This is a genomic window from Salinispora goodfellowii, from assembly GCF_059570675.1.
On the sequence record NZ_JCANTD010000014.1, the window covers coordinates 1 to 57671 of the forward strand.

Here is a 57671-nt window from a genome sequence, read left to right on the forward strand (position 1 = left end):
CCTTCGGCGTGCGGGGTCCAGCCGCCACGTGCTCGATATCCTCGACCGGCATTGCCTGCTCGTCGGCCAGCCGTAGCTGCCGCCCGGCCCGCCACGCGGCCATGGTCAGCGACGCGTATAACGCTGGCCGGGTCACATCGAGGTGGTCGCGTAGGGCCTCCAGGAACCCGGTCAGCACCTCGCAATCGATGTCGGCCGGATCACCCCGGTAGCCGGCGGACAACTGCCCGGCAATCCGCACCAGCGCGGGCATCGCCATCCCGACCGCTGCGATCGTCCACTCGACACCCCGTAACCGGGCCCGAGCAACCAGTTCCCGCCACACCACATCACGGCCGCCGTAATTACCCGGACGCGTAAGTAACCAATCCCGCAACACCGGCAAGCAAACAACACCGGAAGGCAAATCCACCTTGCCGACCATGTCGCGAGCCAAGCTGCCACAATCGAGTGCCATCGGCGCCGAATCGGATGTCAACGCCTTGAACGCGTGGTCGACAGCGAGCAGATGAGATGTTGACCAGTCCGGGGTATCGGACACAGACATGTCAAAACTCCAAATAACAGAGGGCCATCAGAAAGGAATCAACACCGACATCGGCGAATCCCCATGCGGGCAGTACGCCACTGGCATCTGACACGGCAATGACAAGCGGCTGGACGAACTCCTCACCCCACGCTCACCGTGATCTGACAACCGCGGAGCCACGCCGAGCCGACGCCTCGTCAACCTCTGACTGGCACATCGCCTCTGACAACGCCAAGGACTACCGCTGATGTAAGCGTCGTTGGTCACGTGCCCTCGTCAGCGACAATCGCGGATGTCGCGCTCGGGCGTCCGGGACGCGAAACCCCGGGCCACGCGCGCGGAGACGGGCTGGCCTCTCAGGGTGACGGCTCATCGCCGTCTCAGGCCCGCTACGGAAGTCTCTGACAAAGCGATCCAACTTTGCCGCTGCCGGCAGCACGGCCCACCCCCGATCTGACAACCGATCCGCTGACAGATGCCGATCGCGTCTGTCAACGCACGTTCGGTACCCGGCCGGACGGGAGCAGCTACCGGACAAACCGGGTAGAACGTGGACTGTCAGACCAGATGATGGCGCTGTCAGATCGCCAAGTGTTCGCCACGACTGACAAACACCGATTGGTAGACGTCAGCGCATCACGGCGCGGCACGGAGCCAACACCATATGAGCGAGCACTCCACGCCGCAGCCTGCCCATCAGGGCGACACCACTCACACCCCTTCGATGGATCTGGTCGCCGGCGACCCACCGGTACCGATCACCGTCTGGCGCACCGCCCGCAGCGGCGACGACCAGAGCACGACCATCTCCAACCGACTGGCCTACCGACTCATCGCCGCCTACAGCCGGCCCGGCGAGGCGATCGTCAACCTCACCGACGAGCACGTGCTGGACACCGCTTGCCTACGCGGCGGTCGCCGACACCACCCAGCCTGGTTCACCGGCGCCTCCACGCTGATAGTCGGGCCGCAGACGCCACAGCCCGACGAACCCGACAACGACCTGGACCCCGAGGATCCGGATGATCTCCGGACCTGGTTCGGCGACGACCTCCGCGACCCCGATCCGTTCGCCGGCGATGACCCGGCCGTCGTGCCCGGCGACGGCGACGACCTGCAGGGCCGCACCAGCCTCGTCGTGGCCACCTGGCCGCTCGAGGCCAGCAGCGACGCGGACAACCGGGTCCGCCTGGCCTGGCTGCTTGCCGTCTGCACCAAACTGCTACACCCCGGTGGATGCCTAGTCCTCGTCGTCGGCGTCCCGGCCGGCACGCTCGCAGCCCCAGAGGACTTCACACCCGTCGTCGACGCCGCCGCAGGTGCCGGACTCGGCTACCTACAACACATCGTCGCGGTCGCCGCCGACACCGACGGCGACCGGTTCACCTACGGCGCACCCGATGAGGAACTACTGTCGTTGGCCCGCGCCACCGAAGCACAGGAGTTCGTACTCCACATCAAGGTCCACGCCGACCTGCTCGTCTTCACCCACAAGCAACTCCCCGCGGGTTCAGCGAAATCGACGGACTCTCAGCAGGAACCCACGGGTTCCTCATCACGATCACGCTATCGCGCGCCCAGGAAGTCGAGGAACTCACGGAATGCCGCACAGGACGGTGACCGGCATGCCTGACCCCTCGACCCACTCCCCCAGCGGCACAGCGAGCCCGAACCAGACGACCACGTGGCCGCAGGCCCTGTCGGTCTGGGCAACCGCCCAGTCGAACGGCCCCGTCCAGCGACGCGGCCGATACGTGCCCCAGTCGGTCAAGCACCCGGCCAGGATGCTGCCCGCGATCGCCGCCCACGCCGTGCGCTCCTACACCCAACCCGGCGACCTGGTATTCGACCCCATGTGCGGAATCGGCACCACCATCGTCGAGGCCATCCACGCCGGCCGTGACGCGATCGGCGTGGAGTACGAGTCCCAATGGTCCGACATCGCCGACCTCAACATCGCCCACGCCCACCGACACGGCGCCACCGGCCGCGGCTCGGTGATCCGCGGTGACGCCACCCAGCTGACCACGCTGCTACCCGCCGTCCTACAGGAACAGGTCGCCCTCGTGGTGACCTCGCCACCGTACGGGTCAACCGTGCACGGCCTCGTCCGCCCCGGCAGTGACGGAGTCGCCAAGTTCGACAACCGCTACGGCGAGGACAAGGGCAATCTCGCCTACCGCTCATCCCTGGCTGGGCTTGTTGAGGGGTTCACCGGAATCCTGCGCGGCTGCCACACCCTGCTGCGCCCCGGCGGGGTGGTCGTCATAACCGCCCGACCCTGGCGCAAACGCGGCGAACTGGTCGACCTACCCTCGGCGGTCCTGGCCGCGGGCACCGCCGCCGGCTTCGTGCCGCTCGAACGGTGCGTCGCCCTACTCGCCGCCGTCCGCGGCGGACGGCTCGTCGCCCGGCCGTCGTTCTTCCAGCTTCAGCAAGTTCGCAAGGCAAGGGCCGCCGGAGTGCCGATGCACCTGATCGCACACGAGGACCTGCTGGTACTCGGCAAGCCGCTGAATCCGGGAAGCAGGGTGGGGACATGACCACAGGCACCCACCGCACTCCCTCCCTCAACTCCGAGTCAACGGTCACCCCCATCTCAAGAGCTACCAAGCCGATCTGACAACCACAGAGACGTAAAGCCGCACCACTTGACGAGCGGCCGGTTCCTAACGGCACCGGCCGCTTCTTCATGCTCACCGCAGCAACCGGCACACGACTACCCGAAGGGCAAATCCGATGGCAACCCACCCACTCGCCATGACGCGAGTCACGAGCGCAATGAGCTGCAGCGCCACAATCCCGCCCAGCCACGAAGACAATGCTGTCATCGCCCTCCAACCCGCACGCGCTCGCAGTGAGGCGACGGCGACCGAGGAGCGAATGGGGCTCGCCCAATGCCGCGCTTCCCAGCCGGGGCGCCCGCCGGACGGAGGCACATGACGCTGCCGCCCGGCCACCATTCACCACAACGCAACGAGCCGGATTCGATCACGCCCCCCGACAAGCGACTTGACCAGCCCAGCGAAGACGATGGTCCATGGACCGTTGAGACCGTCGACGGCCGCGAAACATCCGGGGTCACCCGCGTGGTGGTACCCGGTCAGCCACCCGAGCTGCACCCCGCCGCAGCTGCCGCACTTCTCACGCTACTCAGACACGCCAACCCACGCCGCACCGACAACTCGCAACAGGAGCACTGATGCCCACCCCTCAACCGAAACCCTTCGCCTTCTACGGACGCGTGTCGACCGAGGACAACCAGGACCCCGAGTCGTCCCGGAGCTGGCAACTCACCCGGGCGACCACCATCATCCGCCCGCACAGTGGACAAATCGTCACGGAGTACTTCGACGTCGGTCAGAGCCGCTCCCTCCCCTGGCAACGCCGGATCCAGGCCAGCCGTCTTCTCGCGGCGCTCCGCGATCCACGTCGCGGGTTCTCTGCCGTCGTGGTCGGCGAACCCCACCGCGCGTTCTACGGCAACCAGTTCGGTCTCACGGTGCCGCTGTTCACCCACTACGGCGTCGAACTGTGGGTGCCCGAAATCGGCGGTCCGATCGACCCTGACAACGAAGCCCACGAACTGGTCATGTCCGTCTTCGGCGGCATGAGCAAGGGCGAACGTAACCGGATCAAACTGCGCGTCCGCACCGCCATGGCCGCCCAGACCCTCCTCGAGGGCCGCTACCTCGGCGGACGCCCGCCATACGGCTACACACTCCGCGAACTCGGACCCCACCCCAACCCGGCCAAAGCCGCCAACGGCAAACAACTCAAAGGCCTCATCCCAGACGAACAGACCGCCCCGATTGTCCGGCAGATCTTCACCGAATTCCTCGCCGGTATCGGCCTGTTCGCCATCGCTGAAGGACTCACCGCCAATCACGTGCCCTGCCCCTCAGCGCATGACCGCGCCCGCAACCGGCACCGCAGCGGCATCGCCTGGTCCAAAAGCGCCGTACGGGTCATCCTCACCAACCCCCGCTACACCGGCCGGCAAGTCTGGAACAAACAACGCACCGACGAGGTACTGCTCGACGTCGACGACGTGGCAATGGGCCACACCGGCGTCATGCGCTGGAACCCCCGCGACAAATGGGTGGTCTCCAAGGAGATCACCCACGAACCACTCATCGACGACACGACCTTCGAGCAAGCCCAAGCGATACTGCGACATCGCGGACGGGGAACCGGCGGCCAACACCTCCGGCAGCGCACTCGCAACCCGTACGTCTTCCGCGGCATCATCTACTGCGCCGCCTGCGACCGACGCATGCAGGGCCAGTACAACCACGGCGACGCCTACTACCGCTGCCGATTCCCACAGGAGTACGCCCTCGCCAACCATCTCCCACACCCCCGCAACGTGTACCTACGCGAGGACGCCCTCACCGACCCACTCGACACCTGGCTCGCCTCCGCCTTCGCCCCCCAACACCTCGAACACACCATCACCACGCTGGCCGACGCCCAACCAGTAGCCCATCCGCCCGCAACCGGCACACCAGCCCAGACCATCATCACCGAGTGCGACGCCAAGCTAGAGCGCTACCGCGCCGCCCTCGACGCTGGCGCAGACCCGACGGTAGTTACCGCCTGGATCACCCAGACCCAGACCGACCGCGCCGAAGCAGAACTACACGCACTCGCGAGCACCACCCCACACCGGCTGACCCGAGCAGAAATCACCGCCCTGGTGACCACACTCGGGGATATCACCGCCGTGCTCCGCGACGCCGACCCAGCCGACAAGGCCAAGGTCTACCGGCAACTCGGCCTCCGGCTGAACTACCAGCCCGAAACGCAAACGGTGCGCGCTGAAGTGGATCTCAGCGCGCACCGTGGGGAAATGGTTTGTGTCCGAGGGGGGACTTGAACCCCCACGCCCTATACGGGCACTAGCACCTCAAGCTAGCGCGTCTGCCATTCCGCCACCCGGACTTGCGTCGTCCAGCCTACCGCGATGGCCGAAGTGATCTTCTCACCTGTCGGCTACCCAGCGGGCCGCACGAGGAGTTACTGTACACCGCCCGGATGGATCATGCACATCGGCTCTCGGCGGGCGGCAATACCGGCCAGGAGCGCTGTTGCGGTAGCGTCGGGGCACGTCGGGCCGGCAGCATGACCACGTGTCGTATCCCTCGCCTTCCCCTTTGGCCGCAGTGCGGCATCGGGCTCTCGCCCTGCGTCACGCTGGCGACTTGGCCGGCGCGCGTCGACTACTCACCGAAACCGTGGAGTCGGCCCATCCGCCACCGTACGGCCCGGATCATCCCGAGATGCTGGACACCGCGCACCTCCTGGCGCGACTACACCGGGAGGCGGGCGACCCGAGCGCCGCCCGCCGGGTGTTGGAGGAGGCGCTCGCGGCGGGTGAACGCCTCCGGTCGGACGCCGATCCCGTGTTACTGGCCCTCGTCTTCGAGCTGGCGACCGTGGCGGACGAACTCGGTAACCGACACGAGGCGCGCCGCAACTTCCACCGGATGGTTACCGCCGGTCCGGCCGCACTCGGGGCCGACCATTCGTCGGTCCGCGCGGCCCGGGCCTACCTCGACGAGGCGGGCCTGGCTGGCGGCTCGTCCGGCACGCCGAGCCCCCCGCCTCCCACGCAGCACAGTCCGGGGCACCCGGGGGCCGGGATGGTCGCGGCGCAGCCCTCGGACGTTCGACGGGCGCAGCCGCTGGTTTCACCGGCAGCCGCCCCGGCTCCACCGGGTCCGTCTCCCGATCATGCCGGGCAGGTGACACCACAGCGGCCGGCGGTCGGACCAAGACCGGACGGGCACGGCGGCAGGCCACGGCCCCGACCGGACCGGTCCTGGGGGCCCCAATCCCCGTACAACTCTGTTGCCGCCCGCCCCGCTCCTGGGGTCCCAGCCAGTTACCCCGCGCCAGTCCCATCTCGGATGCTGGACGACACCGTTGTCGGTCTGCTGCCTGCCAGACATCCGGCACGGGAGCCGCAGCGGCGGGGCCGGAACTGGACCGCGGTGGTCGCCGCGGCGGGCGTGGCCGCGGTGGCGATCGTCGGCACGGGCTTGGTGGTGCTTCTTCGGACCGATCCGGCGGCAGCGCCGCTGCCGGAGACGCCGCCGGCGTCGGCGGCGGGAACGCCGAGCGGGGCGCCGAGTGCGCCGCCGCCGACGGACCTGAGTTTGCGGGATGACCTGACCTCGGTGACTATCACCTGGACGGATCCGTCCGGCGGCACCGTTCCATTCGTGGTTGCCGCCGGTCAGGCGGGGCAGCAGTTGGGGGCGAAGGATCGGGTGGAGCCGGGGCGGACCAGCTACACGCTCAATGGTCTGAGTGCCGAGGTGGACTACTGCTTCACGGTTTTGGCGGTGTATTCAACGGAGACGTTCACCACGTCCGGGCAGGTGTGCACCAATCGCGAGCGGTAGGTCGCCGGGAAGTACGCTGCGTGCACACCGGTGGACGGTACGGGTTTCCTTGCCGTCGCGAGCCAAATAGGATGGCACCCGACTTCTGGGAGGGCCGCCGGCTTCGGACCCGTCACCTGCTCAACCGATACGGGGAGGCAATTGGTTGTGGCCACCGTCAACAATGTCGTGACTCCACGCCGCCGGTTTCGTGGCGGGCTGGTCACCATCGCCACTGTGACGGCACTGCTGGCTGCGATGGGGCTCACTGTGCTCGGGGTCGGCGCCGCCGACAACGCGGTGGCAACCTTCGACGCCAGTTCCTGGCTGTGGAGCAGTGTTCGCGGTGAGTTGGCTCGGGTCAACGGGGTGACGGCGCGGGTGGACACCCGGCTGGAGGTTCCGGGTGCACGGCAGCATCCGGTGCAGGTCACCCAGACCGACCGGCTGCTCGTTCTGCGGGATCTGAGCACGGGCCAGGTCAGCTCGCTGGACCTCGCCACGTTGCGGATCCTCGCGACCTCCCCCACCACACCCGGTCTCGGGGTGAACGTCGTGCTACACGAGGAGGCGGCGTTCGTGGTGGACGCGGTGCAGGGCGTCGTCCGGCAGCTCGACCCGCGTTCGCTGACGCCGATCGGCAATTCGGTCCACTTTCCTCCCGGTATCACCGGTGGCTCGATCGACGGTGAAGGTCGGCTGTGGATCGCGGTGCCGAGCGAGGGAACCGTCGCGGCGATCGGTGCCGCGCCGTTGCCGTCACCGTCGGCCTCCACCGAGGGGGGCCTGAACCCGGAGCTGATCGAGACGTACGACATCACCGAGCCGCATCACGAGTTGATCGTCTCCGCGCTGGATGACGGGGTGGCGGTGCTCGACCGGACGGCGGGGTCGCTGATCATGGTGCGCCAGGGGGATGTGACGCGGACACCGCTGGAGACCTCCGCGCCGGCGGTCCTGCCCGCCCGGACCAACGGGTCGGCGGTGCCGGTCACGGTGCCGTCGCAACGGCAGGTGCACGTGGTCGCGGGCGGGGTGGTCACGAGTTTCACGGTGCCCGGCGAAGGGGACGACCTCAGCCCGGCGGTGTCGTGGGCGGGCCGGTTCTACTGCGCCGACGAGGCCACCGGCACCGTGTACGTACTCGACGAGGCCGGCCGGCTGGTCGATTCGATGTCCGGCGCACCGGCTGGTCCGCTTGAACTGGAGGTTCGGGAGAACCACCTGTTCATCAACGCTCCGGACGCGTCGATCGCCCGGGTGGTGGACGACCGGCACCGGATGCGGGACGTCGACAAGTACGCCAACGACGTGCTGGGCGGTGACCCGCCGCCCGCTCCCCCACCCCCGCCCCCACCGCCGAAGCCGAAGGAGAGCCGGCCGGGTCCACCGCAGGCGGTCACCGCGGCGGCCGGAGATGCCCAGGCCGGGGTGAGCTGGCGGGCCGCCGCCGCCAACGGCGCCGAGATCATCAAGTACGTGGTGTCCGGCGGTGGGCAGCGCGTCGAGGTCGGCGCCAACCAGCGGACGGTGGAGATCAAGGGGCTGACCAACGGGGAGACGTACGCCTTCTCGGTGTTCGCGGTCAACGCCAAGGGGGACGGCCCGGCGCGGACCAGCAACCCGGTGACGCCGACGGCGGAGGTGCCGGACCCGCCGGCGAGCGCGACCGCCGAGGCGCGCCCGGACGGGACGGTCGCGGTGCGCTGGCCGGCGGCGGACGGGCAGGGCAACACGATCGACCGGTACGTGGTGACAGCCACCTCGGCCGGCACGAACTCCCTGGCCGGGGAGGCGACCGGGACGGAGCTGGTGGTGCCGGCGGGCGAGCTGGAGTTCGGCCGGCAGTACGCGTTCTCGGTCGTCGCGGTCAATGACAGGGGTGCGGGTTCGGCGGCCTCGCCGGTGAGTAACACGGTGGTGCCGTACGCGCCGCCGGGGGAGCCGGTGGAGCTACAGGCCACGACGGTGGCGGAGCAGCCGGGGACGGTAGCGGTGCGGTGGGGGCCGGCGGCGGCGAACGGCCGGCCGGTAACGGCGTACCGGGTGGACGTGGGTGGTCAGCAGAGCGAGGTGACCGACACTCGGACGACGGTCGGCGGGCTGGGTGACGGGAAGCAGGTCACGGTCACGGTGCGGGCGGTAAACGAGGCCGGGCCGGGGCCGGAGGCGACGGTCACCGCGCGGACCGTGGCCGCGCCGAAAGTGACGGTGACCGGGTCGTCGGCGACCGCCACCGCGGTGACGGTGAGCTTCACTGTGGATGCGGGCGGCGGTGAGGCGACCTGCACGTTGCGCACCGGTGGCAAGCCGGCGAAGTCCGGCCCGTGTTCCCGGATCACGTTGTCCGGGCTGACTGCCAGCACGGCGTACACGTTCACGGTGACGGCGACGAACGTGGCCGGCCCGGGCAGCGCGACCCGGGGGCAGTCGACGGCGGTGCTGTCCGGGACGGCGACCTGCGAAAACGGCGACTCCGGGGACCAGACGACATACTGCGACGCCGACGTGGACGGCCGCAACGGCAACGAGATCTTCTCGGTGCCGCGCCAGGAGGACCCCCGGCAGGTCGGGTGGGCCAAGCCGGGCACGCGGTTGAAGGCGTACTGCCGGCGGGCGGGCGAGGAGGTGTACGCCTTCGTCTACAACGGGCACAAAGAGAGCACCTGGTGGGTGCAGGTCGACTACCAGGGGCGCAACTACATTCCGTGGGCCTGGCTGAACCTCGACGGTGGTGACGACATCAACGCTCTGCCAACCTGCTGACCGACGCCAGGCAAGGAGCACCAGCGTGAGTTCCCCCGGGTTACTAAATCAGTCGGAGGTGCAGGGCTTCGCCGCCCTCGCCGCCCGGCTGGCCGAGAACATCAACGCGGTTGTCCTGGGCAAACCGGAGGTGGTCCGGTTGGCCCTGACCGCCCTCTTCGCGCAGGGTCATGTGCTGCTGGAGGATGTGCCGGGGGTCGGCAAGACGACGCTGGCCCGGGCGGTCGCCGCCACGGTGCAGGGTAAGTGGCGCCGGATCCAGTTCACCCCGGACCTGCTGCCGTCGGACGTGTCCGGGGTGACGATCTACAACCAGGCCAGTCGGGAGTTCGAGTTTCATCCGGGCCCGGTCTTCGCCAACATCGTCATCGCCGACGAGATCAACCGGGCGTCGCCGAAGACCCAGTCGGCGCTGCTGGAGGTGATGGAGGAGCGCACGGTGACGGTGGACGGGGTGCGCCATCCGGTTCCGCAGCCGTTCCTGGTGGTGGCGACGCAGAACCCGGTGGAGATGGATGGCACGTACCGGCTGCCGGAGGCGCAGTTGGACCGGTTCCTGGTGAAGCTGTCGGTCGGCTATCCGGACGAGGCGGTTGAGGTGGAGGTGCTACGGGGCGCGACGGCGCGTTCTCCCGAGGCGCTGACCCCGGTCACCGACACCGCGACGGTCGAGGGGATGGTGCGGATGGCGCGCCGGGTGCACATCGCCGAGCCGTTGTACACGTACGCGGTGCGGATCGCCGCGGCGACCCGGGACCATCGGCAGGTCCGGGTGGGGGTGAGCCCGCGTGGGGTGATCGCGTTGACCCGGGCGGCCTGCGCGTACGCGCTGATCGACGGCCGGGGGTGGATCATGCCGGAGGATCTGAAGCTGCTCGCTGAGCCGGTGTTCACGCATCGACTGCTCCTCACCCCGGAGGCGCAGGTGCGGGGGGTGACCCCGACGGAGGTGCTGCGTCAGGCCATCGCCTCGGTGCCGGTGCCGTTGCCGTCCGGGCAGGCCGCCACGGTCCGCGGTTGAGCTGTGGGGGTTACTGCCCGGGGGGTCGGGTTGTTTGTCGCTGCCGCTGCCCTGCTGGCGGCGGGCTTCCGATTCGCGTACCCGGAGTTGGCGTTGCTGGGCGCGGCGGGGGCGACCGCGGGCGGCTACGCGTTGGCCGTGGCCGCGTGGCGGCCCCGGTTGGCGGTGGTCCGCCGGGCCGAGCCGGACCGGGTGGGGCGCGGTGAGCCGGCGACGATGACGGTGACCGTCTGCAACAGTGGCCGGCTCCGGTCGGCGAACCTGGTCGCCGAGGACCGCTGTGGTGGGGTGCCGGTGCCGGTGCCGGTGTTGCGGCTGCGACCGGGGCAGGACACCACGGCCCGGTACGACGTGCCGACGACCCGCCGGGGCGTGGTGCCGGTGGGTCCGCTGCGGGTGACCCGGCGGGACCCGCTGGGTCTGGTGTCGTTGTCGCGCCCGTACGGCGAGTCGGTGCCGGTGTGGGTGCACCCGCGGGTCCATCCACTGAACGTGATGCCCACCGGCGCGGGGCGCAGCCTGGACGGCCAGGTGGATTCCGTCCCGCACGGTTCGATCACCTTCGACTCGCTGCGGGAGTACGTGGTCGGGGACGAACTGCGTCGGGTGCACTGGCGGACCAGTGCGCGGGTGGGCGAGCTGATGGTTCGGGAGAACGTGGACACCAGCCTGCCTCGCCTGGTGGTGTTGCTGGACAACCGGGCGGTGGCTCATCCGCGGCGGTCGGCTGGTCTGGCGGAGTCGTTCGAGTCGGCCTGTGAGGCGGCGGCGTCGGTGCTGACCGCCGCGTACCGGGCCGATCTGCCGGTGGTGCTGGTGTTGGTGGCCCCGGCGGAGGAGGTCAGCGCGGCGGGTGCCGGGGGGATCGGCCCGGAGCGGGAGGTCAGCGCGGCGGGCGCGCCGGACGCCGGGGTGGTGGGCCCGCTGGATCGGCTGGCGGCGGCGGGGCTCGGTGCCGACACCTTGGACGCCACCCTGACCCGGCTGCGGGGGGACCGCCTCGGCGACACCCTGATCGCGCTCACCGGCCCGGGTGGGCGGGAGACGCTCGGCCGGTTCGGTGCGCTCCGCGGCGCGTACCCGTCGGTGGTTGTCGGGGTTTTCGGGGCGGCGGAGCCGGCACAGTCGCCGACGACCGGCCTGGTGGTGATCGACGCGGTGGACGGTGCTGCCTTCGCCGCCGAGTGGGATCGGGTGCGACGGTGGTGAGGACGGCCGAGCGCGGTGCCGGTCTCGCCGCGGGGAGGAGTCGCGGGGTTTCACCGGTGTCCGCACCCGGCTCGCTCCTGACCTCGGAGCTGCCGTTGGCGGTGGTGTTGGTCGTGCTGGTGGCGCTGGCCGGGGTTGTCCTCGGGCGGACGTACGCCGGAGGTTTGCTCCCGCTGCTGGTTGCTGGTGCCGCGGCCGGCTCGGTGCTGGTGGGGGTGCTCTGTCGGCGGCTGCCCTCGTGGCTGGTGGCGCCGCTGTCGGTGCTCGGGCTGGCGGCGTGGACACTGTGGTCGTTGCGGCTCACCGCCGATCGCGCCGACCTGCCCGGCCCGCTGGTGCAGATCGCTGGCGAGGCCGCCCGCAACGGCGTTCCCCGACTGTTGACCGCCATGATTCCGGTGGAGCCGACGCCGGACACGGTCCTCGTTCCGGTGATCGCCGCCTGGTTGGCCGGGCTGGCCGCCAGTGAGGTGGCGTTGCGGGCGGGTCGGGTATTGCTCGGGTACCTGCCGCCGGTGCTGCTCTTCGCGGGCGCCGTCTACCTGGTCGGGCCGAACGCGGAGCCGGCGGTCGGGCCGACGCTGGTCTTCGTGGCGGTGGCGGTGCTCGGGCTCGCGTTGCCGGGGCGGGACCGGCCGGCCGCTGCGGACCGGCTGGCGGGGCTGCCGCCGAAGGCCGGCGCGGCGGCGCGGATCCGGCTCGTCGGGGCGTCCGCGGCCGGTACGGCGGTTGTGGTGGCACTGGCGGTCCTGCTCGGTCCCGCGCTCGTCGGCGTGATCGGCGGCCGGCCGGTTGACCCGCGCCGGTATGTGGAGCCGCCCCGCGTGGACTCGCTGGACGAGAATCCGTTGATCCGGATCTCGGGTTGGGCGCTGCAACCGGAGCAGAAGCTGCTGGACGTGACGACCCTCGCCCCCGACGAGGCAGACCCGGACGGTGCCGGGACGCGGATCCGGCTGGCGGTGCTCAGTGACTACGACGGGGTTACTTGGCAGGTCGGCGCGACGTACCGCAACGCCGGCCGGATCCTCCCGGCGACGGATACCGCACCGGGGAGCATCGTCGAGACGGTCCGCCAGGAGCTCACCGTCGCCGAGTTGACCGGACGGTTGTTGCCGGCCGTCGCCACCCCGCGGGAGGTGACCGGGGCGCGGGTGGCGTACGACCGGGCGACCGGGACCCTGATTCACCCGGAAGGGCTGGCCCCCGGGCTGCGGTACACGGTGACGTCCGCCCAGGAGCGGCCGGAGGTCAACCTGCTGGCTACGGCGGAGGTGCCGGCCGGGGCGGAGGTGGCGCGGGTGCTGCGGGTCGCCGACGGGGTGCCGGAGTCGCTGCGCCAGTTGGCGGAGCAGCTCAGCGAGTCGGTCGGCGCCCCGTACCAACGGGCGGCCGCGGTGGAGCAGTTCCTCGCCGAGCACTACCGGCTGGTGCCGGACGCCCCGAGTGGGCACGCGTACCCGAATCTGGAGTTCTTCCTGTTCGGCCCGCGCAACGCGGGCGGGCAGCGGGGAACGTCGGAGCAGTTCGCGGCGGCGTTCGCGGTGCTGGGCCGGCTGGTGGGGTTGCCGACCCGGGTGGTGGTCGGGTTCCGGCCGTCGGGCGACGGGCCGGTGCGGGCCGGGGACGCGTACGCCTGGCCGGAGGTGTTGTTCGACGGGCTGGGCTGGGTACCGTTCGATCCGCTGCCCCAGCCGGACACCGAGCCCCGGCCGGTCGAGGAGGGGTTGCGTCCCCCGCCGGAGGAGCCGCCGTCGCCGACGCCGGAGCCGAGCACGGAGCCGCCGGTCACCCCGCCGGCCTCCGGCGCACCCGCGGCGCCGGCAGACGCCACCGGCGATTCACCGTCGGTGCTGCTGGTCGGCGGTGGTGCGGTCGGGGGTGGGCTGGCCTTGGCGGCACTGGTGCTGCTGACGCTGCTGTGGCTACGCCGGGCGCTGAGCCGGGGCCGGCTGGAGCGCGGCTCCCCCGGCGAGCGGGTGGGTGGTGCCTGGCGGGAGGTGACCGACGCGCTGCGGCTCGCCGGGCAGCCGGCCACCGGTGATCTGGCCGCCACCGAGGTCGCCGTGCTGGCGCGCGACGTGTTGACGCGGGCCCGCGGGGCCGAGGCGGAGCCGGCGCCGGTCGCGGCGGTGGGGATCACCGAGTTGGCGGACCTGCTCAACCGGGTGGCCTTCGCCCCGGGCACGCTCACCGAGCGGCAGGCGGAACGGGCCGCGGCGATCGCCCGGGCATATGTCACGGCGCTGCGGGTGGCCCGTCCCTGGTGGCGCCGTCTGCTGTGGCCGGTCCACCCTGGTCCGCTGCGTCGGGACCGGGCGGATCGGCGCCGGCGGAGCGCCCGGACCTGACTGTCGACCCGGTCAGCCGGCGAACGAGTTTGCGCAGCCCGGCCTGCCAGCCGTCGGGATCCTCCGCCCGGCGGCGGGCGTACTCGGCGACCTCCGGGTGCGGCAGGATCAGGAACCGTTCCTCGGCGAGCCCGGTGATCACCGCGTCGGTCACCTGGTCCGGGGTGAGTACCGTGCCGGAGGCGGCGACGACCCGCGCGGCCAGGTGCCCCGCGGCCAGTCCTTCGGTGAGCATCGGGGTGGCGACGCCCTGCGGGCACAGCGCACTGACCCGGACGCCCTGGTCTCGGTAGGTGATGGCGAGCCACTCGGCGAAGGCGACCGCGGCATGCTTCGTGGCCGCGTAGGGCGCGTCCCCCACCGCGGTCAGCACGCCCGCGGCCGAACAGGTCATGAGCAGGTGCCCACCGCCGCGGGCGAGCATCGCCGGCAGCACCGCCCGGGCGGTGTAGACGTGGGAGAGCACGTTGACCCGCCAGGCTCGATCCCAGTCGGCGTCCGGCGCGGCCACTCCCCCACCGGTAGCCACGCCAGCGTTGGCGCAGAACAGGTCGATCCGCCCGTGGCGTCGCTCGGTCTCGGTGACCAGCGCGTGAACCTGCTCCTCGTCGGTGACGTCCACCTCGACGGGCCGGGCGACGGGCCCGACCGCGGCGGCGACCGCGCGGGCGGCCGCGGGGTCCAGATCCGCTACCACCACGGCCGCCGCTCCCTCCGCCGCGAACCGCCGGGCCAGCGCGGACCCGATCCCCCCGGCCCCGCCGGTGATCACCGCCACCCGGTCGGTGAGGTTCATCGGAGCTCACCCCCGCCCAGCCCGGCGAGCACGTCGAGGAGTGCCGCTGTGTCACCGGCTGCCAGCTCGGGCGTTGGCAGCAGCGCCAGCACGGGGAGGTCCACACCAGCCGCGGCATACCGCTGCACCTGGGCCCGGCACTCCGGCGGGCTGCCGTGCAGGACGAGCGCGTCCACCACCTCGTCCGGCACTGCCGCCCCGGCGCCCCGCCGGTCTCCCGCGGCCCAGGCCGTCCACATCGGGTCGAAGACCTCGGCGCGCCCCAGCCAGCGGTGGAACTCCGCGTACGCCGGGACGGTCAGGTAGCTGGTGATGAGCCGGCGGCCCAGCGCGCGGGCGTACCCGGTGTCCGTGGTGGGGCAGACGAAGATCCGCGCGACGACCTCGAAGCCAGGGCGAGCCCGGCCGAGCGCGCTCAGCACCTGCGGTAGGTCGGTGGCGGCGAGCCAGTTGAGGATCACGCCGTCGGCTTCGGCGGCGGCGAGCCGCAGCATGCCGGGGCGCAGCGCGGCGAGCAGCAGCGACGGTGGTACGGCCGGCGGACGTTCCAGGGTGAAGCGCCGGACGGCGAAGGTGTCGTACGCGCCGTCGACTGTCTTTCCGGCCAGGGCGGTGCGCAGGAAGCGGAGCACATCGCGGGTGCGCCGGTACGGCTCGCTGAACTCGCCGGCGTTCCAGTCCCGGACGATCACCGGCGACGAGGCGCCGATGCCGAGGGCGAACCGATCGGGGGCGGTCTCGGCGAGGGCGGCGGCGCTCATCGCGAGCAGCCCCGGTCCGCGGGTGAAGACCGGTGTCACCGCGGTGCCCAGCCGCAGCCGCGGCGCCCAGGCGGCGGCCAGCGCCAGCGGCGTGAAGGCGTCCGCCCCGGTCACCTCGGCCGACCAGACGTCGGTGAAGCCGACCTGGTCGAGTGCGTGGTAGACCGTGGCGTGCTCGGCCAGCGGGATGCCGCTCAACGGTACCGTCATGCCCCATCGCGTCGTCATCGGTCGATGATGTCCGGCCGGCGGGCGGTGGGCAAGATCTGGTCTGGTCTCCCGGCCGGGTCACCGCGCTACGCTGCGGCTCGTGACTTTCTCCCTCGTCGCCCGCTCCGCCGACGGCCGGCTACACGGGGTGGTCGTGGCCAGCAGGTTCCTCGCCGCCGGGGCGCTGGTGCCGGCCGCGGAGGCCGAGGTGGGCGCGATCGCCACCCAGGCACACGTGAACCTGGCCTACCGCCCGCAGGGCCTGGCGCTGCTGCGGACCGGGGTTGGCGCGGCGGGCGTGGTCGCCGGGCTGGTCGCCGCCGACGACGAGCGCGACCACCGCCAGCTCGGTGTGGTGGGTGCGACCGGCCCGGGTGCCGGTTGGACCGGGCCGGCCTGCCGCCCCTGGGCGGGCGGGCAGTCCGGCGATGGCTGGGCTGCGCAGGGCAACATCCTCGCCGGTCCGCAGGTGATCGACGGGGTCCGCGACAGCTGGCTCGGTGGCGGGGGGCTGCCGTTCCCGCAGCGCCTTCTGGCCGCGTTGCGCGCCGGGGACGAGGCGGGTGGGGACCGGCGCGGACGGCAGAGCGCCGGGCTGCTGGTCGTCGAGCGCGGCGCCGGCTACGCCGGCACCGGCGACGTCCTGATCGATCTGCGGGTTGATGACCACCCGGATCCGGTAACCGAGCTGGCCCGGCTGCTCGCCGCACACACTCGACTGTTCAGCCGTCCGGACCCGGGCACCCTGCTGGATCTCACCGGGCCGCTCGCGGTCGAGGTGGCCGGCCTGCTCACCGCCCTCGGGCACCCCGCCGACCCGGAGGCTCCGCAGCAGGCGCTGGTCGCCTGGGCGGGTCTGGAGAACCTGGAGCGGCGGCTGGTGTCGAACCGGATCGACCCGGTCGTGCTGGAGCAGCTACGTCGGGCCGCCCCGCAGGTTCCCGCGCCCCGCGCTGGCCGCGCCCGACCGGTGTCCTGAGGGAGCTGGCGCCGAGCCCAGCAGCGCGGCGGTCTCGGGGCCGATCCGAGCCCAGCAGCGCGGCGGTCTCGGGGCCGATCCGAACGCAACGCCACCAGCGGAGGCTTCGGGGCCGCACCGGCAGCGCTCAGGGCGCGAAGCTCAGCCAGCGAAAGTCGACGGCGGCAACGGTCGCCTGCTCCGCGGAGGTCAACGGCAACCGGCCGGTCGTCTTGCGGATCAGGGTCAGCCGGTCCCAGCCCAGGGCGGCCGGCACCGGCTGCCCACCGGTGAGCAGGTCAGCCAGCACGGTGGCGGCGGCCGGGGTCAGCCACGGTGGCCGGTCGAGCGCCGCGGCCAGGTCCAGGCCGTGCACCCCCACCTCGACCACCCGGGTACGCAGGAACTCCAGCATTGTCATCGCATCGCCGTGCCGGGTACGGACCAGCCGGCCGGGGGGCTGCACGTCGACCGCGTCGAGGGTGGCCCGCAAGGCCCGGTCCAGGTCGGCGGCGAGCGTCGTGGCGTCCCGGCACCGTGCCGCTCGGTGGCCACCTTCGATGCGGTCGGCGTCCACCGGCGGGGTGAACTTGGACGCGCCGAAGTATCCGGCAGCGTCGACCTTCGCCCGGGGCGGGGCGGGGGCGGCGAGCATCCCGGCGAGCCGGCCGACACCGGTCTGGACGTGGGCGTACAGCTCGCGGACGGTCCACGGCGGGCAGTTGGTGGCCCGGTCCAGGTCGGTCTCGGTCAGGTCCCGCAGTTCGGCAGCGAGGCGGACGCATTCGTCCCGGAACGCCGCCCGCACCGGCGTGAGCTCCGGCGGGTTACCGACGGCCGGTTCCATCATGGCTGGTTTCAGCATGGCTCAGCCCGCGTTTCGGGGGATGAGGCGGTGCGCACTGACCAGGACCAAGGCCATCACGATGGCCATCGTACCGGCGATCCCGGCAGCACCGCCCGCGTAGCCGGCGAGGAGGGGCCGGCGGGCCAACGCGCCCGCGGCGATCCGGGGGCCGTCGGCGAGCCAGGCCAGGGCGAGACCACCGGCGACGACCGCGAGCAGGCCGCCCGCGCCGAGCAGCACGGCGGCGAGCCGGTGCGCGTCGCCGGGGTCGACCTTCGCCCGCTCGCGCTGCATGGTCAACAACGCCAGCCCGCCGAGCGCCGCCCAGACCCCGACCACCAGGTACGCGGCGATGGCGTCGCTGGGTCGGTGCCATCCGGCGGAGAGGGTGGCCACTCCGACGGCGGCGGCGTAACCGGTGCCGAGCAACGCGCCCAGGACTCGGACCGTCGGTGGCAGGACGAGGACCAGCGCCACCGCGAACGAGGCGGCGACGGTGGCGTGGCCGCTCGGCAGGCTGTTGCCGGCGAAGATCCGTTGCGGGTCGATGCCGAAGTCAGGCCGGGCGAGGCCGTACTTGAGCGCCTGGGTGGTGAGGTTGGCGCCGACGACGAGCAGGGTTGCGGTGACCGCGAGCGCGACCCGGCCCCGGATCAGCGCGATGAACCCGATCACGGCGGTGGCGGCCAGCAGCGCCGCCAGCGACATGGCGTTGAGGATGTGGTTGACCGGTCCGTCGATGCGGTCCTGGCCGATCCGGTTACCGGTGAGGGCGACCGTGTCGAGCCACTGGCCGAGCTCGGTGTGCACCGCGGTGCGCCACACCACGATGAGGGCAACGGTCTGTGCCAGCGCCAGCACGGCCAACCAGACCGCCGTCCCACGCCTTGCCGTGTCACGCACCCGCACAACCTAACGGCAGGTGACATCGACTGCCCGCATGACCCACACCGTTCCGACTTTCACCTGTTCAGCGGATAACGGCGGGAAGTCGGAGTGTCAGCAGCCGGCACCCCAGATAGTTGACCCATGTCAGATCCGGCCGTGCGCTCGCGCCCGAGTGAACGGAGGGCACTGCTGTCGGGGCCAGACCCGCTGCTGGTCGCGGGGCCGCACGGCGGGTCGGGCCACCGGTACCAGCAAGCCGAACGTTGACGGGGGCGGCGATGCTCACGCGCCACGTCGGCACCCTGATCGCGGTGGTGGTGACCGTCGGGTGGCTCGTGATCGGCGGTGTGGCCCACTCGTTCCCCGGCCGCCTGGACCAGGTCGAGATCGACAACTTCCAGACGTTTCTTCCCGCTGATGCGGAGTCGCAGCAGGCGCAGCAGGACAGCCGGGACATCACCGGTGCGGATACCACGCCCGCCCTGGTGGTCTACGAGCGTTCGACCGGGATAACCGTTGCCGACCAGGAACGGGCGGACTCCGACCTGACCCGCTTCGGTCAGGTGCGGTGGGTTGTCGGCCCCGTCGCGCCCCCCGTCCAGAGCCAGGACGGGCAGGCCCTGCTGGTGGTCGTCCCGATCGACAACGCCGTGGGGCAGGCGGAGAACGACGTCATCGATCAGCTGCGCGCGATCACCGGCGGCGACCAGGGCGGACTGACCATCGAGGTCACCGGCCCGGCCGCCCTACGGGGCGACCTGATCACGGTGTTGGCCGGGGTGGGCGGCGAGTTGCTGGTCGTCACCCTGGGCGCGGTGCTGGTGGTCCTGCTGATCATCTACCGTAGTCCGATCTTGTGGGCGCTTCCGCTGATCGCCGCCGGGCTCTCGTACGTGTTGGCCACGGTCTTCGTGTACTGGCTGGCCGACGCGGATGTGATCAAGCTGAGTGGGGAGTCGCGGGGGATCCTCACCGTGCTCGTCTTCGGTGCGGGCACCGACTACGCGCTGCTACTGATAGCGCGCTATCGGGAGGAGTTGACCAGGAGGGAACGCCCGGTTGACGCGATGAAGGTGGCGTGGCGCGGCGCCGCTCCGGCGATCATCGCCTCCGGCTCGACGGTCATCCTCGGTCTACTCGCCCTGCTGTTGTCGGTGCTCAGCTCCACCCGTTCCCTCGGGCCGGTCTCCGCCATCGGCATCGCCTGCACGCTGCTGGTGCTGCTCACCTTCCTCCCCGCCCTGCTCGTCCTGGGTGGGCGGCGGGTGTTCTGGCCGCGGACTCCGCGCCCGGACCAGCGGGCCGCAACCACCTCGCACCGCTTCTGGACCCCGGTCGCCCGCCTCGTCGGCCGGCGAGACCGGCTCGTGTGGGTGATCGCCGCCATCTGCCTCGGCGTGGCCGCGATCGGGGTCACCCAGCTCGGAAGTCAGGCAATCAACCAGGATGACCTGCTCTTCTCCGGGAACCGGTCGTCGGTCAGCGGGCAGCGTCTGCTTGACCAGCACTATCCCGGCGGCACCGGCAGCCCGGCCATCATCGTGACCAACGCGGAGACCGTCGACCAGGTAGCCGCCACAGCTCGTCAGGTGTCGGGAATCGCCTCCGTGGCACCGGTCACCGCTGCAGGTGGGGCCTCGACGACGGCTGAGCAACCAGGGGCCGCACCGAAGGTCGTGAACGGACGGGCGCAGCTGAACGCGACCATGAGCGACGCACCGGACGGTGACAGCGCTGAGCAGGCCCTGCGGCGGCTCCGTGCCGCCGTTCACGCGGTGCCCGGCTCCGACTCCGTGGTCGGTGGCTTCACGGCAACAAATGTGGACACGGCCAACGCCGCCGACCGGGATCAGCAGGTCATCTTTCCGGTCGTCCTGGCCGTGATCCTGCTCTGCCTGGCGGTGTTGTTGCGCGCCCTGCTGGCGCCGATACTCCTGGTCCTGACCGTGGTGCTCTCCTTTACCGCCACCGTGGGAATCTGCGTGCTGATCTTCCGGTACCTGCTCAACGTCCCCAAGGTGGACCCGGAGTTTCTCCTGTTCGCGTTCGTCTTTCTGGTCGCCCTGGGGGTGGACTACAACGTCTTTCTGATGAGCCGGGTTCGGCAGGAATCAGAGCGGCTGGGCACCCGACGCGGAGTACTGTCCGCACTCACCGTGACCGGTGGGGTGATCACCTCCGCCGGTGTCGTGCTCGCGGCGACCTTCGCGGCACTGGCCGTGCTCCCGGTTCGTATCCTGGTGGAGCTGGGCATCGCCCTTCCGGTCGGGCTTCTTATCGACACCATCGTCGTGCGTTCCCTGCTGGTGCCGGCCCTCACCCACGACGTTGGTCGCCGAATCTGGTGGCCGAGCCGGCTCGAGCGAAGCGACGGTGGTCCGCCGGGCACCGGTTGACCGCCGGGGCAGCCGGCCCAGCTGTCGCCCGGGTTGCCGGCGGGAAGGGACGGCGCCGACCTTCGGAGCAGCCGGACGACGGAAGCCGCGGACAGATCCACTGGGCAGGGCCGTCACCGCGATCGGGAACGAGTAACCAAGTCAATCAGAACAGCGACAAACGCGATGACGAAGAAACAGATGATGACCGCCAGCGGAATTCGGAAGGCGAGGAGCCAGTCACCGGTTCTGTCCAGGCTGGTGAAGAGGGCGGTGCCGACGACGGCGACCCCGAACCCACCCCCAAGGCGCTGCCCCGTCTGAAGCATCCCACCGGCACTGCCGCCCTGCGCCGGTGGCACGTGCGCCAGAGCCAGGGTCTGGTTCGGAGCAATGACCAGTCCACCACCGACGCCGGCGGTTACCAGTCCACCGCCCAAGCCTGCCAGGAGCAGGGGCAGAGTGGCGGCGTGCGGGGAGCGTGGATCCGGTAGGAACAGGTCTGCGACCAACAGCATGGCGAGCCCGACTGCTCCACACGCCAGCCCCGCGGCGATCAATGGCCGCCCGATCCGGCTGGCCTTGGCGCCGGCGGCCACCGAGCCAAGGGCCGTACCCACAGCCAGCGGCATGAGAGCGATAGCCGCCACCAACTCGTCGTGCCCGAGCCCTTGCTGCAAATACTCCGACACCAGGTAGTAGATGCCCTCGTAGCCGGCGAAGTAGAACGTGGCGATGAATGCGCCCAGGGCGAAGGACCGGATCCGAAACAGGCCCAGGTTGAATATCGGCTCGCCGCGGCGGGCATAGGACCGTTCCCAGTAGAAGAAGGCGACCAGCATCGCCAGGCCGGCCGGTAGGAACAGCCAGCGGAGCAGCCCCGGCCACTGTTCTCCCTGCATCAGCCACAGCAGCCCCAACCCGCCCATCAGCAGGAGGGCACCGATCAGGTCCAGGTCGGGGCGCCGCCCCCGCTCGGCGACGGGGAACAGCCGCCAGCCGAAGCCGGCGACGACGACCCCCAGCGGAACATTGATCAAAAAGATCCACCGCCAGCCCTGCTCGCCGCCGAGGGTAACCAGGGCGCCGCCGAGTATCGGACCGGCCAGTCGGGAGCCACTGACTCCGACCGCCAGCAGCCCGAGCGGGCGTCCACGGGTTCGGGGCGAGAACATCCGCTGGACCGCCCCGAACACCTGGGGTAACGCGATTCCGACGCCAACTCCCTGCACCAACCGAGCGACAATCAGCCATTTTCCGGAGGGGGCGAAACCGGCAACCACGCTCGCCACGACGGACAACATGATGCCGGCCACAAATATGTTGCGCCGGCCGCGCTGGTCGCCGAACCGGCCGGCCGGCACCAGCGTCAGTCCGAGCGTAAGAAAATACCCGGACACCAGCCACTGCTGGCCGCTCGGGCTCAGGTCGAACACACTCCGGATCGTCGGCAAGGCGATCACGACCAGGGAGATGTTCAACCCGCCCAGAAACACCGCCAGCAGCCCGACAGTCGCCGCCGGCCACGGTCGTACCGGCCGCCCCGACCCGGTCCGGGGCGCCTCCCCCGCACCCAGCTCACCCTCGTTCATCAGGCTGTCCGGTACCAGAAAGAACGATCGTGGCCGAACTCTCCGGACGGGCGGTGGAGAGCACGGTCGCTCCGTAGCACCGGCGCTCCCCAACTCGAAGTCGTGACCCGATCCCCACCCTATGGGTGACACCACCCAGGCGACCGGATCATTGGAACCGACTCATCCCAACGTGCCGGGCGAAGGTCCGAGTCTGCGCCCGCTCGGTGCGGGGCCGGCCGCGGCTTCACCCGGGCCTTCCGCCCGAAGACCGGCCTCCCGGGTGCCGTTGCCGGCCGCCCTTCCGGTTAGCCGACAGGTGCAACCGCGGCAACGACCAGCACCTGAGTCCGGTGAACCGAGGACGAAGCCGCGTTCCTCAGCAAGGACCTCGGCTACCACGATCACATACGGGGCGCCGAGCACATTGCCGCGACCAGGGTCCGCAAGGAGGGGTGGGCGCCCGGATACCGTGCGGCGGGAAAGCGGTGGGCTGGTCCGGTCGGACCGCCGGATCGGATCAGACGACGATCGATGTCCGGTTCGTCGTGACGGCCGTATGGTCCAGGAACCCCTTCGACCCCCGCCCGCCGCCTCACCGGTCCCGAGGCCGCCGGAGGATGGGCGTCAGCAGCTGACCACGGCACTACGGACGGCCACGCCCGACACGCTGGCAACGGCGGTGCGAGAAGCTTTTCCCGAGCCACACATTACGGTCGATACGGTTACCCACGCGGGTGTCCCCGTCGCCGCGGTCGGCGTACCCGCCGAACGGGACTGTCTCCTCCTGATCCGCACTCCGAGCGGGGACATCGAGTCGCCCGGATTTACCAAAATCTGGTTGGAGCCCGACGAACCGGGGTGTAAAACCCAGGCTATAGCTGTCACCCCCAGATAGCAGGCATCGATGCACTCATCGGCGGCGACCACGGCTGGTCAATTGGCACTCGCCCATGGACGGACTCCACCCTAGAATCACGATCATGGAAATCCTACGGTTCGCCGCGTTCACCACCGATCCCGCCGGCGGCAACCCGGCTGGGGTGGTGTTGGACGCCACCGGCGCGGACGACACGGAGATGCAGCGAGTCGCGGCCGAGGTCGGGTATTCCGAAACGGCGTTTCTCGTGCCCGGCGACGCGGGGCACTTCACGGTTCGCTACTTCAGTCCGAAGGCGGAGGTCCCGTTCTGTGGCCACGCGACCATCGCGTCGGCCGCGGCGTACGCCGAGCGACACGGCCCTGGGGTGTTGTATCTGAGCACCCCTGCCGGCCCGGTCGAGGTCTCCACCACCGTACGGGCGGATGGCACCATCACCGCGACGCTGGTCAGCGTCGAGCCACGCACCCAGCCGATCGCCGCGGACGACTTCGCGGCCCTACTCGAAGCGTTGCGCTGGAAGCCGGCGGACCTGGCGACGACCCTGCCACCACGGGTCGCCTTCGCCGGGGCATGGCACCCGATCATCGCCGCTGGAAGCCGAGCCCGCCTGGCTGAGCTGGACTACGACATGGCCGCGCTGACCAGCCTGATGGCCGAGCGGGACTGGACCACCATCAACCTGGTGTACCGGGAGTCCGCACAGGTCATTCGTGCACGGAACCCGTTTCCCCCCGGCGGCGTCGTGGAGGACCCCGCCACTGGTGCGGCCGCCGCGGCGCTCGGTGGCTACCTACGTGAGCTCGGCCTGGTCGCGCCCCCCACGACGGTTACCGTGCACCAGGGCCACGAGATGGGCCGCCCGAGCCTGCTCACCATCGACATCCCGGCCCAGCCCGGAACTGGGATCGCGGTGAGCGGCGCCGCGGTTTCCCTCGCCCCACTCGGCGCCACCGTTCGCCTGGGCTCCAACTCGCCGTAGCCTCGGTGCATCGACCGGGCCTACCTCAGCTCAGCTCAGCTCAGCTCAGCTCAGCTCAGCTCAGCTCAGCTCAGCTCAGCTCAGCTCAGCTCAGCTCAGCTCAGCTCAGCTCAGCGAAGAGTGGCACCACGCCGGTCGGGGGTGCTGCTCGGGGACCTCACGCGACGATGGCCTGGGGCCCGGCGACGCGATCATCGCCGCCGGAGCGCTGCTGGCCGTCGTCGGTGGGGCGATAGCCGCGGGACGCATCCCCCCGTTGCGCTCCGAATGGAGCTGATCCATCCCGCTGGCAATCCCGTCCGGGTCAGCGACCCATCGCCTCTGAAACGTGCGTTCGGTGTGCGGCGCTGCCGCTAAACACACGTTTCTCAGCGGAGAGTCGATCTTACGTTCACGTTCGGTACTCCTGTCAACACCTGTGTCGCGGCAACCGGGGCCGCGACACTGTCGTCTATGTCACCATCCGGTCAGGGTTGACAACCCTCCGGCCGCGCCACCAACCTGTTGCCGGAGCCGCTACGGATTCAGGAGCAGCGCTTCGGCGCCGACCGGCCGGAACCCCGCCGCCTGGAATGCCCGCACACTGCGCGCGTTGCCCGCGGCCTGCTGCGCCCAGACCGGCTGCCCGCTCGGCACCAGATGCCGAGCGGCTCTCGCCAACGCCCGCCCGAGGCCCGCCTCGCGCCGCCCCTCGTCAACCTCGATCGCCGCTTCCCACCGGCCGGCCACGCCCCGGCCAAGGATGACCACTCCCCCATCGGCCGCCCAGACCCGGACGTCGTCCCGGCGCTGGCGCGCCCGGGCTTCCCGGGGATGGGCGAAGTCGGTGAGCTCGGTGAGCCGCAACGGGGGCGCACCAGCCAGCGGGCTCGCGACCGTCAGTAGGTCGATCGTGTCCATGGAACGTCCGGTGCGCTCGAGCAACGCACCCAGGAAGCGTGGGTGCATTGTGGCTGCCAGGCCGTCACAATCGAGGGCGGCCAGAATTCCCCGGACCCAACGCGGATCCTCGTCGGTGAAGACCACGGAGTGAGCGGTGAAGGCGATCACCCCGGCGTCGCGGTCGCCGGGCTGCCGCAGCACGGTCGTCCCACCATCCGGCGACGGGAAGCGCCCGGCGGCCACCGCTTCCAGGAGCTCGGCCAATTCACTACCCATGGTCATTTCCTCTATGCGCTAGGGAAGCCCAGGGCTGGTCTCGGACGCACCTCCCCGCACTGACGGCCAGCAGGTCCCAGCCGGAGACGCCAACCGATGACGGAGCCGCTCCTCCGGGTAACCAGCTTCGCATTCCGAGCCAAGGCGGGGCGGGACACAGCGAAGGGCCCGACCCGGGGCCCTTCGCTGTGTCGAGAGTTAGCTCGACCGTGGCCATTGCTGGCTGACCGGCCGCCAGCCATTCACCGCTTGTCGTACGCCTCCATCACACCAACCGGGATGCGTCCGCGGTCCGACACCTGATATCCGTTGGCCCGCGCCCACTCCCGGATCTCCTCGTTGCGGGCACGGGTGGAACGCTGCGCGGTCGCGGCTGCCCCCCGCACCGCCCTCGTGATCCCACCGTGGCCGCTGGCCCTGCCGACACGCTGACCGACGGCGATATAGGGGGCGAGCGCCTGCCGGAGCGTGGATGCGTTCTCGTCCGAGAGTTCGATGGTGTAGGCCCTGCCGTCGAGACCGAACTCAATCGTCTGGTCGGCCTCACCACCGGTTAGGTCATCAATCAGTTGGGTGATTACCTGTCGCGCCATGCTCGGGTTAACTCCATTTCACGAGTGCGAAGAGGAGGACATTAGCATCTGGACAGGGTGGTTGCTAAAGGACCCACAGTCGGGTTTCGCTCCACCACCAAACCTCCCTCATGGGTAGCGGTTACCACACCCGCCGTGGCTGTTCGTCCGCCACGAAATTGCGAGCCATGACCGCTCTTGTCATCGAGGCGGCTGAGCTCGCATTCCCGCCGACCGCGCTGTTGCCGCGGGATCCGCCCGCAGCGGTTCGGCGTCCAGAAACGCCACCCGCGCCGACCACCGGCGCGACCCGCCGTCCCGACCGATCCGGCCGTACGTAGTTTCAGACCACATATCTTGGAAATTTCCTATATTGTCCGGTCATGCACTCCCGGTCCCGCGGGTCGCCTCCGTCCCGACGGGTCGCCCTGATCAGCCTCTGCACCGCCGCCATGCTGGTGTGGCTCGCGTTCTCCAACCTCGGGGTGGCGTTGCCGACCATCGCCACCGAGTTGAATGTCAACCTGACCGATATGCAGTGGGCGAACAACGCCCTGAGCATCGCCTGCGGAACCCTCCTGCTGGCCGGCGGTCGGCTCACCGACCTACACGGCCATCGAAGGATGCTGCTGCTCGGCCTGCTGATCTTCGGTGTCGCCGCCCTGGCGACCGCCTTCACGCCCCACCTCGCCGGCCTCATCGCCGGCCGCGCGTTGATGGGCGCCGGTAGCGCACTCATCCTGCCCGCCACGCTGGCGATGATCCCGGCGCTCTTCAAACGGACCGAGCAGCCCCCGGCCTTCGCTGCCTGGGCGGCGGCGACCTGGGCCGGACAGGCGATCGGGCCAGCCATCGGTGGAACCCTGACCACACTGCTGGGCTGGCGGTCACTGTTCTGGTTGACCGCGCCGGTGGTACTCGTCTTGTACGTCCTGACCACCCGAAACGCACCCGAGGGGCAGAAGGGCCAGGGCAGGGTCGACCTGATCGGTCTGGTCACCGGGGCCGGGGCCGCCCTGTGCCTGCTCTTCGCACTGACCGAGGGGCAACAGGTCGGCTTCAACAATCCGCTGATCATCGCGCTCTTCGGCGCCGCCGCGGTGCTCACCCTGGCGTTCGTGTTCGTCGAGTTGAGGGTCACCGACCCACTGGTGGATCTACGGCTGTTCCGCGCCCGCGGCTTCGACGGCGCTCTTCTCGTCAACCTGACGATGAACATGTCCTTCGCCGGCACCCTCTTCGTGCTCTCCCTCTACCTGCAGGACGCCCGGGGCTACAGCGCGTTCACGGCCGGTCTACTCCTGGTTCCGGCCGCCGGAACGATCCTGATTTTCAACGTCGTCGGCGCACGGATCGTCACCCGACACGACGCCCGCTCCCCCTCGCTCTGGGGCCTTGTCCTGGTCGGCGTCGGCTGCTTTGCCATCAGCGCCCTGCTGCCCTCCCTGTCGGTGCTCGCGGTGATCCTGGGCCTGCTCATCATCGGTGTCGGGCTGGGCGTGCTCTCCGTGCCCGTGGCCGACACCATCGTCGGCGGCCCACCGGTCGCCCTCGCCGGCGCCGCGTCCGGGCTCTACAAGACCAGCAGCATGCTGGGGGGCGCGCTCGGCGTCGTCCTACTGACCGCCGCGACCACCCGCTTCGGTCGGGCCGACGCCGCCCCGGTGAGCACCGCGGCCGGGCTCACCGAAGCCGAGTCCGACCAGGTCGTCAACGCGCTGACCAACTCCCAGACGGCCCTCGCCGTCCTCGACAAGTTGCCAGCGAGCGAGCGGAGCCTCGTGATGGCGGCCTATCATCAGGCATTCTCGGACGGAGTGTCGACCGCCCTCGTGTTCGGTGGGGTGATCGCGGTGGTCGGCGCGGTGCTGGCCGCCTGGATCTGGCCCCGCCAGCGAAAGGGCCGCAGCCCGCAACAGCCCCAACAGCCCCAACAGACCTGACCGCTCAGCCCAGGTTGTGTCGTCGCACGTCAGCCCAGGTCCGGTCGTCGGACGCTGAGCCCTTTGCCCCCGAACTCCGTACAGACGAAAGCGGGCTGGCGGGGCTTGCTGAGAGCCGGCTCATAGCGGTAGCCGATCTCGGCGAAGTCGACGATATCCGCCGGGTCCTCGACCTGGGCGGTCAGTAGCCATCGGGCGAAGGCACCACGGGCGATCTTGGCGTGTACGACAACGAACCGTGGCTCACCCGTCTTCGGGTTGATCGTCAGAAAGCGGGGGCTGACGAACCGGTCACGGGCCAGAAACCGGGTGACGATCCGGTTGTACTCGATGGCGGCCAGATCAATGATGACGCCGGTCGGCGGCAGGCATCGGGCAACGGCATCACCCCAGAACTGGTAGAGGTTGGCATACGGTGGGTCCGGCAGGCGATACCCCAGTTCCAGCCGGTACGGCTGGATGCCATCGTCCGGACGCAGGATGCCGTACAGCCCGGAGAGGATCCGCAACCGACCTTCGGCGTACGTCCGGTCGGCGGGGGTGAGGTCGCCGGCGCGGAGTCCGCTGTAGATGTCACCGGCGAAGCTGTCGATCGCTGGTGACTGCCGCCCCGGATCGGTGCCCCAATCGGCGAAGAGCCCGTGCGTCCGGGCGGCCAGCTCCGGAGAGAGCTTCATGACGGCGGCGAGCTGCTCCACCGAGAGGGTCTTGAGGTATGCCGCCAACTCCTCGGCCCGGTCCCGAAGGACGGGCACGGTGAGGGTCGCGCCACCCTGGGGCGCCGGTCGCATCGCCTTGGAGGTGTGAATCAGAATGATCATTTTCGCCTCGTGCCGAGATCAAGATCTCCTGAGCATAGCGGCCCGACCGGTAGCGACGCGGCGGCGAACCGAGAGTGCCAGGCCGACCAGCGCGCCCCTGCCCGGCCGCCTCGCCCCCACCCACCTCGACGTCAGCCCCGGCACCCGACGACGGAGATTCGCTATCGACAATCCAGGCACTCCGGGGCCCAGCTGCGAGACACTGAAGTAATCTCAGCGACTTGCGGGTAGGTACCTGCACTCGAGGTGGGTCAGGTGAAGTGCGGCGCCATTGTCGCCTTGGCTCTGCGGTGCGCGGCAAGCAGCCGGCCGGGGTACCGCACTAGTTCCCTGGGGACGTCGGCCGTGGCCCGATATGCGATCACGTGGGGTACGCACCGTATGGGTGGTCTTGTGGTGAGAGCTACCCATCAAGGGCCCACGCCCACTTCCATCACCGTCCGATCTCGTCACTTTCGCCCGTGTCGCACTAATCAACACGTTCGCGTCGCCGAGATCAGTTCAGCGCACCAGTACGCACGGGTCACCTCCAGGTGATGTCAAGCCCGCTCGGCGGGATCTTCTTCGCTGCTCGGGTTGTAATGTGGTTTCCACCACCTGCCACATTCGGCAGTAGCCTTCACCTCCTGGAGGAAGCGGTATGCCGGGAACGACCCTTCAGGAGCGTACGACGAGCACCGCCGCGCCGCCGCGGATCGTGCAGGCCGCGAATACCGTGACAGCGGTACGCACGATCGGCGCGGTCGCCGTCGCCATCGGCGCGATCGTCACCCGGGACCCGGTCCTGGCGGTTACCGCCTATCTAATCTATTGGGTCGGCGACATCCTGGATGGTTGGACAGCCCGCCGGTTGAACCAGGAGACCCGCTTCGGTGCGGTCTTCGACATCCTGGCCGACCGACTCTGCTGCATCCTCTGCATCATCCCGCTGCTTCAGGCACGACCACAGATGATGGCTCCTATCGCGGTCTTTCTGCTGCAGTTCGTCGTCGTCGATCTGGTGCTCAGCCTGTCGTTTCTCCGTTTCGGGCTGCTCAGTCCAAACTATTTCTTCCGCGTACACCGTGGTGTCTTCCGGTGGAACTGGTCCCCGCCGGCGAAGGCTGCCAACACCAGCGCGCTGGTGCTGCTCGTGCTCTTCGTGCCGAGCCCTTGGCCGCCGCTCGCGCTGGCCCTGGCGGTGACCGTGATCAAGGTGGTCTCCCTGGTGGTGGTACGGCGACTACCCAGCAGCCGTCCACCGCAGCACGGCCAAGTCGGTGCGGTTGGTGATGCCCTCCAACTCCGCGGCGAACCCGGTGTCCCCGACCGCGGCTGGCCCCCGTCCGCATGAACGGGGCCGCGTCATGATCGAGGCCGGGATCGCGACCTTCCTGATGGCGTTCGCCTCGGCCTTCATCCCGGCGGTGCCGGTGGAGCCGTACCTCATCGGTGCGGCCACCGTAACCGGGCAGGGTGCCCTCCTGCTGGGTGTGACCGCCGGAGCCGGGCAGACCACCGGTAAGGCGCTGATGCTACTGGGCCTACGCGGCACCCTCCGCTCCATGAGGCTGCGCCGCTGGTTAGAGCGGCACACCGTCCGCTTCGCGTCGGAGCCAGAGCCGGCGGTGGCAACAGTGGCGGCAACGCCGAGCGGGGCAGCGCCGAGCGGGGCAGCGCGCGGTCCGGGTCCCGCCGCTGCGGCGCCGGCGGCCGTGCCGCCCCGAGCGACCGTCCGGACGATCCTCCGCCGGTCGATCGCCGCCGTCGTCGCGGTGACCCGCCGCTGGAACAACCGACTCATCACCCTGCTCGACCGGCCTTTCGTGGCGGTACCGGTGGTGTTGCTGAGCGCGGCGGTCGGCCTGCCCCCGCTCCTGCTGGTCGTCTTCTGCATCAGCTCGACCCGGATGTCGGTGGGCATGTTCGCGGTCACGTGTTTCGTCGGCCGCACGATTCGATTCGCCGCGGTCAGCGTGTTGCCGGACCTCGCCCAACTCCTCGGATAGTGCGTGGGGGTATCCGCCGTCCGGCGGATACCCCCACGGCCGCGCTGGTCAGCACCGACGCCACGCCCGAGCCACAGCTGCCCACCCAGCCGTGGCAATGGCGGCAACGCTCAGTCCCGGGACATCATGGCGGCCGCCTCCCGCTCGACGTCGACGTATGCCTCACCGGAGACGTCCGCGATGACCTGCTTGATCGTGGCACCGGTCAGCTTCCAGGGACGAGCGCCGGAGTAGTCATAGGTGACCGGCGCGCCGCGGTCCTGGCCGACGTTGAAGCCTTCCCCGGCGAGCGCGAACTTGCCGAGTTGGGTCTGCATGCCCTTGCACTCACCCACCTTCTTCTTGCCGATGAACAGCGAGGCGTTGCCGATGCAGGCACTTGGCCGGTCGGAGTCGGGTGGAGAAACCAACTTCTCCTTCTCGAACGCGACGCCGAGCACCACTTTTCCCTTCGGCACATCGATGTTCGAGGCGATAACCTGCTCCTTCTCCCCCAGGTAGTTGTAGACGTACTTCAGTTTGCCGTCCTTGAGGTAGAGGGCGTGCCCGCCGAAGTTGGAGCCCTGTGCGAAGAGAACGCCTTCTGCGTCGGGACCATCGATGACAACGTCCGCTGCCAGGATGTAGGACCGCCCCCGGATGTTGACCGCGACCGCCTCGGGGACCTCCAGCGTGTTCGGATAGTAGACGTAGTGGTCTCGCGGCGGTGCCACCTGCGGTCGTGGCGTGCTCAGGAACTCGACGGTGGGTCGGTCCTCCATCGGCAGCCCAAAGAACTTGCCCGCCTGGTGATACCAGAGCGCCACCAACTCCGCGGCCAGTTCGGGGTGCTGGTCGGCCACGTCGTGAATCTCGGCGCGGTCGACATCGGTGTGGTAGAGCGCCCACTTGTCCAGACCGAAGTGGCCCCAGTCCGCCGGTGAACTCGGGTGCAGGGCGTCCACCTTCCAACCGTCCCGCCACAGCGCCCGCGTACCCAACATCTGGTAGAACTGGCTACGCTTTGCGGTCTTGGCCTTGGGCTTTTCGAAGGTGTGTTTGAAGCTGGTGCCCTCCAGCGGCCACTGGGTGAAGCCCTTGACCGACTCCGGCAGCTCGATACCGAGGCAGTCGTACACCGTGGGCACGATGTCGGTCACGTGCGCGTACTGGTTGCGGAGCTCGCCTTTTGCCTTGATCCCGGCCGGCCAGTGCACGATCATCGGGTCGCAGACTCCCCCCTCCCACGCGTCCTGCTTGAACAGCTTGAACGGGGTGTTGAAGGCGAAGGCCCAACCGGTCGAGTAGTGGTTGTACGTGCCGGGCGAACCAAGAATGTCGAGCAGCTTGATGTTCTCATCCACGCTACTCGGGACACTGTTGAAGAACTTGTTCTCATTGACGGCGCCATCCGGCCCACCCTCACCCGACGCACCATTGTCGGAGATCACGAAGATGAGGGTGTTGTCCAGCTCTCCGGTGTCCTCGAGGTAGGAGATCAGCCGGCCGATCTCGTGGTCGGCGTAGCTGGAGAAGCCGGCGAAGACCTCTGCCATCCGGGTCTGCAACTTCTTCTCGTCGGCGCTCAGCGAATCCCACGGCCGCACGTCGCTCATGGCGGGCGAGGGTTTGCCGTCCGCGCTGCGTACGTCGCTGAGCGGGTTGATCGGTGAGAGCTCGGTACCCTTCGGGAGGATCCCCAGCTTGATCTGCTTCGCCAGGATCTTCTCGCGGATCGCCTCGTACCCCATGTCGAACTTGCCCTTGTACTTGTCGGCCCAGGCCTTCGGTACGTGGTGTGGGGCGTGGTTCGCCCCGGGGCAGAAGTACATGAAGAACGGCCGGTCCGGAGCGACCTGCTTGGCATCGCCGATCATGCCGATCGCCCGGTCAACGAGGTCGGCGGTGAGCAGGTATCCGTCTTTGCCCTCCTTCCAGTCGTCCACGCTGACCGGGTCGGCGGGCTGGTCGACGAACTGCTGGTCCTGGACGAGGTTCGGGTAGTACTGGTTGGCCTCTCCGCCGAGGAAGCCGTAGAAGCGTTCGAAGCCCCGGTGGGTGGGCCAGTTCCGCTTGGAGGAGGCCATGTTGGTCTCGTCTTCGGAGACACAGTGCCACTTACCCAGCGCGTAGGTGTTGTAGCCCCGGTCGCTCAGGATCTCTCCGATGAGAGCCGCCTCCCCGGGGATGTGCCCATTCATCCCCGGGAAGCCCTCGGTCGCCTCGGCGACGCAGGACATGCCGACCGTGGTGTGGTTGCGCCCGCTCAACAGCGCGGCCCGGGTGGGCGAACAGAGCGCGGTGGTGTGGAACTGGGTGTACTTCAGTCCGTTGTTGGCGAGCTTGCTCATGTTCGGCATCTCGATGGGCCCACCGAAGAAGTCCCAGGAACCGAAGCCCGTGTCGTCCCAGACCAGGAACAGCACGTTCGGCGCCCCTTTCGGGGCCTGGGGTTGGGCGTAGGGGTCCCAGTCCGGCGTCGAGTCCGTGACGCCCAGGTTGATTACGCCCTTGAATGCTTTACTCATGAACGGCTTCTCCTCCTCCCGCACCAACGGCGGGAAACGCGACCTGCCCGTACTTTCCCGATCAACTCTTCGCGGTGTCGGATGGCGCCACCTGGCCGGTGACCAACATTCGGATGCTCACCAGGAGAACCCAGGCCGGGAAGATGAGCGTGAACCAGAGATTCTGGTTGGTGAAGATCAAGAGCAGCACGGCCAGAATGTAGGTCAGCACCCAGAGCCACTTCGGCATCAGGCGGGTCTTCATCCCCACCGTTCCGAGGGCGAACATGAACACCGCGGCCATACGTACCGCGTAGATCCCACTCGCCTCGAGCATGATCGAGCGGCCGAACCCGACGGTCTCGGTACCCAAGGACTGGGACCCACCTTCGGGAACACCATCCACAATGGCTCCCGCCACCACGACGGCGACGAATATCATGGCCAGGAAGAGAACCCCGCTACCGATGAGAAGGGTGGAGAAGAACCAGTCTCCCAACTTACCCATGTACTCGCGCACCACGCCCATGAACCAGAGGAAGAAGATTCCGGCGAACGGGATGAGGAACAACGCCACCCGCATCCGGCCAGCTTCTTGCCGCACCCACTCCACGTCGGCAAATGGCTCCTTCGGGAGCGCCGAGCGAAGCAGGATGATACTGATGGCGAAGACCACGGCGAAAAGTATGCCCGCGATCGCGACCCCGCGCGGATTTCGGAGCGCCCGAAACGTTTCTTGATCAGCATCCTTGCCCATCGGCAACACCCTTCACCAGCCGTTTCAACGGTCCCATGGAATGCACACCCTCCTTTTCTCGTTCTAGCAGAGAACGGGGCGCCCAGTGGCCGGAACGCGTCCGGCCACGCGCTGGACTCGGAGCCGCAGCCTCAGCCCCGGCCCGGACCACCGATTCCCTGCCGGTCCGGCACCACGGCCCGATCGTGGTCGACCTTGCCCCCGAAGCTCGCGGCCAGGGACTGGTCCAGCCGGTCAAGCTCGGCGTCCACCGCTGGTCGCCGATCGGCCGGAAGCACCTCGCGAAGGTCTTCGAGCATGGCGCGGAGCCGCCGCATCACCTGCACGGAGCTAGCCCCGTACTCACGGATCTCGGTGACCGCCAGAGTGAGGTAGTCCTCCCACGTCCGCCCCGGCACAACCAGCCGTGGCTGGCCGGATTCGTCGCAGTACCGCATCGTGCCGAGGGGCTGCGCCCCGATCATCCGCAGCAGCTCCTCCAGATAATCCAGCATCTGCACCGCTGTGGTCGGATCATTGATCGCCGGGGAGAGCGCCCGGGCCGCGCTGTCCACCAGAATCCGTACCGGAAAGGCCGGATCACGCTCGATGGTCCGCTCGATCCCCAGGGCCACCATGGCGTGGATCTGCTTGGTGGAGTCACCTGACGGCCTCGTTCCGAATACCTCCATCACCGGTTGCCCGGAGATGATGTAGTCGCCGGCCGCCACCTTTGACCGGAGCTGACAGCCATGCTGGCTGGCCCAACGGACCAGAGCTGCCTCATTCAACGCCTGCACCGACCCGGATCGTTGGGCCTGAATCACCAGAGTCGGCTCCCCGGCCGGCTCCTCCTGGGTCACCACCGATCCGCCCGACTGATCCCGCGCTGCCATCAGCTTCCGGGCGGTTTTGGTCACGTCGGCCGCGACCGCCACCGGTCGTAGTTGATGCACCAGATGGTTGAGGAAGACCACGAAGAGCACGAAACTTACGATGAGGAAAATCCCCGAGACACCAACACCGAGCGGCGGGATCTCCGCCGACCCACCAAGAGCCAGGAGCGTGAAGGCGAAGGAGACCGTCCCGAGGATAAACGTCACGACGGCCAGGTGGAATCGGTCCCGGTACAACAGCCGCAGGTAGCGCGGAAAACTGTCGGCATGGAGTTCGAGTACGACCACGCTCACGGCCACCACAAATCCGGCCAGCACCCCGGCGACCTCGACCACGATCGTGAGGAGTTCCTGCGCCGCGGACGCCTCGAACTCCCACGCCGACGGCAGGGTGATGACGGCGTCAACCTCGCGGACCACGAGGGCGAGCAGCCCTCCCACCACCAGCCCCAGCAGCGGGAAGAACCAGAGGCTCCCCACCAGATTCTGGCGGATTCGGAAGAACTTTGCCCACAGCATCATCGAACTCCTCGCCGCTTCGGGTAGAGACCCGACCGGAGCGTGCTGACGACCCGCCGCCGGATTGCCTCCCGGACAACCGATGTCTGCGGCTGTCCGCTGAGGGCCGAACCACCCTTGGACCAGGCGACTGTCTGTGAGCCTTCCACACGTTTCGGCTGAGCTTGGAGGGAAACGTGAATCCGGCTGCTGCGGGCCAGTCGTCCCGCTACCGCACGCAGGCGTAGCGGACGGTCGTCAGCCGGTGGCCGCTGATCTCGTAGCTGCCGGTCGCCCCGTCCAGGACGAATCCCCGGCGCTCGTAGAACCTTCGGGAGCTGTGGTTCGCCGCGGCGCACCAGAGTCGGACTGCCGCTGCGTCGAGTTGGGCGATGGCGGCGTCCAGCAGGGCCGCGCCGACCCCCTGCCCCTGAAGCCCCGGCAGCACGTAGATCGCGTAGATCTCGACGAATTGCGAATCCTGCCGGTCTGGCCCGGCCATTACCACCCCGACGACCCGGCCCGGGGTGAATGCCAGCAGCGTGCGCCGGGCCGGGTCCCGCCGGCTGCGGAAGCGCCGAGCCCAGTCCGCCTCGTCCAGGGACGCCAGCACCTCCGTGGACAGGAGTTGCGCGTAGGCGGCACGCCAGCTCCGCACGTAGACCGCCGCGACCGCCGCCGCGTCGTCGGGGGTGGCCGGCCGGATGGCAACACCGCAGGGCAGTTCTGAGCCATTCATGATCACGATAATGCCTGATCGGAAGTCACACCCGGGGCGGGCCCACACCACCGGTGTCGTCGCGTTGGACGATTTCCGCGGGGAGGTATCGCATCGGTGCCAAACTGGGACTGGACGGTACGGTTCCGCGCAGAGCCTCCCCAACCGGAAGGACGGTCGACCGTGGATGCCTGGGAGACGCCGGCGGGAAGAAGCGTGCAGTGGAAGGGGGTCCACCACTCCACGCACGGCGACTTCACCGACATCTCCACGCACACGGTCAGCTACGAGTCCCGGGACCGGTGCTACGTGACGACGGACGGGCGGCTCGTGGCCGATGGCGTCAGCTACACGTATCAGAAGCTGGACCATCGAATGGCGATACTGATCTACTGCCCCGAGGTTTACCAGGGGAGATCCGGTGTCGTCCTCTACTCGATGCTTGACTTTGCGAACACGACGGATCGCGCCGTGATCCTCGCCGACGGCGAGCCGTTCGCCATCGCGGATGGGACGATTCGCGAGGTGCCGACTCCCGCCCGGCCCGGACCGCACTGAGGCGGAGGCAGGGTGGCGGAGGAGTCGGAGACTCGCTGGCGGCGCCGGTACACCGAGCTGTTGCAGGAGCTGCGGATCGCGCAGACGGGGGTGCAAATCCTCTTCGCCTTCCTGCTCGCCCTCCCGTTCAGCTCCGCTTTCGGCGAGACCAACACCTTCCAGCGGACGCTCTACATCATCTCGTTCCTCGCCACCGCCGCCGCGGCGGTGGCGACCATCGCCCCGGTGGCGTTCCACCGGGCGCTGTTCCGGCAGGGGCGTGATCCGGAACTGGCGCGCTTCACCCACTGGATGACCACCACCGGCCTGTTGCTGATGGTCCTAGCCGTGATCGTCGCGGTGCTCCTGGTCACGGACTTCGTCCTCGAGCTGCCGATCGCGCTCGCGCTGACCGGCCTGACCTTGCTCTGGCTGCTGCTGCTCTGGGTGCTCGTGCCAATCGGGCGCAGCCGGACCGGCAGCGACTCCGGTACTACCGGATGACGCACCGGAAGCCGAGGTGGCAGGTGGAGGTGTCGATCGCTTCGCCCTGCCGGGCCCCCGGCCGGTACCGCATGCAGTAGTTGGGGGCGCACAGGTGGGATCCGCCCTTGATGACGTGGCGGGGAATTCCCGCCCCCGGTCCGTCGGCGGTGGCCGGCATCGTACAGCAGGCCTTCGCCGACGGGTCAGCGGGGTACGTGAAGACGTCCCGGGTCCACTCCCAGACGTTGCCGGCCATGTCGTAAAGCTGGTGACCGTTGGGCGGGAAGGCTCCCACCGGGGAGGTTCCCGCGTACCCGTCGAGGAGGAGGTTCTGCCAGGGAAATGCCCCCTGCCAGGTGTTGGCCATCATCTGGTCCGCGGGGGCGAACTCGTTGCCCCAGGTGAAGGCGGCGCCGTCGAGTCCGCCCCGGGCGGCGAACTCCCACTCGGACTCGGTGGGGAGTTCCTTGCCGGCCCAGGTCGCGAAGGCCACCGCGTCGGCGTACGCGACGTGGGTGACCGGGTGCAGGTCTCTGCCGTCGATGGTGCTGCCCGGTCCCTCGGGGTGCCGCCAGGTCGCGCCGGGGGTCCACGACCACCAGTTGCGGTAGTCGGCGAGGCTGACCGGCCCGGATGCCTGGCGAAACACGAGGGATCCGGGGACGAGTAGCGCCGGGTCGGCGTCGGGGTAGTCCGCCGCCGTCGGTGCCACCTCGGCCATCGTCACGTGGCCGGTCTCCCGGACGAATCGCTCGAAATCCCGGACGGTCACCAGGTACTGATCGATCCAGAACCCGTCGACCTCGACCCATCGCACGGGCCCTTCTTCGGGATAGAAATCAGTTGATCCCATCCGAAACCGACCGCCTGGGATCCAGACCATCTCCGGCCCCGGACGGGTCGTCGCCGGGGAGCTCAGCGCCTCGTGCACCACACCCCGCACCCTAAACCAACCAAAGCGCGATAAGTCGGCGATTATCCGATCAGCTGGCGAAGCACGGTGCCCCCCACCGGACGGGGAATCCACCAATGCCACCGAGATAGGCGATCGCGCCGATTTAAGCCTGCTTTGTCCGGCTATCTGCGCCAAGCTGGGGGACGAGTCATCCCATCGGGTGTTCTCGCGGTCACCGGTGAGGAATGAGGCGTATGACGGGCACGACGGAGCACGCGAGCCGGGCGTTGCTGGCCGTGGGCGGCCTGGTACGCCGAGCCGAGGTCGCCCCCGACGGCCGGGCGCTCTACCAGGTCGGCGGGCGGGAGGCGGATGCCTTCTATCGGGACCGTTGGTCGTACGACAAGGTGGTGCGCTCCACCCACGGGGTGAACTGCACCGGATCCTGTTCCTGGAAGGTGTACGTCCGCGACGGCATCATCACCTGGGAACAGCAGCAGACCGACTACCCGAGTGTCGGCCCGGATCGGCCGGAGTACGAGCCGCGGGGCTGCCCACGGGGGGCGGCGTTCTCCTGGTACACCTACTCGCCGACGCGGGTGCGCTACCCGTACGCCCGGGGTGTGCTGATGGAGATGTACCGCGAGGCCCGGCAGCGGCTGGGTGACCCGCTGGCGGCGTGGGCCGAGATTCAGGCCGATCCGCAGCGGCGCCGCCGGTACCAGCAGGCGCGGGGCAAGGGCGGCCTGGTCCGGGTCTCCTGGGACGAGGCGCTGGAGCTGGTCGCCGCGGCGCATGTACACACCATCGCCGAGTACGGACCGGACCGGATCGCCGGCTTCTCCCCCATCCCGGCGATGTCGATGGTGTCGCACGCGGTGGGGGCGCGGTTCCTGTCGCTGATCGGCGGATCGATGCTGTCGTTCTACGACTGGTACGCGGACCTGCCGGTGGCGTCCCCGCAGATGTTCGGCGACCAGACCGACGTGCCGGAGTCCGGGGACTGGTGGGACGCCTCCTACTTCATCATGTGGGGCTCCAACGTGCCGGTGACCCGCACGCCGGACGCGCACTGGATGGCCGAGGCTCGGTACCGGGGTCAGAAGGTCGTGGTGGTCAGCCCGGACTTCGCCGACAACGTCAAGTTCGCCGACGAGTGGATGCCCGCCCAGCCTGGCACCGACGGGGCGCTGGCGATGGCGATGGGGCACGTCATCCTCAAGGAGTTCTTCGTCGACTGGAACACGCCCCGGTTCTTCGACTACGTGCGCCGCTTCACGGACCTGCCCTACCTGGTCAGCCTGGAGCCGTCAGCCGACGGCGGCTACCGACCCGGGAAGTTCGTCACCGCCGCCGACCTGGGGAAAGACGACAAGGAGGCGGCCTTCCGGCCGGTGCTGTGGGACTCCGTCGCGGACGGGCCGGCGGTGCCGAACGGGTCGCTCGGGGACCGCTACAGCGAGACCGGCGTCGGCCGGTGGAACCTGGAGCTGGGCGAGATCGTGCCCCGGCTGAGCTGTGCCGGCGGCGAGGCGGTGGAGGTGCTGCTGCCCCGGTTCGACACCGACCAGCCGGAGGTCCTGCGCCGCGGCGTGCCCACCAGCCGGGTCGGCGGACGGCTGGTCACCACCGTGTTCGACCTGATGCTGGCCCAGTACGGCGTCGCCCGTCCCGACCTGCCCGGTAGCTGGCCGACCGGCTACGACGATGCGGCCGAGCCGTACACGCCGGCGTGGCAGGAGCCGCTCACGGGCGTACCGGCGGCGCAGGTGGCCCGGGTGGCCCGGGAGTTCGCGGACAACGCCGAGCGTTCCGGTGGCCGATCGATGATCGTGATGGGGGCCGGTACGAACCACTGGTTCCACTCCGACACCACCTACCGGGCGATGCTGGCGCTGACCACGCTGACCGGCTGCCAGGGGGTCAACGGCGGCGGGTGGGCGCACTACGTGGGGCAGGAGAAGTGCCGGCCGGTGACCGGCTGGCAGCAGCTCGCGTTCGCGCTGGACTGGGTCCGCCCGCCCCGGCAGATGATCGGCACCGCCTTCTGGTACGTCCACACCGACCAGTGGCGCTACGACACGTACTCGGCCGACGCCCTCGCCGCTCCCACCGGCACCGGCGCCTTCGCCGGCAAGCACACCGTCGACCTGTTGGCTCAGTCGACCCGGCTGGGCTGGATGCCGTCGATGCCCACCTTCGACCGTAACCCGCTTGATCTCGCCGACGAGGCGCTGGCCGCGAACCCGGACGACCCGGCGCGCTACGTCGCCGACGCGCTGGTCGACGGTCGGCTTGGCTTCGCCGGCACCGACCCGGACGCCCCAGCGAACTGGCCCCGGGTGTTGACGGTGTGGCGGGCGAACCTGCTCGGCTCCTCCGGCAAGGGCAACGAGTACTTCCTGCGTCACCTGCTCGGCACCGAGTCGAACCTGCGGGCGGAGCAGGCTCCGGCCGACAACCGGCCGGTCGATGTCGTGTGGCGCGACGAGGCTCCGGAGGGCAAGCTCGACCTGCTGCTGAGCCTCGACTTCCGGATGACCTCGACCACGCTCTTCTCCGACGTGGTGCTGCCGGCGGCCACCTGGTACGAGAAGCATGATCTGAGCACCACCGACATGCACCCGTTCGTGAACGCCTTCACCCCGGCGATCAACCCACCGTGGCAGACCCGCACCGACTTCACCGCCTTCCACGGGATCGCCAAGGCCTTCTCCGCCCTGGCCCGCCGCCACCTCGGTGTGCGCAGGGACCTGGTGGCGACGTCACTGCTGCACGACACCCCGGATGCGATGGCTACCCCGGGCGGGGTCGTACGCGACTGGCGCACCGGCGACGCGCCCGCGGTGCCGGGCCGGACGATGCCGAAGTTCGTGGTCGTGGAGCGGGACTACGGCGCGGTCGCCGACCAGATGGCCGCTCTCGGCCCGCTACTGGACCGGCTGGGTACCACGAACAAGGCGGTCACCGTCGATGTCAACCGGGAGATCGACTACCTGCGGCGGGTCAACGGCGTGGTGCGGGGTGGCGCAGCAGACGGCCGGCCCCGGCTGGACACCGACATCCGGGCGTGTGAGGCCATCCTGGCGCTGTCGGGCACCACGAACGGCCGGATCGCCACCGAGGGCTTCCGGTTCCTGGAGCGGCGGACCGGTCAACGCCTGGCGGACCTCGCCGCCGAGGCCGAGGGGAAGCAGATCACCTTCGCGGACACCCAGTCCCGCCCGGTTCCGGTGATCACGAGTCCGGAGTGGTCGGGCAGTGAACACGGTGGTCGCCGGTACTCGGCGTTCACGATCAACACGGAGCGGCTGAAGCCGTGGCACACGTTGACCGGGCGGCAGCACTTCTTCCTGGACCACGACTGGATCCACGAGACGGGCGAGGCGCTGCCGATCTTCCGGCCACCGTTGGACCTCCACCGGCTCTTCGGCGAGCCGCGGCTCGGCGCCAACGGGGAGTTAGAGATCACCGTACGGTATCTGACCCCGCACTCGAAGTGGGCTATCCACTCGGAGTATCAGGACAACCTGCTCATGCTGACGCTGTCCCGCGGTGGGCCGACGATGTGGATGAGTGAGGCGGACGCGGCGAAGATCGGGGTACGGGACAACGAGTGGATCGAGGCGGTCAACCGCAACGGTGTGCTGGTCTGCCGGGCGGTGGTCAGCTACAAGATGCCCGAGGGCACCGTCTACGTCTACCACGCGCAGGAACGGGTGATAGACGTGCCGAAGGCGCAGGTCAATGGCCGCCGCGGCGGGATACACAACTCGCTGACCCGGCTGTTGGTCAAACCCACCCACCTGATCGGCGGATACGCGCAGCTCGCCTTCGCGTTCAACTATCTCGGGCCGACCGGCAACCAGCGCGACGAGGTGACGGTGGTCCGCCGCCGTTCGCAGGAGGTGCGGTACTGATGCGGGTGATGGCACAGATGGCGATGGTGATGAACCTGGACAAGTGCATCGGGTGTCACACCTGCTCGGTGACCTGCAAGCAGGCGTGGACCAACCGCTCCGGGGTGGAGTACGTCTGGTTCAACAACGTGGAAACCCGCCCCGGCCAGGGCTACCCACGCACCTACGAGAACCAGCAGCGCTGGCAGGGCGGCTGGGTGCGTACCCGCTCCGGGCGGCTCAAGCCGCGCTCGGGCGGGCGCCTGAAGCGGATGTTCACCATCTTCGCCAACCCGAAGCTGCCCTCCATGCAGGACTACTACGAGCCCTGGACCTACGACTACGAGCACCTGATCACCGCGCCGTCCAGCGACGACATCCCGGTCGCCCGGCCGAAGTCCCTGCTCACCGGCGAGGACATGAAGATCACCTGGAGTGCGAACTGGGACGACTCCCTGGCCGGCGGGAACGAGATCACGGCGGGTGACCCGGTGTTGGCGAAGGTATCCGAGCAGGTACGACAGGAGTACGAGAAGACGTTCATGTTCTTCCTGCCCCGGATCTGCGAGCACTGCCTCAACCCGTCCTGCGCCGCGTCCTGCCCCTCCGGGGCGATCTACAAGCGCAGCGAGGACGGCATCGTGCTGGTCGACCAGGACCGCTGCCGCGGCTGGCGGATGTGCATCACCGGCTGCCCGTACAAGAAGGTGTACTTCAACCACCGCACCGGCAAGGCGGAGAAGTGCACATTCTGTTTTCCCCGCATCGAGATCGGCCAGCCGACCATCTGCTCCGAGACCTGCGTCGGCCGGCTGCGCTACCTCGGACTCCTGTTCTATGACAGCGACCGGGTGGCCGAGGCCGCCGCCACCGAAGCCGAACAGGACCTCTACGCGGCGCAACGCTCGGTCTTCCTCGACCCCCACGACCCCGCCGTCGTGGCCGCCGCGCGGGCGGGTGGGATCCCCGACGACTGGATCGAGGCCGCCCAGCGGTCCCCGATCTGGGACCTGATCATGAAGTATGAGGTGGCGCTGCCGCTGCACCCGGAGTATCGAACCATGCCGATGGTCTGGTACATCCCGCCCCTGTCCCCCGTGGTGGACGTGCTGCGCGACACCGGCCACGACGGTGAGGAGGCCGGCAACCTCTTCGGCGCGATCGACGCCCTCCGGATCCCCGTCGACTACCTCGCGGAGCTCTTCACCGCCGGCGATCCGGCACCCGTACGCGCGGCGCTCGACCGGCTCGCCGCCATGCGCGCCTACCAACGCCGCAGCAACCTCGGCGAGACACCGGACGAGGCCATCCCCGCCAGCGTCGGCATGACCACCGACGAGATGGACGACATGTACCGCCTCCTGGCTATCGCCAAGTACGAACAGCGCTATGTCATCCCCGCCGCCCACGCCGAGGACGCCCATCGCCTGGAAAAGATCGCCACCGAGTGCGCCCTGGACTACGAGGGTGGCCCCGGGATGGGCGGCGGCGGACCCTACGGACAGGGCCCCTTCGGCGAGTCCTCCGGCACGCCGGTACCGATCCAGGTGGAGACCTTCGACGCACAACGCAGCCGCCAGCGGGCCGACTCCCTGACCGAGCCCGGCGACCCGGCCCAGCAGACCAACCTGATCAACGCCGGCGGTACGGGCGACCGGACCGGCGCCCGGCCACCGAAGGACCCGGCCGGCGAGGGCGGCGACGTGACCAGCCCCGGCGTCCTCGACATCAACCGGGACCAGCCATGAACACCGCACCCACCACCTGGCGACCCGTCGCCGCCCGCGCCGCCTCGCTGCTACTGCGCTACCCCGACGAGGAGGTGCTCGCCGCGCTGCCGATCATCCGGGCCGCTCTCGACGCACTCCCCGATGTCGTGGCGAAGCCGCTCCGGCAGGTGCTGACCCACCGGGAAGCAACCGCCGCCGGCGACCTGCGCGCCGCGTACGTGCAGTTGTTCGACTTCCGCCGCCGGTGCTGCCTGCACCTGAGCTACTACACCTGCGGCGACACCCGCCGCCGCGGCGAGGCGCTCGTCGGCTTCGCCGCCGGGTACAAGGCCGCCGGCCTGGCGGTGGTTGACGGCGAGTTGCCCGACTACCTGCCGGCGCTGCTCGACCTGGCCGCCGAAGACGACACCGGATGGCGGCTGCTGCACGACAACCGGGTCGGCCTCGACCTGCTCGCCGAGTCGCTGGGCAAGGAGAAGTCCGCGTACCGGCACGCGGTCGAGGCGATCCGCGCCATGCTGCCCGCCCCGCGCCCCGCCGACCTCGCCGCCGCGCACCGGCTGGCCCGCACCGGTCCGCCGGTCGAGGAGGTCGGTCTCGAGCCGTACGGACTCGTGGACACCACCGGGGGGCGCAGATGAACACGGTGCACGTGCTGCTCTGGGTGGTCTACCCGTACCTGGCCATCACGATCCTGATCGGCGGGCTCATCTGGCGCTACCGCTACGACAAGTTCGGCTGGACCACCCGCTCCACCCAGCTGTACGAGACCACCCTGTTGCGCTGGGGCAGCCCGCTGTTCCACTTCGGCGTCCTCATGGTGTTGATCGGACATGTGGTCGGCCTGCTCATCCCCAAGTCCTGGACCGAGGCCGTCGGCATCACCGAGCACAACTACCACTTCATGGCCGTCTTCATCGGCACCGTCGCCGGCTTCTGCACCCTCGCCGGAATGGTCATCCTGATCGCCCGCCGCCGCTTCACCGGCCCCGTCTTCGCCGCCACCACCCGCAACGACAAGGCGATGTACGTGTTTCTCGCGGCCGTCATCGTGCTGGGACTCTGGAACACGGTGCGGGGCAACATCGCCGAAGGGGGCTACGACTACCGCGCGGACCTCTCACCCTGGTTTCGGTCGCTGTTCTATTTCCGCCCCGATCCCGAACTCATGACCAGCGTGCCGATCGGTTTCCAACTCCACGTCGTGGCCGCGTTCGCCCTCTTCGCGTTCTGGCCGTTCACCCGGTTGGTGCACGCCTTCAGCGCGCCGATCGGCTACGTCACCCGGCCGTACGTCGTCTACCGCAGCTACGGGACCCGACCGCGCCCGTCTCGACCGGGCTGGGAAGGACCACCAACGCTGCCAACCCGCTCCTCGTCCCGAGGTAGGAAGTGACGGGCCCGCATGCGGGCCCGTCGGCTGCCGGCGCGACGCGCAACCTGGTGCTGGCAACGGTCGGGTTCGCGCTGAACTTCTGGGCCTGGGCGCTGCTGGGCCCGCTCGCTCCGGGCATCAAGGAACGCCTCGGGTTGAGCTTCACCGCCCAGTCACTGCTGGTGGCGGTGCCCGTCGTGGTCGGCTCGATCGGCCGGATCCCGGTCGGCGCGTTCACCGACCGGTTCGGCGCACGGACCATGTTCCCGCTGGTCTCGCTGGCCACCGTGGTGCCCGTGCTGGCCTTGTCGGTGGTGTCGTCCTACCCCGCCCTGATCATCACCGGCTTCTTCCTCGGCATCGGCGGTACCGCCTTCGCCGTCGGCGTGCCGCTCGTCTCGGCCTGGTACCCGCCCGCCCGCCGGGGCTTCGCCATCGGCGTGTTCGGCGTCGGTATGGGCGGCACCGCGATCGCCAACTTCACCACCATCCGCCTGGGCGACGCCTACGGCGAGGCCACCCCGTTCCTGCTCGTCGCCGCCGTCCTCGTCGGCTATGCGGTAGTGGCGTTCCTGTTTCTCCGCGACGAGCCACATCGAACGCGGGTAACCGTCTCCGCGTGGACGCGTACCGCCGAGGTCAGCCGGCTCGCCGTGACCTGGCAACTGTGTTTCCTCTACGCGGTCAGCTTCGGCGGCTTCGTGGCGTTCAGCGTCTACCTGCCGGCCTATCTGCGCATCGCCTACGAACTACCCGAGCAGGACGCCGCGTTACGCACCGCCGGCTTCGTCGTACTCGCCGTCATCGCCCGCCCGGTCGGAGGCTGGTTGTCCGACCGCCTCCAGCCGGTGTCCGTGCTGGTCTGGTGTTTTTCCGGCACCGCCGGATTCGCTCTCGTGCAGGCGTTCCAGCCGCCGCTGATGCCGGTCGCCACCATCACCTTCCTCGGCATGGCGGCTCTGCTCGGCGCCGCCAGTGGTGGCGTCTTCGCCCTGGTGGGCAAGGTGGCACCGGCGGACAAGGTCGGTACCGTCACCGGCGTCGTCGGCGCCGCCGGTGGACTTGGCGGCTTCGTCCCCCCACTGATCATGGGGTGGGTTTTCGACCTTGAGGGCTCCTACGCCATCGGCCTGATGCTGCTGTCCAACGTCGCCCTTGCCGCCGCCGTCTACACCGCGGTGCGGATGGGTGGACAGACCCGACAGGACGTGTCCACACCTCGGTAGGGCAGCACGGATATCGGGCCCGGCCCGGCCCGAGCCACCCCGGGTGTCCAAGCCGGGCCGCCGTTCCGCCAGCGCCGAGCGTTGCAGGACCTTCGGCCCTGATCTGGGCTGTTGTCTGCCTGTTCGATGAAATCAGGTCACGTTTCCACAGACTCACTCGGGGGCGAGCCGAAGAAATCGCGGCCTGGACGCCGATCGATGCCAAAGGAGTGGTCTTGCTCTCGCAATCCTCAGCAGCAGTGGTAACGGCGACCCTGCCCGCTGTGCAGGCGCACGGCGAAGCGATCACCAGCCGGTTCTACCAACGAATGTTCCAGGCCCACCCGGAGCTACTGAACATCTTCAACAAGGGCCATCAGGCCACCGGGGCGCAGCCGGCCGCGCTCGCCGCCTCCGTGGTCGCCTACGCCGAGCACCTCGTCAACGGCGGCGACGAGAAATCGTGGGAGCTGATCCTGAGCCGGATCGCCCACAAACACGCCTCGCTCGGCATCACCGCCACCCAGTACACGATCGTCGGGCGCCACCTGCTCGCCGCGGTCGGCGAGGTGCTCGGTGCGGCCGTGACCGCCGAGGTCGCGACGGCCTGGGACGAGGTGTACTGGCTGCTTGCCTGCGAGCTGATCGCCCGGGAGGCGCGGCTCTACACCCAGGCCGGGGTGGGCGAGGACGGGTCGGTGTGGCGGCACTGGCAGGTCGTGGAGTGCATCCAGGAAACAGCGGATGTCGTCTCCTTCCGCCTGGTTCCAGCCGACGGTGGCCCGCCACCCACCTTCACGCCCGGGCAGTACGTCTCCGTCGCGGTCGACCTGGACGGAGGGGGGCAGCAGATCCGGCAATACAGCCTCTCCGGCCAGCCCGGCGCAACCTACTGGCAGCTCACCGTCAAGCGGGTACGCGCCACCGGCGACGCCCCCGAAGGCGTGGTCTCGACCCTCCTGCACGAGCGGGTGGCCGCCGGTGACACGCTCCGCCTCAGCCCCCCGTTCGGCGAGGTCAGCGCGGTCGGGGATGCGGGTCCGCTGCTGCTGGTCAGCGCCGGTATCGGCCTCACCCCGGCGATGTCGGCCCTGCACCACCTGGCCGCGACCGAGACCGAGCGGGAGGTGGTGCTGGTGCACGCCGACCGCGACGCCGCCGCGCACGCCCGCCGCCACGAGCTCCCGGATCTGGCGGAGCAGTTGCCGAACCTGTCGGTGCAGCTGTGGTACGAGGACGCCGCCGAGGGTGAGTTGGATCGGCTGAAGGCGGAGGTCAACATCGGCCGGGTGGATCCGAGCCGGATCCCGCTACCGGCCGGAGCCGACATTCACCTCTGCGGTCCGGTGCCGTTCATGTACCAGGTCCGCGCCGAGCTCCTCCGCCGAGGCGTGCCGAAGGACCGGATCGGCTACGACGTGTTCGGCCCGGGAATGCTGCGCGACTGAATCCATCGGGCTGATCCCATGGTTGGATCCTTCGGGCTGACCCCACGGCCGCGTGGCCGTGGGGTCAGCCCGTCAGGAGACCAACACCAACGTGCCGAGCACCAGAACCGAACAGGCGACCTCGATCATGCCGACCGGGGCGGGACGCAGCGCCCGACCGGGCAGCAGCCACGCCCGGATCAACAACACCAGGAAGATCGGGGCGAGCCCCACGTCGAGCAGGGTCGCCACGACCAGCGCCGCCAGGTGGAAGCCGATGGACAGGCGCCGGTAGGAAGTACTGCCGCGCTCCCGGATCATGGTCTTGACATAGCAGACGGTGCCGGTCAGGTAGAGCAGCAGCACCACGAAGGCCGGGACAACCCGCTCCGGTGACGCCCCCGCGACCGTGGCCACGACAAAGATCAGCAGGCAGCTCTGCAGCACCGAGGCGAGGTCGTTGAGCAGGGCCCGCTCGCGCCGGCGCCACGCGTACCCGGCGTTGACCGCCAGCAGCGCCGCAAAGGCCGGGGCGTACCAGAGCACAGCCGGCCGAACGACCACCACCGTCAGCGCCAACGGCGCCGCCACCAGGGCGTAGAGCCGGAGCTGGGCAAGATAGCGACGCGGTCGACGACTCTTGATGGCCTGGAAGGCGTAGTAGGACAGCAGGTAGCCGGCCAACCCGGCGCCGAGCAGCGGCAGCTGCGGCCATCCCGGTCCGACCACGACGACCCCGACCAGGTACGGCAGGAGCAGCATCGCCCAGGCACCGTGCTGCGGCGGCAGATAGCGGCGGAGCACGCGCTGGCGCCTGGCTGGCCGGCGGGCAGTGGTGGGGCCGGCGGTCTCGGGTGCCGCCGGCGACTGGGTGCTCATACCGGTCGGGTGGCATCGAACGGGAGAGAGAGCCGCACCACACAGGCGGTGGGCGCACCGAACGGCTCCAGCACGGCGTCGCTCGCGGGGGCGCCCGCCTGCTCCAGCGCGCCCCGGACGACGCCGACGTGTAGCCCGCAGATGGCGTCCGGATTCTGACTCACCAGTTCGAGGAAGGGGCAGGTGTGGAGGTGGATCTCGGTGTGCCCGTCCGCTGTCTGCTTCAGGTCCGGGTCGAAGCCCAGGCCGCGCAGGACCGCTATCGCGGTGTCGACCGGCTTCTCCCCTCGAGGTGTCGCCGCCGCGAGATGCCGCCCCCAGTGGTGGCCGGCGCGGGCGGCCTCGGCCCGGGCGTCGCCCCGGCTCTGCCGGGCCAGGTGATCGAGCAGAGCTGCGGTGAGGGCGCGGTACGGCGCCGGGGCGGGGGCCTCCTCGGGCACCGTCCGGTAGCGCCAGGCCGGCCGACCCGGCTGGCCTCCGCTGGCGCGGGCCTTGACCAGCAGCCCGGCGTTGACGAGCCGGTCGAGGTGGCTGCGGGCGGTGGAGGGGTGCAGGCCGGTCCGCGCACTGATCTCGGCGATGGTGCGGCCACCCTCCGCGGTGCGGATCAGTTCCAGGATTGACGCCCGGCTGACGGTGCCGAGTGCCCGATGCCGGGTGGTGTCGATGGCCTGCCCGGTCGGCCCGATGTTCACGGTTGTCACGCTTGGCAATGTTACAACGTCAAACATCATCAAAACCCGGCGGCGAATCCGCCTCGGGCACCGCCGCACCCCCGCTCCGCTGTACCGACCTGGCCGAGGGCGGCCGGACCGGGAACAGTCCGGCCGGGGTGGGGTTGGGCCGGGGGCGGATCCGGGTGGGGCCGGGGGCGGATCCGGGTGGGGCCGGGGGCGGATCCGGGTGGGGCCGGGGGCGGATCCGGGTGGGGCCAGGGGCGGATCCGGGTGGGGCCAGGGGCGGATCCGGGTGGGCCGGAGCGGCGGGGCGCGGCTACGGTCGGAGGATCCGACGCGCGGAGAGGTGGGCCGGTGCGGCTACTCAGCTGGTTGTCCGAGTCCGTTGACGAGCGGCCGAACGCGGTCCAGATCAACGACCGAGGCGTGTCCTGGGGAGAGCTACGGCGGCTCGCCGCGGCCGTCGCCGACGACCTGCACGGCCTGGACCGGGTGGCTGTCGAGGCCAGCACGGATCTGGCGACGGTGGTCGGTGTCGCCGGGGCGCTGCTGGCCGGCACGGCGGTCGTGCCGGTGCCGCCGGACGCCGGGCCGCGGGAGCGGGACCACATCCTGCGCGACTCGGGCGCCGAGGCGGTACTCGTACCGGCGCACGGCAAACATCGGGGCGACCACCCTGGCCGGCCCCTCATCCCGGTCGACCTCACCCGCCGGGCGGACAGCATCCGCCCGGAGCCCGACCCCGCCGACCCGGCGCTGATCCTCTACACCAGCGGCACCACGGGGGCACCGAAGGGGGTGGTGCTCTCCCGCCGGGCCGTCGCCGCCTGCCTGGACGGGCTCGCCGACGCCTGGGGCTGGACCCCGGACGATCTGCTGGTGCACGGGCTGCCCCTGTTCCACGTGCACGGCCTGGTCCTCGGTGTGCTCGGCCCACTGCGGCTGGGTAGCCGACTGCACCACGTGGGCCGGCCCACCCCGGAGCGGTACGCGGGCGCGGCCGGCTCGCTCTACTTCGGGGTGCCGACCATCTGGTCCCGGATCGCCGCCGCCCCGGGGGCCGCCCGGGCTCTGCGCTCGGCCCGGCTGCTGGTTTCGGGCAGCGCCGCCCTGCCCACGGCCGTCGGCACCGGTCTCGCCGCGCTGACCGGCCGCCGGGTCGTGCAGCGGTACGGCATGACCGAAACGTTGATCACGGTCAGCGCCCGCGCCGACGGTCCACACCGGCCGGACGCGGTGGGGCTGCCGCTACCGGGGGTGCGTACCCGCCTGGTTGACGACGGCGATGCTCCATTGCCCGCCGATGGGGAGACCATGGGTGAGTTGCAGGTGCGCGGCCCCACCCTCTTCGACGGGTACCTGCGCCGGCCGGAGGCCGATGCGGCCAGCCGCACGTCCGACGGGTGGTTCCGCACCGGCGACGTGGCCACGATCGGTCCGGACGGCTGGCATCGGATCGTCGGTCGGGCCGCCACCGATCTGATCAAGAGTGGCGGCTATCGGATCGGCGCCGGTGAGGTGGAGGACGCGCTGCTGGCCCATCCGGCGGTCCGGGAGGCTGCTGTGGTCGGCATCCCCGACTCCGACCTCGGTCAGCAGGTGACGGCGTACGTGGTGAGCGACGGCGTAGCGGAGTCGGAGTTGATCGACTTTGTGGCCCGGCAGTTGTCGGTACACAAGCGCCCGCGGCAGGTACGGCGGGTCGACGCCCTACCCCGCAACGCCCTGGGCAAAGTGCAGAAGTCTCGCCTGACTACGGATTGACCGGCCGCGCCCGGCGGGCCGCAGAATTGGATCTGACCGGGAGTGTGGAAACGCCCTCGACGCGCCCGGGCCCGGAACGCGACAATTAAGATCCCTAACCCAAGGGAGATAAATAAAATTGACATACATCTTAACAATAAGTTAACTTAACTGTGAGAGCGCTCTCGTGATCCCACCGCCACCCACCCTGGAGGTCACGCGAATGAGCCGCAAGCTGAGCGCACTGATGGGGCTCGCCCTCGGCACCTGTCTCGTGGTCACGGCCACCCCCGCCGCCGCCGCCCCCGCCGCCGTCAGCCCCGCCGCCGTCAGCCCGACAGCCGTCCCACCTGCGGTCGCGTCCGCCACCGCAACGACACCCGCCACCACACCCGCCACCGCCGCATCGGCGATGGTCCCGGCCAGCCAACTCGACGCACTGCGCCGGGACCTCGGCCTGACCGCCGAGGAATTGGCCACGCGACTCACCGTTGACGCCACCGCGTCTTCGATCGAGCCGCGAATGCGGGCCGAGCTGGCCGAGGCGTACGCCGGAACCTGGGTCGCCCCCGATGGACGCACCACGGTGGTCGGGTTGACCGACCCCACGCTCGCCGCCAAGGTACGCGCGGCCGGGGCGAAACCCCGGATCGTCACCCGCAGCCTCGCCGAACTGCGCCAGCTCACCACCAAGCTAGACCGGCGGGCGGCGGTCGCCGGCGCCGCGGTACATGCCTGGCATGTCACTCTGCCCAGCAACACGGTGTCGATCGAGGCCAACAACCCCGCGGCGGCCACCACGTTCGCCCGTGCGGCAGGACTGCCCGACGACGCGCTGTCGGTGGTGGCCAGCACCGAGGCATACCGCCCGCTCTACGACATCCGCGGCGGCGACCAGTACGTCATCAACAGCCGCCTCATCTGCTCGATCGGCTTCGCGGTCGCTGGCGGGTTCGTCACCGCCGGACACTGCGGCAACGTCGGCGAGCCCACCACCGGCTCCGGGGCCGCCCAGGGGGTCATCCGGGGTTCCTCGTTCCCCGGCGACGACCTCGGCTGGGTCGAGACCAACGCCAACTGGATCTCCCGGCCGTGGGTTTCCACCTACGACGGCAGTGTGGTCACGGTGACCGGCTCGCAGGAAGCCGCGGTCGGCGCCGCGGTCTGTCGGTCCGGCCGGACCACCGGTTGGAAGTGCGGCACCATCACCGCCAAGAACGTCACCGTCAACTACTCCGCCGGACCCGTCTACGGGATGGTCCGCAGCAACGCCTGCGCCCAACCCGGCGACTCCGGCGGATCCTTCGTCGCCGGCACCCAGGCACAGGGCGTCACCTCGGGGGGCTCGGGCAACTGCACCACCGGCGGCATCACCGTCTACCAGCCGGTCAACGAGATCCTGTCCCGCTACGGACTGTCGCTGACCACCTCTGGTGGCGGATCAACCCACCGAATCATCGGGCTCGCCGACAAGTGCGTCGACGTGCCGGGCGCCAACGGGGCCGACGGCCAGTACCTGAACCTGTGGCACTGCAACGGCACCAACGCCCAGGACTGGACGTTCCCGGGCGACGGAACGATCCGGGCGTTCGGCCTCTGCATGGACGTGGCCTGGGGGTCGGTCGAGAACGGCGCAGTGGTGCAACTCGCCTACTGCAGCGGCAACCCGGCCCAGCAGTGGGTGCTCACCAACGCGGGAGAACTCGTCAACCCCCAGGCGAACAAGTGCCTTGATGTCAAGAATGGAAACAGCGCCGACGGCGCGCGGCTGCAAACCTACCAGTGCCATGGTGGCGCCAATCAGAAGTGGCGTCTTGGGTGAGAAGATCCGCACTCCCGTTCGCTGAAATTGCGACCGGTGGTCGATAGGCGCGGACCGCGGTGAACGTGCCCGCGTTCACCGCGGTTCCGCATGGGTCAGCACCGCGGTGACAACCCGGTCACTTGACCGAGATCTGTCCCAGCCGGTCGATGTCCTCGCGCAGTGCCGCCCGTACCGTCGCCCACGCGTCGTCGCCGGGATAGAGCGCGCTGCGCAGGTACGCCGCGGTGAGCTGCTGGACGAGGGCGACTCGCTCGGGACTTTCGTCGGTCGTTTCCGTGACGGTGTAGCCGGCGATTCCGCCCAGGGAGTGCTCCGCCCCGTACAGGGCGAGCAGGCTCTTGGGGCCGGGGCTCAGGTGGTACGGATCGGTGAACCAGTCCGGCCCGCGTACGGAGAGCGGCGACTGGTCCTTGTCCCCCGCGACCACGAGCGCCGGCGTTGTCATCTCCGCGAAGCTCGGGCTCATGAACGGGAAGTGCGCAACCGCGAACGGACTCAGGTCGGCCCCGCCGGTGCCGGTCGTGGAGAGCAGCACACCGGCGGTGACCCGTGAGTCGGACATGTTCTCGCCGGGAAGGCCATCAGCTCCGAGGACCCGCGCGCCTAGCAGCATGCTGACCGTCTGGCCACCCCAGGAGTGTCCAACCGCGGCGATCCGGCCACGGTCGAGTCGCCCGGCGAGACCGGGAACGGCGGCCTCGATGAGGTCGAGGTGGTCGATCGTGCGCTTCAGGTCGGCGACGCGGAAGCGCCAGATCTCCGGGTGCCGGGGATCGTCGGGCGCGAGGTTCAGCGTGCGGGAGTCAAGGTGGGTGGGCTGGGCCACCACAAAGCCGTGGGCTGCCCAGTAGTCGACCAGCGGGGCGTATGCCCGCATCGACTTGCCGAAGCCGTGCGAGAAGATGATGATTGGTAGTTCGCGTCCAGCCACGGGGGCCGAGATCCGGATCTGCAGGTCCTCGCCGCGGTCCGCGGCCGGCAGGGTCACCGGGCTGACCGAGACGATCGGGGTGGGCGCTCCTACCGCTACGTCGCTGTTGAACATGGATGAAGCTCCTTGAAAGTGCTGGGTGAGGTGCATACGTGGACCTGAACGGTCGGTCCGACGCACCGTCAAACGGAACGCCATTCCGCTTGATTCCCCAACAATACGGAACCTGGCTCCGCATACCATTGATTGTGATGGAGGTAACAGCGTCGTGAGCGCATCCGACCACGGGCCGCAGACGTCCGCGCGGAAGCGGGCCGATGCCCGACGCAACGAGCAGAGCCTGCTCGACGCGGCCGCCGCCGCCTTCCTCGCCGCCGGCGTGGACGCGCCGGTACGCGAGATCGCCGCCCGGGCCGGGGTGGGTGTCGGCACGATCTACCGCCACTTCCCGACGCGCGCCGACCTCGTCATCGCCGTCTACCGACACCAGGTCGAAGCCGCCGCCGAGGCCGGCCCGACGCTGCTGGCGACGAGCGACACCCCATTCGCCGCCCTCGCGCAGTGGATCGACCTCTTTGTCGACTTCCTGGTCACCAAGCACGGCCTCGCCGAAGCGCTCCAGTCCGACGACACCACCTTCGAGGCGCTGCACGCCTACTTCCTCGACCGCCTCGTCCCCGTGTGCACCCGACTACTCGACGCCGCAGCCACCACAGGTGAGGTCCGCCCCGACGTGGCGGCCTACGAACTCATGCGCGGCGTGGGCAACCTGTGCATCGGCGCCGGTCGCGACCCCCGCTACGACGCACGCCGTCTGGTTGGACTCCTCATCGCCGGGCTGCGCCCCTGACCTGGTCACTCCCGCCCACAACCGCACCCAGGAGCGCTGCCCCGCCAACCGGTGTCAGTCGCCATCGGGGACGGCGAACTCCCGCAGCTGCCCGTCGTCGATCCGCAACCACCGCCGTACCCCGATCTCGGTGAGGAACCGTTCGTCGTGGCTGACCACGACGAACGCCCCCCGGTACGCCTGTAGCGCGGTCTCCAGCTGTCGAATACTGACCAAGTCAAGGTTGTTGGTCGGCTCGTCGAGCAACAACAGGTGCGGCGCCGGCTCGGCGTACAGGACGCAGGCGAGCGTGGCGCGTAGCCGTTCCCCGCCGGAGAGCACCCCGACCGACAGGTGCGCCCCGGTTCCCCGGAACAGGAACCTTGCCAGCAGGTTCATCCGTTCCGACTGCGGCCGGTCCGGCGCGTACCGACCGAAGTTCTCCGCCACCGTCTGTTCGGGTCGAGTAGGTCGAGGCGCTGCGACAGGTATGCCAGCCGACCGTCTGCCCGCCGCAGAGTTCCCGCGTCCGGGGGCAGGGAGCCGTCCAGCAGGCGCAGCAGGGTCGACTTGCCGACGCCGTTCGGGCCGGTGAGCCCGATCCGCTCCGGGCCCCGGACGGTCAGGTCGACGCCCTCGCCGGCGAAGAGGCCGCGGACCCGCAGCCCCTTCGCGGCGACGAGGGTACGCCCGGCGGGCACCGCCGTGTCCGGTAGCTCGACGGTGATGGTCGCGTCGTCGCGCAGCGCGCGACTGGCCTCGTCGAGGCGGGCGCGCGCGTCGGCGACCCGAGCGGCGTGCGTCTCGTCGGCTTTGCCGGCCGACTCCTGGGCACGCCGTTTGAGGCCACCGGCGATGACTTTAGGTAGTCCGGCGTTCTTGACGTTGCGCGCGGCGTTGTGGGAGCGGCGCTCGGCCCGCTCGCGGGCCTGCTGCATCTCCCGCTTCTCCCGCCTAACCTCAAGTTCGGCGGAGCGGACGTGCCGTTGGGCGGCCTCTTGGGCGGCCCGCGTCGCCTCCTGATAGGCGGTGAAGTTCCCACCGAAGAACCGGACCTCATCCGGGTTCAACTCGGCAATCCGCTCCATCTGGTCCAGCAGTGCCCGGTCGTGGCTGACCACCAGCAAGGACCCGGACCAGTCCCGCAGGACGCCGTACAGGCGGTGCCGGGCGTCGACGTCGAGGTTGTTGCTGGGCTCGTCGAGCAGCAGGACGTCGGGACGACGCAGCAGCTGGGCGGCCAGCCCGAGGGCGACGATCTGGCCGCCGCTGAGCGTGCCCAGCCGGCGGTCGAGGGCGAGCTCACCGAGCCCGACCCGGTCCAGTTCGGCGCGGCTGCGCTCCTCGACATCCCAGTCGTCACCGACCGCGGCGAAGTGTTCCTCGCGAGCGTCGCCGGCTTCGATGGCGTGCAGGGCGGCGACGGTCGTGGCGACGCCCAGCACCTCCGCGACGGTCACGTCACCGGCCAGCGGCAGGTCCTGCGCCAGATAGCCGAGGGTGCCGTTCACCGTGACGTGACCCGCGGTGGGCGCGAGCTCGCCGGCGATCAGCCGGAGCAGGGTGGTCTTGCCGGCCCCGTTGGGCGCGACCAGGCCGGTACGCCCGGCCCCGACAGAGAAGGACAGGTCCTGGAAGACGGTGGTGCCGTCGGGCCAGGCAAAGGAGAGACGGGTGCAAACGACGGAAGCGTCGAACATCGAAGAGACCTCATGGGTGGGATGGGCGCGCCGGGCCGCCCAGCGGAAGGGTCAGCAGAAGACGACAAACTCAGCCAGGTGGCGGCGCTGTTGACGCGCGCCGGCTCGCTGGCCGGACACTCCGGGCTCACCCGGAGATGTCGTCGTCACCCACCACGTCTGCTCTCCCTGGCCGGGGCCGACGACTACCGCGTTGACCCGATCCGACGTCTCACTCCCACCGGGACGGGGCCGAGCGCGTGGATGCCGGCTGACCGCTAACCGTCGGTAGGACTCTCTCTCGCCGCCGGAATGTCGTCAACCGATATTCCACGGAACGCTCTGTTCCCTACCGACTCCGCAGAGCTGTGGTCACGATGCTGCATTCGTGTCTTGGGGTGCCTATATTGGCGGGCAACACACCGGACAAGGACGGGATAGTGATCATGGTGCAGGCGGCCCAGCCCAGGACGGCGGACGGGGCGAAGGGGTGGACCTTCCTGACCAATCACGCGCATGTGTTGCTGGCCATCGCCCGCGAACCGACAACGCGACTGCGCGACGTCGCCACCGCGGTCGGCATCACCGAACGTGCCGCACAGGCCATCGTCGCCGACCTGGAAGCCGCCGGCTACCTGCACCGAGAGCGGGTTGGCCGGCGCAATGCGTACACCGTCAACCCAGCCGGTCGCTTCCGGCACCCGGCCGAGGCCGACCACCGCATCGGCGAACTGCTCGACCTGTTCACCGACGCACCGAGCCCCTGACCCGCCCCTCCCCAGACACCCCGCTCCGGTCCACCCCTCCCCACCGCCCGACCAGCACGCAAGGAGCGCGTACGAATGAGAATCGGGGTCTCCGGGACGCACGGAACCGGAAAGACGACACTCGTCGAGGCGCTACGCGCCCGGCTGCCCGGCCACGTGGCGGTGGACGAGCCGTACCACCTGCTCGAAGAGGAGGGGTACGAGTTCCAGTACCCACCATCCTCAGCGGACTACCGGGCGCTGCTGGCGCGCTCGGCCCGAGCTCTCTGCTCGCCCCCGTCACCGTCCGCCACGGTCTTCGACCGCACCCCGTTGGACTACCTGGCGTACCTGATGGCGACCGGTGCGGACCCGTCGGAGGAGGCCAACCACATGCCCCTCCGGACCGCCTTCACCCACCTCGACCTGTTGGTCATCACGGTGATCACACCCGATACG

The 57671-nt window shown here is 69.7% G+C and carries 44 protein-coding genes, 1 tRNA gene and 2 pseudogenes (1 of these 47 running past the window's edge); 28 read left to right on the forward strand and 19 right to left on the reverse strand.

The genetic code is table 11. The features are described 5' to 3' along the window. Positions 1 to 424 (reverse strand): annotated as a pseudogene (locus tag T398_RS14840) (hypothetical protein); the annotation flags it as partial. 769 nt (positions 425 to 1193) lie between these two features. Here T398_RS14840 and T398_RS14845 point away from each other — a divergent pair. From T398_RS14845 to T398_RS14855, 3 genes are all read left to right on the forward strand, one after another. Further along, the gene (locus T398_RS14845; RefSeq protein WP_496447504.1) at positions 1194 to 2162 is read left to right on the forward strand and encodes a hypothetical protein; all 969 of its coding nucleotides are present in this window, start codon (positions 1194 to 1196) and stop codon (positions 2160 to 2162) included. Continuing rightward, positions 2146 to 3072 carry a TRM11 family SAM-dependent methyltransferase gene (locus tag T398_RS14850; protein WP_496447636.1) on the forward strand — a complete coding sequence of 309 codons (927 nt, stop codon included), beginning with the start codon at positions 2146 to 2148 and terminating at the stop codon, positions 3070 to 3072. The genes T398_RS14845 and T398_RS14850 overlap by 17 nt, the downstream gene beginning before the upstream one ends. 659 nt (positions 3073 to 3731) lie before the next feature. Beyond that, positions 3732 to 5408, forward strand: coding sequence for a recombinase family protein (locus T398_RS14855; protein WP_496447505.1), 1677 nt, complete (start codon positions 3732 to 3734; stop codon positions 5406 to 5408). On the opposite strand, the gene T398_RS14860 is transcribed toward T398_RS14855, so the two are convergent. After that, positions 5390 to 5473: transfer RNA gene (locus tag T398_RS14860), tRNA-Leu, on the reverse strand. The genes T398_RS14855 and T398_RS14860 overlap by 19 nt on opposite strands. A gap of 212 nt (positions 5474 to 5685) precedes the next feature. Here T398_RS14860 and T398_RS14865 point away from each other — a divergent pair. The 5 genes from T398_RS14865 to T398_RS14885 all read left to right on the forward strand — a co-directional run bounded on the left by T398_RS14865 (position 5686) and on the right by T398_RS14885 (position 14265). Further along, positions 5686 to 6939 carry a fibronectin type III domain-containing protein gene (locus tag T398_RS14865; RefSeq protein WP_496447507.1) on the forward strand — a complete coding sequence of 418 codons (1254 nt, stop codon included), beginning with the start codon at positions 5686 to 5688 and terminating at the stop codon, positions 6937 to 6939. A gap of 147 nt (positions 6940 to 7086) precedes the next feature. Next, positions 7087 to 9684 carry a fibronectin type III domain-containing protein gene (locus tag T398_RS14870; RefSeq protein ID WP_496447508.1) on the forward strand — a complete coding sequence of 866 codons (2598 nt, stop codon included), beginning with the start codon at positions 7087 to 7089 and terminating at the stop codon, positions 9682 to 9684. 25 nt (positions 9685 to 9709) lie between these two features. Beyond that, the gene (locus T398_RS14875; protein ID WP_496447510.1) at positions 9710 to 10705 is read left to right on the forward strand and encodes an AAA family ATPase; all 996 of its coding nucleotides are present in this window, start codon (positions 9710 to 9712) and stop codon (positions 10703 to 10705) included. A 3-nt stretch (positions 10706 to 10708) separates the two neighbouring features. After that, entirely contained in the window at positions 10709 to 11914 is a 1206-nt protein-coding gene (locus tag T398_RS14880; protein ID WP_496447511.1) for a DUF58 domain-containing protein, read from the forward strand. After that, complete coding sequence (locus T398_RS14885; protein WP_496447513.1) at positions 11890 to 14265, forward strand: transglutaminase TgpA family protein; 2376 nt, start codon at positions 11890 to 11892, stop codon at positions 14263 to 14265. The genes T398_RS14880 and T398_RS14885 overlap by 25 nt, the downstream gene beginning before the upstream one ends. Here the strand turns inward: T398_RS14885 and T398_RS14890 are convergent. Together T398_RS14890 and T398_RS14895 are read right to left on the reverse strand one after the other, a co-directional pair. Then, positions 14153 to 15061, reverse strand: a complete 909-nt coding sequence (locus T398_RS14890; RefSeq protein WP_496447514.1) for an SDR family oxidoreductase — start codon at positions 15059 to 15061, stop codon at positions 14153 to 14155. The genes T398_RS14885 and T398_RS14890 overlap by 113 nt on opposite strands. Further along, positions 15058 to 16032, reverse strand: a complete 975-nt coding sequence (locus tag T398_RS14895) for an LLM class F420-dependent oxidoreductase (protein ID WP_496447638.1) — start codon at positions 16030 to 16032, stop codon at positions 15058 to 15060. The genes T398_RS14890 and T398_RS14895 overlap by 4 nt, the downstream gene beginning before the upstream one ends. 100 nt (positions 16033 to 16132) lie before the next feature. Here T398_RS14895 and T398_RS14900 point away from each other — a divergent pair, with 100 nt between their 5' ends. Then, complete coding sequence (locus T398_RS14900; RefSeq protein ID WP_496447516.1) at positions 16133 to 17011, forward strand: DUF1028 domain-containing protein; 879 nt, start codon at positions 16133 to 16135, stop codon at positions 17009 to 17011. A 127-nt stretch (positions 17012 to 17138) separates the two neighbouring features. Here the strand turns inward: T398_RS14900 and T398_RS14905 are convergent, their stop codons facing one another. Further along, complete coding sequence (locus T398_RS14905; protein WP_496447517.1) at positions 17139 to 17855, reverse strand: maleylpyruvate isomerase N-terminal domain-containing protein; 717 nt, start codon at positions 17853 to 17855, stop codon at positions 17139 to 17141. A gap of 3 nt (positions 17856 to 17858) precedes the next feature. Continuing rightward, positions 17859 to 18746, reverse strand: a complete 888-nt coding sequence (locus T398_RS14910) for a phosphatase PAP2 family protein (protein ID WP_496447519.1) — start codon at positions 18744 to 18746, stop codon at positions 17859 to 17861. Positions 18747 to 19003: 257 nt separating this feature from the next. Here T398_RS14910 and T398_RS14915 point away from each other — a divergent pair, with 257 nt between their 5' ends. Next, positions 19004 to 21121 carry an MMPL family transporter gene (locus T398_RS14915; RefSeq protein WP_496447521.1) on the forward strand — a complete coding sequence of 706 codons (2118 nt, stop codon included), beginning with the start codon at positions 19004 to 19006 and terminating at the stop codon, positions 21119 to 21121. 113 nt (positions 21122 to 21234) lie between these two features. Here T398_RS14915 and T398_RS14920 read toward each other — a convergent pair whose 3' ends face one another. Then, on the reverse strand, positions 21235 to 22692 hold the full coding sequence (locus T398_RS14920) for an MFS transporter (RefSeq protein ID WP_496447522.1): 1458 nt from the start codon (positions 22690 to 22692) through the stop codon (positions 21235 to 21237). A gap of 962 nt (positions 22693 to 23654) precedes the next feature. Here T398_RS14920 and T398_RS14925 point away from each other — a divergent pair. Then, positions 23655 to 24533: a PhzF family phenazine biosynthesis protein gene (locus T398_RS14925; RefSeq protein ID WP_496447523.1), complete on the forward strand. Its 879-nt coding sequence runs from the start codon at positions 23655 to 23657 to the stop codon at positions 24531 to 24533. 9 nt (positions 24534 to 24542) lie between these two features. Further along, positions 24543 to 24890: a pentapeptide repeat-containing protein gene (locus tag T398_RS14930; RefSeq protein ID WP_496447639.1), complete on the forward strand. Its 348-nt coding sequence runs from the start codon at positions 24543 to 24545 to the stop codon at positions 24888 to 24890. A gap of 159 nt (positions 24891 to 25049) precedes the next feature. Here the strand turns inward: T398_RS14930 and T398_RS14935 are convergent, their stop codons facing one another. Together T398_RS14935 and T398_RS14940 are read right to left on the reverse strand one after the other, a co-directional pair. Beyond that, a complete protein-coding gene (locus T398_RS14935) occupies positions 25050 to 25691 on the reverse strand; it encodes a GNAT family N-acetyltransferase (RefSeq protein ID WP_496447524.1) in 642 nt (213 codons plus the stop codon). Between the two features lie 242 nt (positions 25692 to 25933). Then, positions 25934 to 26284 carry a histone-like nucleoid-structuring protein Lsr2 gene (locus tag T398_RS14940; protein ID WP_018216084.1) on the reverse strand — a complete coding sequence of 117 codons (351 nt, stop codon included), beginning with the start codon at positions 26282 to 26284 and terminating at the stop codon, positions 25934 to 25936. Positions 26285 to 26646: 362 nt separating this feature from the next. Here T398_RS14940 and T398_RS14945 point away from each other — a divergent pair, with 362 nt between their 5' ends. Next, on the forward strand, positions 26647 to 28206 hold the full coding sequence (locus T398_RS14945) for an MFS transporter (protein ID WP_496447526.1): 1560 nt from the start codon (positions 26647 to 26649) through the stop codon (positions 28204 to 28206). A gap of 29 nt (positions 28207 to 28235) precedes the next feature. On the opposite strand, the gene T398_RS14950 is transcribed toward T398_RS14945, so the two are convergent. Further along, positions 28236 to 29027, reverse strand: a complete 792-nt coding sequence (locus T398_RS14950; RefSeq protein WP_496447527.1) for a YaaA family protein — start codon at positions 29025 to 29027, stop codon at positions 28236 to 28238. A 640-nt stretch (positions 29028 to 29667) separates the two neighbouring features. Here T398_RS14950 and T398_RS14955 point away from each other — a divergent pair. After that, complete coding sequence (locus T398_RS14955) at positions 29668 to 30360, forward strand: CDP-alcohol phosphatidyltransferase family protein (protein ID WP_496447529.1); 693 nt, start codon at positions 29668 to 29670, stop codon at positions 30358 to 30360. Positions 30361 to 30373: 13 nt separating this feature from the next. Beyond that, positions 30374 to 31015: a hypothetical protein gene (locus T398_RS14960; protein ID WP_496447530.1), complete on the forward strand. Its 642-nt coding sequence runs from the start codon at positions 30374 to 30376 to the stop codon at positions 31013 to 31015. 110 nt (positions 31016 to 31125) lie between these two features. On the opposite strand, the gene T398_RS14965 is transcribed toward T398_RS14960, so the two are convergent. The 4 genes from T398_RS14965 to T398_RS14980 form a co-directional block, all read right to left on the reverse strand. Further along, positions 31126 to 33522 (reverse strand): arylsulfatase, encoded by a 2397-nt coding sequence (locus T398_RS14965; RefSeq protein WP_496447531.1) that lies wholly within the window; start codon positions 33520 to 33522, stop codon positions 31126 to 31128. Between the two features lie 61 nt (positions 33523 to 33583). Continuing rightward, on the reverse strand, positions 33584 to 34258 hold the full coding sequence (locus T398_RS14970) for a hypothetical protein (RefSeq protein ID WP_496447533.1): 675 nt from the start codon (positions 34256 to 34258) through the stop codon (positions 33584 to 33586). Positions 34259 to 34389: 131 nt separating this feature from the next. Further along, positions 34390 to 35655 carry a DUF2254 domain-containing protein gene (locus tag T398_RS14975; protein ID WP_496447534.1) on the reverse strand — a complete coding sequence of 422 codons (1266 nt, stop codon included), beginning with the start codon at positions 35653 to 35655 and terminating at the stop codon, positions 34390 to 34392. Positions 35656 to 35860: 205 nt separating this feature from the next. After that, on the reverse strand, positions 35861 to 36370 hold the full coding sequence (locus T398_RS14980) for a GNAT family N-acetyltransferase (RefSeq protein ID WP_496447536.1): 510 nt from the start codon (positions 36368 to 36370) through the stop codon (positions 35861 to 35863). Positions 36371 to 36532: 162 nt separating this feature from the next. On the opposite strand from T398_RS14980, the gene T398_RS14985 reads away from it, so the two are divergent. Together T398_RS14985 and T398_RS14990 are read left to right on the forward strand one after the other, a co-directional pair. After that, complete coding sequence (locus tag T398_RS14985; RefSeq protein ID WP_496447538.1) at positions 36533 to 36907, forward strand: hypothetical protein; 375 nt, start codon at positions 36533 to 36535, stop codon at positions 36905 to 36907. A 12-nt stretch (positions 36908 to 36919) separates the two neighbouring features. Beyond that, complete coding sequence (locus T398_RS14990; protein ID WP_496447540.1) at positions 36920 to 37390, forward strand: DUF6328 family protein; 471 nt, start codon at positions 36920 to 36922, stop codon at positions 37388 to 37390. On the opposite strand, the gene T398_RS14995 is transcribed toward T398_RS14990, so the two are convergent. Then, positions 37380 to 38315 (reverse strand): formylglycine-generating enzyme family protein, encoded by a 936-nt coding sequence (locus T398_RS14995; protein WP_496447541.1) that lies wholly within the window; start codon positions 38313 to 38315, stop codon positions 37380 to 37382. The two genes, T398_RS14990 and T398_RS14995, sit on opposite strands and share 11 nt — an antisense overlap. A 206-nt stretch (positions 38316 to 38521) precedes the next feature. On the opposite strand from T398_RS14995, the gene T398_RS15000 reads away from it, so the two are divergent. The 6 genes from T398_RS15000 (at position 38522) to T398_RS15025 (ending at position 47924) form a co-directional block, all read left to right on the forward strand. Continuing rightward, on the forward strand, positions 38522 to 42187 hold the full coding sequence (locus T398_RS15000; protein WP_496447543.1) for a nitrate reductase subunit alpha: 3666 nt from the start codon (positions 38522 to 38524) through the stop codon (positions 42185 to 42187). Next, complete coding sequence (gene narH / locus T398_RS15005) at positions 42187 to 43914, forward strand: nitrate reductase subunit beta (RefSeq protein WP_496447545.1); 1728 nt, start codon at positions 42187 to 42189, stop codon at positions 43912 to 43914. The genes T398_RS15000 and narH overlap by 1 nt, the downstream gene beginning before the upstream one ends. Continuing rightward, on the forward strand, positions 43911 to 44537 hold the full coding sequence (narJ, locus tag T398_RS15010) for a nitrate reductase molybdenum cofactor assembly chaperone (RefSeq protein ID WP_496447546.1): 627 nt from the start codon (positions 43911 to 43913) through the stop codon (positions 44535 to 44537). The genes narH and narJ overlap by 4 nt, the downstream gene beginning before the upstream one ends. Continuing rightward, positions 44534 to 45292 (forward strand): respiratory nitrate reductase subunit gamma, encoded by a 759-nt coding sequence (gene narI, locus T398_RS15015; RefSeq protein ID WP_496447548.1) that lies wholly within the window; start codon positions 44534 to 44536, stop codon positions 45290 to 45292. Before narJ ends, narI begins: the two co-directional genes overlap by 4 nt. Beyond that, complete coding sequence (locus T398_RS15020; RefSeq protein ID WP_496447549.1) at positions 45289 to 46497, forward strand: MFS transporter; 1209 nt, start codon at positions 45289 to 45291, stop codon at positions 46495 to 46497. Before narI ends, T398_RS15020 begins: the two co-directional genes overlap by 4 nt. A 209-nt stretch (positions 46498 to 46706) precedes the next feature. Further along, complete coding sequence (locus T398_RS15025; protein WP_496447551.1) at positions 46707 to 47924, forward strand: globin domain-containing protein; 1218 nt, start codon at positions 46707 to 46709, stop codon at positions 47922 to 47924. A gap of 72 nt (positions 47925 to 47996) precedes the next feature. Here T398_RS15025 and T398_RS15030 read toward each other — a convergent pair whose 3' ends face one another. Further along, positions 47997 to 48782: a YwiC-like family protein gene (locus T398_RS15030; RefSeq protein ID WP_496447552.1), complete on the reverse strand. Its 786-nt coding sequence runs from the start codon at positions 48780 to 48782 to the stop codon at positions 47997 to 47999. Continuing rightward, positions 48779 to 49477 carry a helix-turn-helix transcriptional regulator gene (locus T398_RS15035; RefSeq protein ID WP_496447641.1) on the reverse strand — a complete coding sequence of 233 codons (699 nt, stop codon included), beginning with the start codon at positions 49475 to 49477 and terminating at the stop codon, positions 48779 to 48781. The genes T398_RS15030 and T398_RS15035 overlap by 4 nt, the downstream gene beginning before the upstream one ends. 336 nt (positions 49478 to 49813) lie before the next feature. Here T398_RS15035 and T398_RS15040 point away from each other — a divergent pair, with 336 nt between their 5' ends. Together T398_RS15040 and T398_RS15045 are read left to right on the forward strand one after the other, a co-directional pair. Beyond that, positions 49814 to 51223 (forward strand): acyl-CoA synthetase, encoded by a 1410-nt coding sequence (locus T398_RS15040; RefSeq protein ID WP_496447554.1) that lies wholly within the window; start codon positions 49814 to 49816, stop codon positions 51221 to 51223. 202 nt (positions 51224 to 51425) lie between these two features. Further along, the gene (locus T398_RS15045; protein ID WP_496447556.1) at positions 51426 to 53024 is read left to right on the forward strand and encodes a ricin-type beta-trefoil lectin domain protein; all 1599 of its coding nucleotides are present in this window, start codon (positions 51426 to 51428) and stop codon (positions 53022 to 53024) included. A gap of 118 nt (positions 53025 to 53142) precedes the next feature. Here the strand turns inward: T398_RS15045 and T398_RS15050 are convergent, their stop codons facing one another. Next, positions 53143 to 54072: an alpha/beta hydrolase family protein gene (locus tag T398_RS15050; RefSeq protein ID WP_496447558.1), complete on the reverse strand. Its 930-nt coding sequence runs from the start codon at positions 54070 to 54072 to the stop codon at positions 53143 to 53145. A gap of 154 nt (positions 54073 to 54226) precedes the next feature. Between T398_RS15050 and T398_RS15055 the strand changes: the two genes are divergently transcribed. Beyond that, positions 54227 to 54808: a TetR/AcrR family transcriptional regulator gene (locus tag T398_RS15055; RefSeq protein ID WP_496447559.1), complete on the forward strand. Its 582-nt coding sequence runs from the start codon at positions 54227 to 54229 to the stop codon at positions 54806 to 54808. 54 nt (positions 54809 to 54862) lie between these two features. On the opposite strand, the pseudogene T398_RS15060 reads toward T398_RS15055, so the two are convergent. Next, a pseudogene (locus tag T398_RS15060) lies at positions 54863 to 56487 on the reverse strand (ABC-F family ATP-binding cassette domain-containing protein). Between the two features lie 416 nt (positions 56488 to 56903). On the opposite strand from T398_RS15060, the gene T398_RS15065 reads away from it, so the two are divergent. Together T398_RS15065 and T398_RS15070 are read left to right on the forward strand one after the other, a co-directional pair. Beyond that, on the forward strand, positions 56904 to 57233 hold the full coding sequence (locus tag T398_RS15065; protein WP_496447643.1) for a helix-turn-helix transcriptional regulator: 330 nt from the start codon (positions 56904 to 56906) through the stop codon (positions 57231 to 57233). Between the two features lie 75 nt (positions 57234 to 57308). Next, positions 57309 to 57671, forward strand: partial view of an AAA family ATPase gene (locus tag T398_RS15070; protein WP_496447561.1) — the 5' portion only. 180 nt of this gene lie beyond the right edge of the window; the window shows 363 of its 543 coding nt (coding positions 1–363); its start codon is at positions 57309 to 57311; the stop codon falls past the right edge of the window.

Bases quoted from the DNA above. Each gene is read 5' to 3' on its own strand.
- narJ (WP_496447546.1), top strand. From the start codon at position 43,911: ATGAACACCGCACCCACCACCTGGCGACCCGTCGCCGCCCGCGCCGCC.
- T398_RS14895 (WP_496447638.1), bottom strand. From the start codon at position 16,032: ATGACGGTACCGTTGAGCGGCATCCCGCTGGCCGAGCACGCCACGGTC.
- narH (WP_496447545.1), top strand. From the start codon at position 42,187: ATGCGGGTGATGGCACAGATGGCGATGGTGATGAACCTGGACAAGTGC.
- T398_RS14945 (WP_496447526.1), top strand. From the start codon at position 26,647: ATGCACTCCCGGTCCCGCGGGTCGCCTCCGTCCCGACGGGTCGCCCTG.
- T398_RS15030 (WP_496447552.1), bottom strand. From the start codon at position 48,782: ATGAGCACCCAGTCGCCGGCGGCACCCGAGACCGCCGGCCCCACCACT.
- T398_RS14940 (WP_018216084.1), bottom strand. From the start codon at position 26,284: ATGGCGCGACAGGTAATCACCCAACTGATTGATGACCTAACCGGTGGT.
- T398_RS15050 (WP_496447558.1), bottom strand. From the start codon at position 54,072: ATGTTCAACAGCGACGTAGCGGTAGGAGCGCCCACCCCGATCGTCTCG.
- T398_RS14920 (WP_496447522.1), bottom strand. From the start codon at position 22,692: ATGAACGAGGGTGAGCTGGGTGCGGGGGAGGCGCCCCGGACCGGGTCG.
- T398_RS14855 (WP_496447505.1), top strand. From the start codon at position 3,732: ATGCCCACCCCTCAACCGAAACCCTTCGCCTTCTACGGACGCGTGTCG.
- T398_RS14970 (WP_496447533.1), bottom strand. From the start codon at position 34,258: ATGGGCAAGGATGCTGATCAAGAAACGTTTCGGGCGCTCCGAAATCCG.
- T398_RS14905 (WP_496447517.1), bottom strand. From the start codon at position 17,855: ATGCTGAAACCAGCCATGATGGAACCGGCCGTCGGTAACCCGCCGGAG.
- T398_RS14935 (WP_496447524.1), bottom strand. From the start codon at position 25,691: ATGGGTAGTGAATTGGCCGAGCTCCTGGAAGCGGTGGCCGCCGGGCGC.
- narI (WP_496447548.1), top strand. From the start codon at position 44,534: ATGAACACGGTGCACGTGCTGCTCTGGGTGGTCTACCCGTACCTGGCC.
- T398_RS15000 (WP_496447543.1), top strand. From the start codon at position 38,522: ATGACGGGCACGACGGAGCACGCGAGCCGGGCGTTGCTGGCCGTGGGC.
- T398_RS14925 (WP_496447523.1), top strand. From the start codon at position 23,655: ATGGAAATCCTACGGTTCGCCGCGTTCACCACCGATCCCGCCGGCGGC.
- T398_RS14980 (WP_496447536.1), bottom strand. From the start codon at position 36,370: ATGAATGGCTCAGAACTGCCCTGCGGTGTTGCCATCCGGCCGGCCACC.
- T398_RS15045 (WP_496447556.1), top strand. From the start codon at position 51,426: ATGAGCCGCAAGCTGAGCGCACTGATGGGGCTCGCCCTCGGCACCTGT.
- T398_RS14960 (WP_496447530.1), top strand. From the start codon at position 30,374: ATGATCGAGGCCGGGATCGCGACCTTCCTGATGGCGTTCGCCTCGGCC.
- T398_RS14975 (WP_496447534.1), bottom strand. From the start codon at position 35,655: ATGATGCTGTGGGCAAAGTTCTTCCGAATCCGCCAGAATCTGGTGGGG.
- T398_RS14955 (WP_496447529.1), top strand. From the start codon at position 29,668: ATGCCGGGAACGACCCTTCAGGAGCGTACGACGAGCACCGCCGCGCCG.
- T398_RS14890 (WP_496447514.1), bottom strand. From the start codon at position 15,061: ATGAACCTCACCGACCGGGTGGCGGTGATCACCGGCGGGGCCGGGGGG.
- T398_RS14845 (WP_496447504.1), top strand. From the start codon at position 1,194: ATGAGCGAGCACTCCACGCCGCAGCCTGCCCATCAGGGCGACACCACT.
- T398_RS14915 (WP_496447521.1), top strand. From the start codon at position 19,004: ATGCTCACGCGCCACGTCGGCACCCTGATCGCGGTGGTGGTGACCGTC.
- T398_RS14950 (WP_496447527.1), bottom strand. From the start codon at position 29,027: ATGATCATTCTGATTCACACCTCCAAGGCGATGCGACCGGCGCCCCAG.
- T398_RS14965 (WP_496447531.1), bottom strand. From the start codon at position 33,522: ATGAGTAAAGCATTCAAGGGCGTAATCAACCTGGGCGTCACGGACTCG.